Genomic DNA, 57,671 nt, shown 5'->3' with positions numbered 1-57,671 from the left:
TTATGTTGGTGACAGTGCAGATAGTTTAGGTGAGCCGGTAGCGAAAGGTACATGGGAAAATAGTGCTGATGTTAAAACCGTAACCTTTACCGATAAACCAGGACGTTTTGTTAAGTTTGTAGCACTTGCTGAACAAGGTGATGGTGCATGGGCTGCAGCCTCTGAATTTAATGTAGGCGTTAATATGTCTGAGAAAGTGGATAACAGCACATTAAGTTATTCTACTAGCTCAGGGGCACAACCTGGTAATGAACTGTCTTATGCATTTGATGGCTCATTTGATGCGAACCATTGGCATACCCCATGGAGTGGTATTCCTGGGTTCCCTCATGAAGTCATTATTGATTTAGGCGAAGCTAAAAATGTTGTTCAATTTAACTATACGCCTAGAGCTGGTGGCGGAAACGGTACGGTTGCCGGTTATGAAGTTTATGTGAGCGACAATAATAGCGACTGGGGTAATGCTGTTGCAACGGGCACTTGGAAAGGTAATGGTAACACTGAAGTTGCAGCGTTTGATGCAACAACAGGCCGTTATATTAAGTTTGTTGCATTAAGTGAGAAAAATGGCAATAACTTTGCTGCCGCAGTTGAGTTTGGTATTCGTGTTAACCCATAATTAGTTAACGATGAGTGTTAAAAGGAAGAAGAGTAAAGCCTTCTTCCTTTTTTATTTAGAGTAAAGAACATGATGAAAATGAAATCGGTGTATCAACACGTAAAATATTGTGTAGTAGGTATGGTGTGTCTTGGTATGCTTGGTGCGTGTGGTTCTAGCACAAACAAGACTGAAAAAACTGCAAACCAGGCAGTGGTTTTAACTACTGACGATCTTACCATTGAAGTGCCTATTGCCGGTAATAGTTGGATTGAAAACGATATAGAAGCATCCGATACGTTGATCACCAAAGAAGGGATAACGCAGTGGCAAAGTGAGCAACACCAATTATCTACTTACTTTTATGTTAGTAAAGTGGGTAAAGTTAATTTAGGGCTTAAAGCCAAAACATTAGCTGGTACATCGACGATTTTGGTTGAGCTCAATGATCAGAAAAAACGTATTTTGTTGTCCAATAGCATTGAAAAGATTATTCCTATTGGACAATTTGAGGTAGTAAAACCAGGCTACCAGAAAGTTATAATTACAGGTATTGAAACCTCTAGCGAGTATTACCCTACTATTTCGCAACTGTTGATTGGCGGTGAAGCAACCGCCGGTAGTAATTATTATGTCAAAGATGATTTTTACTGGGGGCGAAGAGGGCCATCAGTGCATTTGCAATATCAATTACCAGATGAAGACGGCAGCTATGAATGGTTTTATAGTGAGATCACCGTGCCTAAAGGGCAAGACACGCTAGGTTCTTATTATATGGCAAATGGCTTTAATGGTGGCTATTTCGGTATACAAGTTAATTCTGAAACTGAACGCAGAGTTTTGTTTTCTATTTGGAGTCCATATCAAACAGATGATCCAACGACTATCCCAGAAGAATACAAAATAAAGTTGTTAAAAAAAGGCGATGATGTTTATACAGGAAAGTTTGGTAACGAAGGCTCTGGTGGTCAAAGTTATGTAAAATATCCTTGGAAAACAGGGGTTACCTATGGTTTTTTAACTCGTTATCAACCAAGGCCCGAGGAAAATAAAACAGATTTCACTGCCTATTTTTATGACCCTCAAATAAAAGAATGGCATCTTATTGCTAGCTTTAGAAGACCCAAAACGACAACTTATTTAGCATCACCATACTCTTTTTTAGAGAACTTTATACCAGGTGCAGGGCAGTTTGAACGCATGGCTGAGTATGGTAACCAGTGGGTTAAATCGACCGGTAAAGCTTGGGAGCCGATGTTAAACGCTAAATTTACCTATGATGCAACGGCAAGAAAAGAAGCGCGTGTTGATTACCAAGGCGGCATTCAAGGTGACGGTTTTTATTTGAAAAATACGGGTTTTTTCTCCGAACAGACTGCATATAAAACACCGTTTACTCGCAAGAGTACACAATTACCACCTATAAATTTGGAACAACTTCCTTAGTGCTTAGTACCCGTTGGTGTTGGGTTAGCTTAGGTTGAGTAATATTGCTTAGCCTAAGCTTTTTTTTGAGCGTTAACTTTTGTTGAAGTCTACATAATATGAACAAAATTTTATTTAATTCTAACAGCTATGGCATGAGTAAAGTTTGCCTTTTAACCGTAGTTTTTGTTTGTTCTGTTTTAAGCTCGGTGTCTGTAACTGCCGCTAAAGCAGTGCCACTTAAATCATCGCTATTGAAAGTAATGACCTATAATGTAAGGCATGGAACTGATTTACATGGTGAAATAAGTATTACAAAACAAGCAGCGTTTATAAAACAGCATAATGTCGACTTGTTAGCACTACAGGAAATTGACCAAGAAACTAAGCGTTTTAAAGGCGTTAACCAAACCGAATACTTTTCCAATACGTTATCATTAAATGGTTTGTTTCAACCATTTATGACTTTTGATGGAGGTCAATATGGCATTGCTGCATTCAGTAAATTGCCAATTTTGAAAAGTAAGTCGATAACATTACCCAATGGCTTAGAGCCTCGAGTATTTCCACAATTACTTATTAATGTTGAAAAGCAGCCTTTACTTTTTATTCCGATACATTTTGATTGGCCCTCAGAAGACAGAGCGCGTTTTGAACAAGCCACGCAATTACTTTCGCAATTAGATATAAAGTTACCAATTGTTTTAGCAGGTGATTTTAATGATTACCCTGACTCACGTACCATAGCACTGTTTAAAGATGCCGGATTTTCATTTATCGTGAATAATACTTCAACGTTCTTAGGCCCAAATGAGGGGGGAAAGTCTGTTGTTGAAATTGATTTTATTGCGGTTAGGAGTGGCCAGACGACTTCTCTTTCGTTATTAGAGAGCTTTGTTTTTGATCAGCATATTTTTTCGGATCATGCAGCGGTCCTTTCATCAATACTTGTCACTCAAAAACAAATTAATACGGCTTATTGATAAACCAAAGCTCGACGTTAAACGTCGAGCTTTATCTATTGAACATTAATGGCTGCATGTGAGTTGCTAAAAATACTGTTTTGTCTAAGCCACTTTTGTCGTGTTAAGCCTAACCTGATCTAACGACTGTTTAAGGTCGGAAATGATGTCGGTCACATTCTCTAGGCCAACGGAGATTCTTATTAAGCCGTCACTAATACCCGCTTTAGCACGCTCTTCATCGCTATAAGGAGAATGTGTCATTGATGCTGGGTGTTGAATTAAAGATTCAGCATCACCTAAACTGACGGCGATGGAAAATAACTGCATACGATTAATAAATTCGGCACCACCTGTTACGTCACATTTGAGCTCAAAACCGATAACGCCACCAGCAGCCTTCATTTGTTTACCTATGTACTGGTGGCCTTGATGCGAGGGTAGTCCTGGGTAATATACGGTATCTACCGCAGGGTGGCTTTCTAAGAATTCAGCAACTAACTGTGCATTTTGGCAATGTCTTTCAATTCGAATAGGCAAGGTTTTTAAACCACGTATGATCAACCATGCATCATGAGGGCCCATGGTACCGCCAATATCTTTTAGTGCCGTTAGCTTTATCTCGTTAATCATTTCTGTGCGACCACATATAATACCTGCAACTACATCGCCATGGCCGTTTAAATACTTTGTTGCGCTATGTACAATAATATCTGCTCCAAATCGAATAGGTTTTTGAAGTACGGGCGTTAGAAAAGTGTTATCAACGATAGAAATTAAGTGATGCTTTTTTGCTATCGATAAAATAGATTCTAAATCAAGTACCTGTAGGTTCGGATTAATAGGAGACTCTAAGAAGATAACTTTAGTATTATCTTGAATAGCAGCGTTGATATTTTCTGCTTCGCTCATATCAACAAAACTCACTTCGATGCCGAAGCGCGTTAACATGTGATTCATTAAGGCATATGAGCAGCCATAAATTGCTTTTGATGCAATCAAGTGATCGCCCGCTGTTAAATTAGTTAATAAGGCCGCAGACACTGCAGCCATTCCTGTTGCTGTTGCGGCAGCATCTTCGGTACCTTCTAATTGTGCCATGCGTTGTTCAAGTTCACGCGTAGTAGGGTTACCTAAACGCGTGTACATATATCCCTCAGCTTCTCCCGCAAACCGCTGTGCCCCTTGTTCTGCACTTTCGAAGGTAAAGGTTGATGTTTGATATAAAGGAGACGCTAACGAGCCAAACTGTTCGTCTTTTATTTTGCCGCCGTGCACAACTTGTGTTTCGATAAATTTGCTTTTAATCATAGTTTTCTCATGTGATATCGGAATACGTTCGTTAATGAATTTGGTATCAATATTCACGCCATAACGAGAAATGACATATAAAACAATAGTTTAATGTTTTTATGTAAAAGTAGAGTAATTATTTTTGTAATGTATATATTACAGCTTGGTTTTTAAATGAAATTAATAAGGCTTTTAATCACTAAATACTTGAAAATTAAATACTATTATGTTGTCATTAAATTATTACTAAGTATCAAAATTATTACATGAAAATTTGTATTGAATCTGCAGACAGAGTAGGTATTAGCCAAGAAATATTAGCCACGTTTGCTTCCCATGACTGGAACGTAAAAAGTATTGAAGTACAAAGCCAAAATACTTTTGTTCATATTGATGCTATAGAGGCGACCCTTTCACGGGTTAAACGTTTGTTAATGCCTGTTGACGGCATAAAACAGTGCATTGAAATTAATGAGATGCCGTCTGAAGTGCGTGAAAAGCATGTACAGGCGTTGTTGGCAAAAATAACGGATCCTATTTTAGATATTAGTAGCACAGGTATGATTTTAGCCACTAATCAGGCTGCAAAAACTATTGCAAAACAAAGTAACGTGGATTTAGTCCATAGCCATATTGACGATGTGATTGATGCCTCGATAGATGCACTAATACAACCTCATGAATTAAGTATGACGGTCACTTTTTTTGGTGAGCCTTTTATTGCAGACATTAACCCAGTGATGAGCGCGAATACGGTCACAGGAGCGGTTATCTATTTAAAATCAGTTGAAAAAGTAGGTCGGCAGTTATCCTTAGTACAATCATCTAAAGATAACGCGCTGCAAGCCATGATCGGAGAGTCTGAACAAATTAACTTAGTAAAGTCTCAGATCTTGCGTTTTGCTACCCTAGATTTACCAGTGTTAATCGTAGGTAAAACAGGCACTGGTAAAGAATTGGTGGCTCAAGCATTACATCAATTAGGCCCGCGAAAAGATAAACCTTTTTTAACGATTAACTGTGCGGCTATTCCTGAGCAACTGCTTGAAAGTGAATTATTTGGTTATACCTCTGGGGCATTCACAGGGGCGAACAAAGGCGGCAAACCAGGCCTTTTTGAGTTAGCAAATGGTGGCACATTATTTTTAGATGAAATCGCTGAAATGTCACCTTATTTGCAAGCCAAACTCTTACGGTTTTTACAGGACTTTCGTTATCGCAAAGTAGGTGGCACCAAAGAATTTAAAGCGGATGTAAAAATTATTAGTGCTAGCCATCAAGACTTTGATGAATTGTTTATACAAGGGGAGTTTCGAGAAGATTTATTTTATCGACTAAATGTATTAAAAGTTGAATTACCGACACTTGCACAACGGCAGTCTGATATTGAATTACTGGTTAATTACTTTTTGTCTTTAGCATCTCAACAAATTAACCAACAAGGTGTTGATATAACTGCAGCTGCTCTTGAGTTGCTTCGTGGTTATCACTGGCCGGGTAATATAAGGCAATTGGAAAATACGATTTTTAGATTAGTTGCACTATCTGATGGCGATGTAATAGATACTGAACAAGTGCAACAAGTACTTTTTGGCCAGCAAAAAAACGACGGTCAACTAGAAACGTTACATGTGCAAGACTGGGCTTCTGCGCAAGCTGAGTTTGAAAAAAGTCTGCTAACGCAACTTTACCCACATTACCCTACAACTCGAAAGCTAGCTGCACGTTTAAATGTGTCGCATAATAAAATAGCAATGAAGCTTAGGGCTTATCGCATAGGGTAAGCCCGATTAGGGCCTGTTGATCTTTTGAGATTAAATTTTGTTCGAACCCAAAGGGCAGCGTTTTTTGTCATTTATACGTCGTTATTGTTTTCTCATGTGGAATAACCACACATTAATCGCAATGTCTTGTCTAAATACCCATAAACTGCTGCAAAAATAAACGCGAAAGATCAACAGACGCTAATTAATGCTCTAATAGGGTATATAGAATTTGTTTAACAAATTTAGGTTCAAAGGGTTTGTCGCACAAGGCATTAACGCCATCTTGTTCAATATTTGCTAAGTGAGTATCTTTACTTTCACTGGTTACCATTAGAATAGGTATATGCGATTGTTGGCTTTGCTCTCGTACATATTTAGTTAACTGGCGTCCGTCAACTTCAGGCATATTAAAGTCAGTAACAATTAAATCGAACATGTTTTCGTTTAGTATTTCTATTGCTTCACTGCCGTCTTTTGCTTCTGTAACTTTTAACAAACCCAAATTATTCAACACGCGTTTGATATGATTGCGAGCAAGCATGCTGTCGTCAACAAGTAATACACGAATTTCATGCACGTCGAAGTAATCGAGTTCCATTTCATCAGGTGAAATTAAATCAATGGTATTGTTAATGGCTGCGTGTAGGTTTTCAGGTGTAAAGGGTTTTGGCAATATTGCGACAACACCTGATTGTTTAAACTCTTCAAGGCTTTCACGTTTATATTCACTTGACACTAACATAAACGCTGAGTCTTGACACTTGTCAGATGTTTTTACATGGCTTAATAAATCAAGTGCTGTACCTTTATCAAAGTACATAGCACTGGCAATTAAATCAAAGTGATAACGTGTTATTTGCTGTAATGCATCATCAAAGGTTTTTGCTAAGGTAATTTCAGTTATGTTCTGCTGTTTTAATCGATTAATGATTATTTTACTTTGCGTATCAGATGGCTCAACGAGCAAAATAGATAGTTCACTTGGTTGTATATTTGTCATATCTTCTCTCTAGCGCTCTTAGCCGCCGGTAAATTTAACCTTGTAACCTGCTTTTTCTAATTCAGCTTTGATCACATCTCTTTTGTCGCCTTGAATTTCGATGGTTTCATCGACAACACTTCCGCCTGTGCCGGCTTTTTTCTTTAACGTACTTGCTAAGTTTTTTAGTGCTTTTTGATCAAGCCCTAAGCCAGAAATAACAATAACACCTTTACCTTTTCTGCCTTTTGTTTCTCGCCTAACTTTAGCTGTACCATCAGATGGGCTGACTTGTTCAACCTTTTCAGGTGTAATTTTACCTTCGTCAGTTGAGTAAACGAGTTGCGATAACTGATCTTGCCAAGACATATGATAAGCTCTAACGTAAGTTTTCGGCATTATATCTTTACGCATAAAAAAAACCAGTCTTTCGACTGGTTTTGTTATTTTATTACCGTATAAGTCGGTTTATAGTTTGCTTTCAAGCTCGGGTAATACGTCGAATAAGTCAGCAACAATACCGTAATCTGCAACTTGAAATATAGGCGCTTCGGCATCTTTGTTAATGGCAACGATAATTTTAGAATCTTTCATGCCAGCTAAGTGTTGGATGGCACCTGAAATACCAACGGCGATATATAAGTCCGGTGCAACAATTTTACCTGTTTGACCTACTTGCATATCGTTAGGTACAAAGCCAGCATCAACAGCTGCACGAGAGGCACCAATTGCGGCACCTAGTTTATCTGCAATACCTTCTAATAATGTGAAGTTATCACCATTTTGCATACCGCGACCGCCTGAAATAACAACGTTTGCTGCGCCTAAGTCAGGGCGCTCTGATTCAGTAAATTCATCATTCACGTGTGATGAAGTACCCGCGTCAGTTGCCTGTGAAAGGTTAACAACGTCTGCGTTACCGTCGGTTGCTACCGCATCAAAAGCTGTAGCACGTACAGTGATCACTTTCTTACTGTCTAAGCTCTGTACCGTTGCTATTGCGTTGCCTGCATAAATTGGACGCACAAAAGTATCAGCAGATTCAACACCGATGATGTCTGAAATCTGTGCTACATCTAACAATGCCGCAACACGTGGCATAAAGTTTTTACCTGTTGTTAGGGCTGTTGCCATGATCACGTTATAATCGGCAGCCAGTTCAGTTACTAATAAACTTACGTTTTCTGCTAACTGGTTTTCGTAAGCTGCATTGTCAGCAATCAATACTTTTGTTACACCATTTACTTTTGCAGCCTGCTCTGCAACCGCTGAACAATTATGACCTGCAACAAGTAAATGAATATCACCACCAATTGCTTGAGCAGCTGATACTGTTTTAAGCGTGTCGGCTTTTAATTCGTTATTATCGTGTTCTACATAGATTAAAATGCTCATGCGATCACCTTAGCTTCGTTTTTCAATTTATCGACTAACTCATCTACTGTTTCAACAACAATACCCGCTTGACGTTCCGCTGGCGGTGTTACTTTTATTAAGGTTGTACGAGGTGTTAAGTCTAAGCCGAATTCTGATGCTTCTTTAACATCTAATGGCTTACGTTTTGCTTTCATTATGTTTGGTAATGAGGCATAACGTGGCTCGTTTAAACGTAAATCAGTCGTCACGATAGCAGGAAGGTTAAGAGCAACTGTCTGCAAACCACCATCTACTTCACGTGTTACGTTAACTTTATCGCCGTCTATTTTTACTTCAGAGGCGAAAGTACCTTGTGGAAGGCCAGTTAATGCTGCAAGCATTTGTCCTGTTTGGTTGTTGTCTGAATCGATTGATTGTTTTCCAAGAATAACCAATTGTGGTTGCTCTTCTTCAACAACTTTTTGCAAAAGCTTGGCGACATGTAATGAATCTAGCTTTTCATCTGTATTTATTTGAATAGCACGGTCAGCACCTAAAGCTAGGGCAGTACGTAACTGTTCTTGACAAGATTTATCACCAATTGAAATCGCGATAATTTCAGTTGCTGTACCTGCTTCTTTGAGTCTTACTGCTTCTTCTACTGCAATTTCACAGAAAGGGTTGATTGCCATTTTAACATTAGCAAGATCAACATCTGAGTTGTCAGCTTTTACACGTACTTTAACGTTATAATCGATGACACGTTTTATCGGAACTAATACTTTCATCGTTGCCTCTAATTGTGCTTGTTGTAATTTAGTGCCCAGTTTTTATAGAAAAGAACTAGACTAGTAATAACTTAACTTGAATTTGTTCAAAGGCTACTTTAGGGTTACGTGAACGTCAACGTAAATTTGTGCGATTGAACGTTTTTTGTTTTATACCAATAAACAGTCTTTTACATCATAGTATTTACTGGCGAAAATTCTATAGGTATGATGTTATCAAACAGGTGTTTGAAAATCAAACGGGTGTTTGAATTTCAGTGTGGTTATCATTTCGGGGGGAATTATGGAACGCGAATCAATGGAATTTGACGTAGTGATCGTGGGGGCTGGTCCTTCTGGTTTATCTACTGCATGTAAGCTAATGCAGTTAGCTCAAGAAAAAGAACAAGAGCTAATGGTTTGTGTTGTTGAAAAGGGGTCAGAGGTTGGGGCACATATTTTATCTGGTGCGGTATTTGAGCCAAGAGCCTTAAATGAACTTTTTCCTGATTGGCAAGAAAAAGGCGCGCCACTAAATACCAAAGTAACTGGCGATGATATTTATTTATTAAACGGGGATGAAAGCGCGATTAAACTCCCCGGTTTTGGTGTACCCAAAACAATGCACAATAATGGTAACTATATTGCGAGCATGGGTAACATGTGCCGCTGGTTAGCTGAACAAGCAGAAAGTTTAGGCGTTGAAATTTTTCCAGGCTTTCCGGCACAAGAGGTTATTTATCACGAAGATGGCAGTGTTGCTGGCATATTAACCGGTGATATGGGGCTTGATACTGAAGGTAATCAGAAAGATTCATTTGTGCCTGGTATGGAACTTCGTGCTAAATATACTGTGTTTGCTGAGGGTTGTCGTGGTCATCTAGGTAAAGAACTTATTGGTAAATTTGCCTTAGATGCTGATAAATCGCCTCAACACTATGGTATTGGTTTTAAAGAAATCTGGGATATTGATCCTGATAAACATCAAGAAGGTTTAGTGGTGCATACTGCCGGTTGGCCATTAGATAAAGATACCGGTGGTGGTGGCTATTTGTATCATGCAGAAAACAATCAAGTGTTTGTTGGTATGATCATTGATCTCAATTATAGCAACCCGCATTTAAGTCCATTTGACGAATTTCAACGATATAAACATCATCCTAAAATTGCACAATATTTAACAGGCGGTAAGCGGGTTTCTTATGGTGCAAGAGCGTTAGCAAAAGGTGGATTTAATTCATTACCAAAAATGACAATGCCAGGTGCACTGTTGGTAGGTTGTGATGCTGGCACCATTAATTTTGCTAAAATTAAAGGCAATCATACGGCGATGAAGTCGGGTATGCTTGCCGCTGAAACTGTATTTCAAGCACTTGCTTCGGGTGATGAAGGTGGCAAAGACCTCACTGGTTTCACTGATAAGTTTAAGCAATCATGGCTTTATGATGAGCTATACAATACACGTAACTTTGGCCCTGCAATGCATAAATTTGGTACCTTTTGGGGTGGTGCATTTAACACCATTGATCAAAACTTTTTTGGTGGTAAGTTACCGGTTAACTTTAAAGATGAATCATTAGATCATGCACAGCTTAAAACGGCGGCAGAGTGTGCGGTAATTCAGTACCCTAAACCGGACAATACATTAAGTTTTGATAAGTTATCTTCAGTATTTTTATCGAATACGAACCATGAAGAAGAACAGCCATGCCATCTAAAATTAGCTGATAGCAGCATTCCTCTCTCAGTCAATTTACCTAAGTATGCAGAACCTGCTCAGCGATATTGTCCTGTAGGAGTATATGAAGTTGAAAGTACCGACGATGGCGATAAGTTTGTGATTAATGCACAAAACTGTGTTCACTGTAAAACGTGTGACATTAAGGACCCAAGCCAGAATATTACTTGGGTAACGCCAGAAGGGGCTGGGGGGCCAAATTACCCCAACATGTAAACGATTTGAGCCGGCATAAGCCGGCTTTCTTTTAGTTAAACTTATATTGATTAATTTTTCCGTAATTGATTGATTAGCGCGTCAGCTAATGGCGTTGCTGATGCAGGGTTTTGACCGGTTATTAACTGCCCATCAATAATTACATTACTTTGCCAAGGCTTTCCTTCTATGAATGTTGCACCTTGATCTATTAACTTACTTTGTAAAAGAAAAGGCACAATATTTTCAGTGCCTAATTCTTGCTCTTCGATATTACTAAAGCCTGTGACTCTTTTACCTTTAATCAGTAAATCACCATTTGGTAATGTGATACTAGTTAACGCAGCAACACCATGGCAAACTGCGGCAACAATACCATTGTTTTGATAAATTGTGGTCGATATTCGCTCGATGTCAGGGTTATTTGGAAAATCCCACATTGGCCCAGAGCCACCACTGTAGATAACGGCGTCATATTCGTTAGCAACCACCTTATCTATAGGTATGGTATTTAGCACCTTTGTTAGTAGGTCGGTATCATTGAGAAATCGTTGATGGTTATCATCAGCTTCTGTAAAGGCTTTCGCATCTATGGGGGCTAACCCTCCTTTGATGCTGGCAATATCAACGTCAATATTAGCTTGCGTTAAACGGTAGTAAGGATGCGTAAGTTCAGGTAACCAAAAGCCTGTTTTTTTGCCTGTACTCCCAAGTTGATCGTGGCTTGTTAAAACAATTAGCACTTTTTTTGTATCGTTTGCTAATGCCTGATTTGCGAACAATATCATCACTAAAATACTTAAAATGACTTTGTAAAACATCGGATATACCTTTTAAATGGAGAAAGTGAAGGTAGTGTAGGTGTCTTGAGCGCGCAGCTCATTTACATAGGTTGATTTTGTTAAGTTTTAGTATTTTTACTTGCACTATTGTTACTGGCCCCTTAAGCTACGCGGCTTTTTATTGCGATGGGGGATATTATGATTGGTTTTGATTATGGTACATCAAACTGTGCTGTAGGCGTAATGGAACATGGCCAACCCAAAATTGTAAACTTACCCGCGCATGGCACGTTAATGCCTTCAACACTTTATTCACCAGATAGAGATATTATTGTTAGTTGGCTTTATGCTCAGTTAACGCCTAGTGAACAACAAGCGTTTAAAACGTTGCGTATTATACCGTTGCAAAAAGGGCAAAAAGCACTACGAGAATTAGCGTTAGATGGGCTATCAAGCGAGTTATCGTTCGGTCAACAAGCTTTAGCAAATTACTTGGAAGAGCCAGAAGAAGGCTACTATATTAAATCTCCGAAATCATTTTTAGGGGCAAGTGGTTTAAAGCAACCACAAATAGATTTATTTGAAGATATTGTTGCCGCAATGATGTCGCATGTAAAGCAGCAAGTAGAAAGCTCTTTAGGGCGAGAGGTTAATCAGACCGTTATTGGCCGTCCAATTAACTTTCAGGGGTTAAAAGGTGAGGAAAGCAACCAACAAGCGATTGCTATTTTAACAAATGCCGCGAAACGGGTGGGTTTTTCTTCGATTGAGTTTCAGTATGAACCCGTTGCTGCAGGCTTTGAATATGAAGCGTCGCTTTCAACAGATAAACGTGTGTTGGTTGTTGATATTGGTGGTGGTACGACAGATTGTTCAATGATTTTAATGGGGCCTGCTTATATTCATAGTAATGATCGAAGTAAACAGCTGCTTGCGCACTCAGGCGAACGTATTGGTGGTAATGATTTTGATATTCAATTAGCGTTTCGCGGTTTAATGCCCAATTTAGGGGCGACTAGCCAATTAAAGTCTGGCAAACCTATGCCTACTAATAGCTATTGGCAAGCGGTTGCGATAAATAACATTAATGAGCAAACCGCGTTTTATAGTGCAGCCAATGGCCGGCATTTAGACATGTTACAACGTGATGCAGAGCATCCTGAGCTGGTTAGTCGTTTAATAAAACTGTACCGAGAAAAGTTAAGTTATCAATTGGTCAATAGCGCTGAAAATGCCAAAATCTCCTTATCAACTGAACCCAGTAATACCGTTGATTTAAGCTATATTGAACATGCATTAATGCAAACGTTGTCGATTGAGGGGTTCCAGCAAGCGTGTGAAAAAGAATTACAGGCTATTGGAAGACTTATGCAAGATTGTGTAAAACAGGCAGGGTGCCAGCCTGATGTTGTATTTGTTACTGGAGGTACCGCTAAATCAACGGTAATCAGCCAGTATATAGAGCAACAATTTCCAGGGGTAGAGCTTGTAATTGGTGATCATTTTGGCAGTGTTACAGCTGGTTTAACACGCTGGGCAGAACGAATATTTAAATAATTAGCTTTAGTTTATTAACATTTATGCCAGTAGTTGTTCTCTAGAGCGATAATTGAAAAGCCTGAATTATTCAGGCTTTGCTATTTTACAGTTGTAATTAGCTAGATAATATTTTCATGGGTAAACTAAGAATAACATTATCGGCATCGGCAAAATGCATCATTACTGCTACATGCCCGGCAACAACGGCAACATACATTATTGCTGAAAATATCTGACCGTACCTATCTAACGGTAACAAATGAGATTGTTTTCTGCTTCTCCATTCGAAGATTATTTCTATACTGCCAATAAAGATAAAAAAGACTAAAAGCATCAAGCCAAAGGTATAGCTAATCCATAATCCAAGCGTTACACCGGCTAAACATGCAAGTAAACCTATCCAAGAGCGCATGGAAAAACTGATACTTTTTAATACGTGACCTCCATCAAGCGGTAAAATTGGTAATAAGTTAAATAAATTCAGTAATGCACTTATTACGGCAACACCGGCAAAAATTTCCAAGTCGGTTGCATAATATAACACGACACCTAAAATTGAGGTGATCAAACCATAGGCTGGACCCATCAAAGAAATGACCACGTCTTGCCAGCGAGTGGTAATTTTTTCATCGCTGACAGCCAGGCCACCGACAAAGGGAATTAAATAGATGCCCTTTGTTTTAATACCAAAATATTGCATGGCACGAACATGGCCATATTCATGAATGACTAAACAAACAATTAACATCATGGCAAACTCAAAAGAGAATAACCATGCGTACCCCGCAACAGAAGCGCCGGCTAGCGCCGCTTTGATGACCTTTGCACTTTTAAAAACTTTAAGCCCCAATGCAGCTAAACCTAGCCAACCTGTTTTATTCTCTGTATTTGTTGTGGGCACATCAAGATAATCAAAAGGGGCATCAGTAGTGGCAATTCCAATACGGCCTGCTGATAATTGTTCGGTATCAAATTGAAGCATTGCTCCGTTAATTTGACAGCTATTAATGAAGTTATTTACCGTGGTTAATTGTATCGCTTGTTGGTCGCAAAACACTTGAACTATTTCTGAGTCATTAACAAAGACGGTAAATTGGGCATCGGCATAGGTGAATGCGAGTTTATTCATGATTAGATAAATTTCGTGCCTTTAATATATAGAGGGAGCAGAGTATAAAAAGTTGTGCTTAGTTTTTACAGTTAAATAATGACAAATTGAACTTTGCCAAGACTAAGTAAACACTTTAATCCATACGAGCCTTTAAACTTATGACATTCTGTCAATGGTAAAATATTTCATCAAATACTAGGAAATCTAGCTAATCTGTGATTATTTTAAGCAATAAAATCGTTAATTGACCTAGCAATACGTAACTCACTCAGTATAATATCCCGTGCTGAAATAAGTCAGCAACGATAAAGCTCCAAACTGTATAATTATTTGTTTATTGGCCATCAGTTTTTCATGGTAACTAAGTGAACAAATAATTGTACAGATTGGATAAAAAGAAATTTTGAATGAAAGGTAAAAGTTAATGTTCAATCCAGTAACAAAATCATTCCAATTTGGCCAACATACGGTCACATTGGAAACAGGTGCGATAGCACGTCAAGCAACTGCAGCTGTCATGGCAAGCATGGACGATACATCAGTATTAGTTTCTGTAGTCGCAAAAAAAGATGCAGTTGAAGGCCAAGACTTCTTCCCACTAACGGTTAATTACCAAGAGCGTACTTACGCTGCAGGTAAAATTCCAGGTGGCTTTTTTAAACGTGAAGGCCGTCCTTCAGAAGAAGAAACATTAATTGCACGCTTAATTGACCGCCCAATTCGTCCGTTATTTCCTGAAGGATTTACAAACGAAGTTCAGGTTATTATCACGGTTGTTTCAGCAAACCCTGAAATTTCACCTGATATTATTTCACTATTAGGTACTTCTGCTGCCTTAGCTATTTCTGGTGCACCATTTAATGGCCCAGTTGGTGCAGCACGTGTTGGTTACTCTGATGGAAAATATCTCCTTAACCCGCTTCAATCTGAACTTGAGTCTTCTCAATTAGATTTAGTGGTTTCTGGTACTGAGTCAGCGGTATTAATGGTTGAGTCTGAAGCAGACGTTTTATCTGAAGAAGTTATGTTAGGTGCCGTTGTATACGGCCATGAGCAAATGCAAACGGCAATTACGGCGATTAATGAATTTGCTGCAGAAGTTGCAACACCTTCATGGGAGTGGTCTGCGCCAGCGAAAAACGTTGATTTAGCAACCAAAATCGCTGAACTTGCAACCGAGCAAGTGAATGATGCATATCAAATTACCGAAAAAGCAGCACGTTATGAAAAAGTTGCTGAAATTCGTAATGCCGTTCTAGCACAATTAGAAGAAGCTGATGCTGAATTGAATGTTCAAGAAGCAAAAGATTTATTCCATGATTTAGAAAAAACAATCGTGCGTGGTCGTATTACACAAGGTTCTCCTCGTATTGATGGTCGTGATCCAGAAATGATCCGTGCATTAGACGTAATGACGGGTGTATTACCAAGAACTCATGGTTCATCTGTATTTACGCGTGGTGAAACACAAGCCTTAGTAACAGCTACTTTAGGTACGCAGCGTGATGCACAACGTATTGATACTATTATGGGTGAGAAAACTGACAACTTTATGTTGCATTATAACTTCCCTCCATACTGTGTAGGTGAAACGGGTTTTGTTGGTTCACCAAAACGTCGTGAAATTGGCCATGGTCGTTTAGCTAAACGTGGTATGTTAGCGGTTATGCCTTCAGTTGATGACTTCCCGTATTCTGTACGTGTAGTATCTGAAATTACTGAATCAAATGGTTCATCTTCAATGGCTTCTGTTTGTGGTACTTCGCTTGCGTTAATGGATGCTGGTGTGCCAATTAAAGCCTCTGTTGCGGGTATCGCGATGGGTCTCGTGAAAGAAGGCGATGACTTTGTTGTGCTTTCTGATATTTTAGGCGACGAAGATCACTTAGGTGATATGGATTTCAAAGTAGCTGGTACTACTGAAGGTATTACTGCGTTACAAATGGATATCAAAATTGAAGGTATCACGCAAGAAATCATGCAAATTGCATTAAACCAAGCAAAAGGTGCGCGTACGCATATTCTTTCTGTAATGGATGATGCAATTAACGGTGCCCGTGACGATATCTCTGAATTTGCTCCACGAATTCATACAATGAAAATCAACGCTGACAAAATTCGTGACGTTATTGGTAAAGGTGGTGCAACAATTCGCCAACTTACCGAAGAAACGGGTACAACGATTGAAATTGAAGACGATGGTACAGTAAAAATTGCTGCAACTGACGGCGAACAAGCAAAAGATGCGATTGCGCGTATTGAAGCATTAACGGCTGAAATTGAAGTAGGTTCGGTTTACACAGGTAAAGTTGTACGTATCGTAGACTTTGGTGCGTTTGTTAACGTTCTTCCTGGTAAAGATGGTTTAGTGCACATTTCACAAATTGCTCATGAGCGTGTAAATGCAGTGACAGACGTATTGAACGAAGGTGAAGAAGTGACGGTTAAAGTACTCGAAGTCGATCGTCAAGGTCGCGTACGTTTAAGCATGAAAGAATGCATTGAAAAACCAGCACAACCTGAAGAGTCATCTGACGATTCAGCTGCTGAATAACGTTAAATCGTGTTAAAAAAGGAGCCTTGGGCTCCTTTTTTTGTCTCATGGATGTAGATAACTACTCGCATTCATTAATAGCATGAGTATAATCAAACAGACATATTATAAAGGCTGAATTATTCGTGAAAGTATTATTATCTTCCTCGCTTGTGTTAGGGCTTGTCGCTATTTTACAAGGCTGCGCTGCTACTTCTTCCACATCAAATACTTATATTGATCAACTCGTTATTGCTGAGCCTTTACCGGTAAATTATAAAAGTGAAGTAGCAATTGCCAGAATGAGTGATGTCATTCATCGCGCTGAAATTACTGATGAGCAACGCGCTCAGCTTTTTTATGACCGTGGTGTCATTTATGACAGTGTTGGTTTGCGTTCGTTAGCAAGGCTAGATTTTAATCGTGCACTACGCTTAAAACCTGATTTGGTTGAGGCTTATAATTTTTTAGGTATTCATTACACGCAAATGCAAGAATACGAACAAGCTTATGAATCGTTTGACGCTACTCTAGAACTTGCACCTGATCACCAGTATGCATATTTAAACCGAGGTATCGCCCTTTATTATGGTGATCGTGCTTCATTAGCTGTTAATGATCTACGTGAATTCTATCAACAAAGTGAAAATGATCCATACAGACTGTTATGGTTATATATAGGCGAACAAAGAGTAAATGCTGATGAAGCTTTAGTTAACCTTAAATCTCGCGCTAAAAATATTAGCGACAGCAGTTGGGCAAAATCAATTGTCAATTTATATGCGGGTAATATTAGTCAAAGTCATTTTATTGATACCGTCACTGAAGATATACATTCGAACAAGCAATTTAGTGAACGATTATGTGAGGCATATTTTTATCTTGGAAAGTTAAACCTTCTCAAGGGAAACAAAAGAGCAGCAGCTAATTTTTATAAACTTGCATTGAGTACCAATGTTTATGAGTTTGTTGAACATCGCTATGCACAGCTAGAACTCGATTTACTAAAAAGTCCAAAAATACAATTTCCTGACTCTTAAGCAAAAGCTATGAGGTTGAAAAACCTGATCATATCGGTATGCGCTGTTATACTTTTAGTCATACCGTTGCTATTACCTGCGATTACTAATGTTGCTTTAGAACGTGATATCGCCCCTTCATGGTTGCAAACTTATGGGGCGTACAAAGAATTACCTGCTTATTATCATTTTTTAAGAAGAAATCACAAAGTCGATAGTGAAAAGTGGCTTCGTGCCAGTATTAAACTATCGGTTGATATACCTGAAGTAAGTTATGAAGTTTCTGAGTATTATCGGCATTTAGGTCGCGATAACCAGGCGCTATTTTGGTTAAAAAAATCAGCGAACAAAGGTGTTGAAAAAGCAATATTGCGCTTAGCTAAATATTATATTGCTGAAAAACAAGTCGTGAAAGCAGATCGTTTACTTTCTTCATCTATGCAACACCGAGACGTACTCGAACTATCAATAGAAACCGCGCTAATGTTGGGTGATGAACTTCAATTTAAAGAGCGAAAAAATATACTGGCCAATATTGATAAACGTGCTCCATTACTTGTTACACTCTCTAACTTTTCAATTTTCGAACAGCTACAACCTTTGAATCGCCAATGTGTCATAAATATTCAACCCATAGCGACAAAGCTCAACGACTTAATTTTATTACAGCATCGTATAAGCGAATTGTCAGCCTTCCCAATAAACGACTTTATTTGTTTCGAAAAGCCGTTGTATCATCCGTTAAAAGCCTTAGCATGCTTTCATCAAAACGCTGAACGTATTCAGTGTAATGTGAATATTTGGCAATCATATCCATTAACGCATGTAGACTATTTATTGATCATGTCCCCAGAAGGAGGGGCTAACGTTGATCATGGCATTATTTATATTGATCGGCACGATACAATTGATGTATTAGTGCATGAATTGATGCACTCTTTCGGCTTTATTGATGAGTATCCACTACCACTGAACCATCAACGATGTTCAACTGCGCAAACTAAACCATTTGCACATAACGTCGTGGTATTGGAAAACGAGGTGTTATATGGAGATCGAAAAAAATTGAGAACGAAAGTGTTAGAACAACTGCCATGGCGTGATCATATTTTACCTACTACACCAATTTTAACTGCGGTTGAAAATGGCTGGCAAGTAGGTACTTCTGAAATGCAAAATAACCTTGTCGGTTTATACCATAGCAGAACTTGCCATGGGAATCGCACAGGTAACAAAACCGCTATTAAGCTACAAGCATTTAAACCAATACAATCAAAAACAAAACTAGAATATTTTGAATTAAAAGTGCCAACATTATATTGGCAAATACTTAAACAGCAGCCAAAACGATTTTTGATGCCTGATCACCGAGTTAATGCACAACGTTTACATTAACAAAGGTTAAGCTACTGATTTATAATTGGTTGTCTAGAGATGTTAGCCTCTCTTAATGATATTTTTTTATTGATATCTGTTTTCTTGTTTATCGGTATGTGCGTTGTTGGCCAGTTAATATTAGTTGTTATATTCTTTGCATGTCTCTGTGTGAATTGTTGTGTTTGGGGTAATAACGATTGATTTTTTGCATTGAACCACGAAAATAAAGCCATGAGATACACCTAGCAATTTACCTAATTAAGTTATAGTCAATATTTCACTTTTTACATAAGACGAAAAAGTAACTAACAGGAAAATATTATTAAAAATTTGTATTAAGGATGGGGTATACTCGTTGCAAATTTATGATGCTTTTTTTATTGTTTAATGACGTCTGTGGAACTTACTCAATTACGCCGAACTTTCCCTTTGTTGAATCAAGAAATCAACGGAAATGAAATTATTTATTTCGATAATGCAGCGACTACACAAAAACCCAAAAGTGTAGTTGAAGCAATACAAACCTATTATCAACAAAGTAATGCTAATGTTCATCGTTCAGCACATTCTTTAGCGAGTAAGGCAACAACGCAATTTGAAGACACTCGAATTGCTGTTCAGCAGTTAATTAATGCAAAACATTCACACGAAATAATTTGGACTAGTGGTACCACAGAAGCCATCAATCTTGTTGCCTATTCTTGGGGAAGATCTCAATTAACAGTGGGTGATGAAATAATTGTTAGTCAGGCAGAGCATCACGCTAATATTGTACCTTGGCAACAACTTGAAAAAGAAATAGGCATAAAGTTACGCGTCATTGAGCTGACCGAAACAGGCATAATTGATCTACGCTCATTCGAAAGTTTATTATCTGAAAAAACAAAATTGGTATCAATTAATCACATTTCAAATGTGATCGGCAAGATAAACCCGGTTGAAAGCGTTATTGCTAAAGCGAAAAAGGTTGGGGCGAAAGTATTGCTTGATGCTGCACAATCCATTGCTCACCTTCCAATTAATGTTCAACAACTCGATTGTGACTTTATGGTTTTTTCTGCACACAAAATGTATGGTCCTACTGGTGTAGGTTGCCTTTATGGAAAAGCAGAACTCCTCAATGCTATGCCGCCTTATAAAACTGGCGGAGAAATGATAAAAAAGGTAAGTTTTACCTCAGGCACCACTTTTAATACCCTACCTTATAAATTTGAAACGGGTACTCCGAACATAGCGGGAGTTATTGGTTTTAATGCGGCAATTAATTTTCTAAAACTGAACCCAAAAGCAAGAGATAAAGAAAAGGCGCTTACTCAATATACTTATCAGCAATTATTAGCTTTAAAGCCTTTAACCTTGTTAGTTGCTGAACAACCAGACATTGGCATATTTTCGTTTAATATCGAATCAGTCCACCCACAAGACGTTGCTAGTTATCTGGATAGTAAGGGCGTAGCAGTAAGAGGAGGGCATCATTGTGCGATGCCTTTAATGGAATACTTCGCTGTGCAAGGTTGTATTAGAGTATCGTTAGCACTTTATAATACAAAAGAAGAAGTTGATAAATTAATAACCTTGCTAAAAAGCTTTCTCACTGAAAATGAGAGATCAAATGTCACGCGTAAAACAGTAGTGCTTCCTGACGATATTATGCCTTTATTTGCACAGGCAAAGTCTTGGGATGCTAAGCACCGCCAAATTATGTTGCTTGGTAAAACGTTGACTGCAATGCCCGATGCATTGAAAACCGATGAAACACTCGTTGATGGCTGTGAAAGTGATGCATGGCTGTATGTTTATGTGAATGACAAAAATGAAGTGGTCATTCAGGCATTTTCACAAGCTAAAATTATCAAAGGATTATTAGTTATTGTGCAAAAAGCGGTAAACAATAAGCCAGTACAGTACGTTAAATCGTTTGATTTTAATAAGTATTTTGATTCACTAGGGCTACTTCAACATTTAAGCCCATCCCGCGGTAATGGGCTGTTAGCGATTGTAAATAAAATAAAGCGTGTTATTGCTTATTCTGATACTTAACGTTCATTTTTTAATCGTGCTTTTTTAGTGATTTTATCTAATGCTTTACCCACAGCAAAAAAGGCGAAGCTTGCAGTTACATGGGTAGCTGCACCAAAGCCACCACTGCAATCAAGGCGCATTGCACCGTCGTTAGACTGTTTAGCCTGACATACTTCACCTGAGCCATCAGGGTAGTTTAATTGCTCAGTTGAAAAAACGGCATCAACACCGAATTTTCTTTTAGTATTACGGCTAAAGTTAAACTCCCGACGGAGTTGATTTCTTACTTTTGATAATAAGGGATCTTGATAAGTATGCGCGAGATCTGAGATAGCAATTTTACTTGGATCGGTTTGCCCACCAGCGCCCCCCACAGTGACTAAATTTATTTTATTTCGCTTACAGTGAGCTATCATTGCTGTTTTGATTTGTACAGAATCAATAGCATCAATGACATAGTCATAACCTTTATCCATTAAATCGGCTAAATTTTCTTTCGTAACAAAATCTTCAATACAATGAACAATGCAATCAGGGTTAATAAGTGAGATGCGTTCAGCCATCACATCAACTTTACTTTGACCGACAGTAGCAGTAAGGGCATGTATTTGCCTGTTAGTATTCGTCGTGCAAATGTCATCTAAATCAATTAAGGTGAGGGTGCTTACACCAGTTCGAGCCAGCGATTCAGCCACCCAAGAGCCAACACCACCGATGCCTACAACACAAATGTGTGAATTTTGAATAGCAGCAGTACCTACTTGTCCGTATAAACGTTCGATACCGCCAAATCTTGTTTGATAATCTGACATAACACGACAACTAAACTAAAAAGTTGGCGCATTATATAGTCAGTACTTCTATTAGGCAAAACTGTATTTTATTAGCAACATATTCCTTTTAAATACGGACAGTCTTTTACATGTGCTCTAATCGTTCCTGAAATAGTATTAATGTTATTTAACAGTCTATTCAATTTGTTATCTATTATCACACCAAAAGTTATGGTCATTAACAGTATTAACGGTAAAACAACAAAAGCACCAAATGCTGATAACGGATAAAAAAATGGAATTACTGAGAAAGTCATAAAAATAACCAACATAAATAACGTGTGTACTGTTTGAATGAAGCGTATCGTTTTTATCATGTGAATTTCCTCCTGAAGGCTCACGAAAGAAAGTTTATTGCTTGCGCAATTATTCAACAAGTGTCATATTTGACATATTAAAAGGTAAAAGTGACAGTGTTGATTCAGGTGCGTAATGAATATTGGTTTAATTGCAGTAAACAATTGTATGGTTTCGGGAATTTATGGTGTGCTTGATATTTTTTATACGGCTAATTTCTGTATTGAAAAAAAGTATGGAAAAAATAGTAAACATCATATCAACTGTAATATATACACAATTGATGATCGCCCTGTCACAGGGTTTAACGGGATCGAAATAAAACCAACGGCATCAATCAAAGCAAACGATTCATTAGATATTTTGATTGTTTCTGCTAGCGCTGAAATTGTTGTTGAGTGCTGCCAAGAATCAACAGAAATTGAACATCAGGGTGCAATAATCAATTGGTTAACCTACTACCATCAGTTAGGTACCGTTGTAGCAAGTTACTGTACAGGAGCCTTTTTGTTAGCTACTAGCGGGCTATTAACTGGAAAACTAGCGACAACACATTGGCGAAATGCAGACATGTTTAGACACTTATATCCCAATATTAAGTTAACCTCAGATGAGTTAATTGTAGATAATGGCGATACTATTTGTTCAGGTGGCTCAATATCTTATATTGATTTGTCTTTATATTTAATCAATAAATATATCGGTAAAGATATCAGTGCTGAATGTGCGAAACTATTAGTGTTTGATCCAATACGGGAGAAGCAGTCGCCTTATGTGAGTTTCGAAAAGCAAAAGGATCATCACGATCAGGCTATTTTGAAAGCACAAGAATATATCGAAAGTCATTATCAACAAGACATATCAATAGAGGCGTTAGCTGAAAGGGTAGGTTTGGGATCTCGTACCTTCAAACGACGTTTTAAACAAGCAACGTCAGAAAATCCTTTAACGTATTTGCAGCGAATACGGGTTGAGCAAGCAAAGTTGAAATTAGAAAACTCCACTGAATCAATCAACAAAATTATTTGGTCAGTTGGATATGAAGACATTAGTAGTTTTCGACAATTATTTAAAAGATTTACTGGCTTAACACCGAAGGATTATCGTCAAAAATTTGCGGTATAAAAGGTTATAAAAAATGAATAATTATTTGAGTATTTATTTCAAATAGGTGTTTGATTTTTAGCGTTTCTGAGATAAAAAAAGGGAACATGAAGCTCCCTTTTTCGTAAAAATTAAATTTAAATTATCTTTCAGATAATGCTTTAAATTCACGGTTGATATCGCCAACATAGTTTTGACGAGGACGACCAATTTTCTGACCTGGTTGACCTAACATTTCATCCCAATGTGCAATCCAACCAACGGTGCGCGACATGGCGAAAATAACCGTAAACATATTTGTTGGAATACCGATTGCTTTTAAAATAATGCCTGAGTAGAAATCAACATTTGGATATAACTTCTTCTCAATGAAATATGGGTCTTCTAATGCGACTTTTTCCAGTGCCATGGCTACGTCTAATAGCGGGTCTTTAACACCTAACTCGTTTAGTACTTCGTGGCAAGTATCGCGCATTACCGTTGCGCGTGGGTCGAAATTCTTATACACACGGTGACCAAAGCCCATTAAACGGAAAGAGTCATTTTTATCTTTAGCACGTGCAACAAATTCGTCAACACGGCTCAAGTCGCCAATTTCTTCTAGCATGTTTAAGCACGCTTCATTAGCTCCGCCATGTGCAGGACCCCATAATGAGGCAACACCTGCAGCAATACATGCGTAAGGATTTGCGCCAGAAGAACCTGCCAAACGTACAGTAGAAGTAGAAGCATTTTGTTCATGATCAGCATGAAGCGTGAAAATGCGATCCATTGCGCGAGCAAGCGTAGGACTTACTTTATATTCTTCAGCTGGTACTGAAAACAACATGTGAAGGAAGTTTTCAGCATAAGTGAGGTCATTTCTAGGATAAACAAAAGGTTGACCAATACTATATTTATACGCCATTGCCGCAATTGTTGGCATTTTGGCAATCAAGCGTTGTGCGCTGCGCATACGCTGTGCACGATCATTAATATCTAAGTCACTGTGGTAGAATGAAGATAGTGCGCCAACTACACCACAAACCATCGCCATTGGATGCGCATCAGGTAAAAAACCTTGGAAGAAGTGTGCTAACTTTTCGTGCACCATCGTGTGGTTGGTAATAATACCTTTAAATTCGTTATATTGCGCTTCTGTAGGTAGCTCACCATTTAGCAATGTGTAGCAAACTTCTAAATAATCTGCTTGTTTTGCTAGGTCGTCAATAGCGTATCCACGGTGTTGTAATACACCTTTACCGCCATCGATAAAGGTAATTGCTGATTCACAAGAAGCCGTAGCTAAAAAACCTGGGTCGTAAGTGAAGTAGCCTGCACTGCCTAAAGTGCGAATATCGATAACAGGATTGCCTGCAGTACCTTCAAGTACTGGTAATTCGGCAATTTGTTTGCCATCAATACTAAGAGTGGCTTTTGATTCAGCCATATGTTTTATCCCCTATTTAATTCGTTTTCTGATCATCTGATAATTATAGAATGAAAAGATAATCAGTTTTTATGAATATAAAACTGCGCCGTATTCTACTTCAAAACACCCCCCAAAAGTCAATTTAATTGTTATAAGATTAGACTAAAGTCATATGATTATTTGTTATCGATTAAAAAATAGGCGCAAGCCCTTAAAAACAAGGAAAAATCTCGGGTAAGAAAATTGTAATTAAAAATTTAGAGCTATATAATCACGTTGATCTGAGTAAAAGTTCTACAAACAAGGAAAGTTTTTAGTTTTTTGACTAAGATCGTTGGGGGGTTATTCATTTATATCGTAAAAATGAATAACAAAAAAAGAAAGTTGAAGGCTCTAAAAGAGCACTTAGGCAACAATCGTGAAAAAACAACGTCCTGTAAACCTAGATTTAACTACGATAAAAATGCATTCGGCAGCACATGCATCTATTTTACACCGTATCTCAGGTGTGATTATGGTATTTGCTATCGGTATTTTATTGTGGACATTATCCTTATCATTAACTTCTGCAGATGGCTTCGCGCAAGTAAAAGCATTGCTTGATGGTGTTTTCTTTAAATTAATCATAATCGGTATTATTTCCGCGCTTCTATACCATTTGCTTGGTGGTATTCGTCATTTATTGATGGATCTTGGGCATTTTGAAGAGAAAGCGTCAGGAATTGCTAGTGCCAAACTTATCATTGCTCTTTGGTTAGTATTAACTGTCGTATTTGGAGTTCGTTTATGGTAAATAACGCAGCTACTGTGGGCCGTTCAGGCGTCCATGATTTTATTTTATTACGTGCAAGCGCTGTATTACTGGCCGCTTATACTCTTTACCTATTAGGTTTTTTCGTTATAACTCCTGAAGTAACGTTTGATATTTGGCAAGGTTTTTTCAATAACCTGTGTACAAAAGTCTTCACTGTTTTAGCGCTTTTTGCCTTATTAGTTCATGCATGGATTGGTGTTTGGCAGGTGCTTTCTGATTATGTCAAACCAGCGTTTCTGCGTGGATTATTACAATTTTTATTTGCCGTTTTGTTACTTGCTTATTTAGTAGCCGGCTTTTTAACAGTGTGGGGTGTGTAAGTGAGCGTATCAGTTCGTGAATTTGACGCCATCGTTATTGGCGCAGGCGGTGCTGGCATGCGTGCTGCACTCGCAATCTCGGAATCAGGCAAAAGTTGTGCTTTGATTTCAAAAGTTTTCCCTACTCGTTCTCATACAGTATCTGCTCAAGGTGGTATTACTGTTGCGCTTGGTAATGCGCATGAAGATCATTGGGAACAACATATGTACGACACTGTGAAAGGTTCTGATTATATCGGTGACCAAGACGCAATTGAGTATATGTGTAAAACTGGCCCAGAATCTATCATTGAATTAGAAAAGATGGGTTTACCGTTTTCTCGATTTGAGAACGGCAAAGTTTATCAACGTCCTTTCGGTGGACAATCTAAAAACTTCGGTGGTGAACAAGCTGCGCGTACTGCAGCAGCAGCTGATAGAACAGGTCATGCCTTGTTACACTGTTTATACCAACAGAATGTAAAAAACAAAACTAACGTTTTTTCTGAGTGGTATGCATTAGATTTAGTTAAAAACAGTGACGGTGCTGTTGTAGGTGCTACTGCAATAGATATTGAATCTGGTGAAGTGTGTTACTTTAAAGCGCGCGCAACCGTATTAGCGACAGGTGGTGCAGGTCGTATTTTCGCATCAACAACTAATGCTCATATTAATACGGGTGATGGTGTTGGTATGTCACTTCGTGCTGGTGTGCAAATGCAAGATATGGAAATGTGGCAATTCCACCCAACGGGAATTGCTGGTGCTGGTGTGCTAGTGACGGAAGGTTGTCGTGGTGAAGGTGGTTACCTATTGAATAAAGATGGTGAGCGCTTTATGGAACGTTATGCACCTAATGCTAAAGATTTAGCTGGTCGTGATGTTGTTGCACGCTCTATGATGACAGAAATTCGTGAAGGTCGTGGTTGTGATGGTCCGTGGGGTCCACACATTAAACTTAAGCTAGATCACCTTGGTCGTGAAACCTTAAATCAGCGTTTACCAGGTGTTTGTGATTTATCGAAAACTTTTGCACACGTTGACCCGGCAGAAGAACCAATACCTGTTATTCCAACATGTCACTACCAAATGGGTGGTGTACCTTGTAATGTTAATGGTCAGGCAATCAGTTTCAACCCTGAAACAGGTGAAGACGTTATTATTGAAGGTTTATTTGCCGTGGGTGAAATTGCCAATGTATCAGTACATGGTGCAAATCGTTTAGGTGGTAATTCATTGCTTGACCTTGTGGTATTTGGTCGTGCTGCGGGTAATTTCTTAGGTGAATATTTAGCGGGTACTGCATTCGGTAAAGAAGCGTCTGACTCTGATTTAGATGCTGCTCTTGCTCGCTTTAACCGTTGGGAATCATCAACTACGGGCGAAGATCCTACTCAAATTCGTAAAGACCTACAGCAATGTATGCAATTAAATTTCTCTGTATTTAGAGAAGGCGAAGCAATGGCACAAGGTATGAAGGAATTAACGGAAATTCGTGAGCGCCTAAAACATGCGAAATTGGACGATAAGTCATCTGAATTTAACACGCAACGTATTGAATGTTTAGAATTAGACAACTTAATGGAAACGGCTTTTTGTTCTGCTAAAGCGGCCAACTTCCGTACCGAATCTCGTGGTGCGCATGCTCGTCAAGACTTCACTGAGCGTGATGACGAAAATTGGTTATGTCACTCAATTTACTCGCCAGATACTGAAGATATGTCTAAGCGTCAAGTAAATATGGCACCCGTTCACCGTGAAGCTTTCCCTCCGAAAGCTCGTACGTACTAAGGAGCATTAACGATGAAACAAGTATTTTCTATTTACCGTTACAACCCTGATGTTGATAATGCCCCTTACATGAAAGATTATGAGCTAGAAATACCAGAAGGCTCAGACATGATGGTATTAGATGCGTTAATTTTGCTTAAAGAGCAAGATTCAACATTGTCTTTCCGTCGTTCATGTCGTGAAGGTGTTTGTGGTTCTGACGGTTTAAACATGAATGGTAAAAATGGTCTTGCCTGTATTACGCCTTTATCGGCAGTAAAAGCAAGTAAGATTGTATTACGTCCATTACCTGGTTTACCGGTAGTGCGTGATTTGGTTATCGACATGACACAATTCTATAACCAATATGAAAAAATTAAGCCTTATTTAATTAACGATGGCAAAGAACAACCTGCTAGAGAACATTTACAAACGATTGAAGAGCGTGAAAAGCTTGATGGATTGTATGAGTGTATCTTGTGTGCCTGTTGTTCAACATCATGCCCATCGTTCTGGTGGAATCCAGATAAATTTGTCGGTCCAGCAGGCTTGTTACACGCGTATCGATTTTTAATTGATAGTCGAGATACAGCCACAGATGAACGCTTAGATGATTTACAAGATGCTTACAGCGTATTTCGTTGTCATGGCATTATGAACTGTGTAGATGTGTGTCCAAAAGGGTTAAACCCAACGAAAGCAATCGGCCATATTAAGTCGATGCTACTATCGCGCGCAGTGTAAAAACAATAAAGGCAAATAGCGTGAGCTATTTGCTTTGCTTTTGTCAGGGATATTAATGATTTTTATAGAAATTAGGCTATAGTCTAATAGACATTTAATTCGTTATTATTTAATTTTTAATTGCTTCAACCCTATTCAAGGATCAGGCAATGCCAGAAGGTGTAATGAAGGCTTGGCTAGAGTCTTCCCATTTAAGCGGTGCGAACACTGCTTATATAGAAGAACTATATGAATCTTATTTAGATAATTCGCAATCTGTTTCAGAAGAGTGGCGTGCTGTATTTGACGATTTACCAAAAATCGAAGGTGCAGAGGTCGAATATCGTCATTCTGAAATTCGAGATGAATTTCGTGAACTTGCCCAGCAGGCTCATAAAACAGTTGTTGTCTCAGGCGGTAGTGATGCTAAGCAGGTAAAAGTCTTGCAACTCATTAATGCATTCCGCTTCCGTGGACATCAAAACGCTAACATAGACCCGTTAGGCCTATGGCAGCGAGAGAAAGTTCGTGATTTACAACTATCTCACCACGAATTATCAGAAAATGATTTTGATCGTGAGTTTAATGTCGGTTCATTTGCTTGCGGACAAGAGCAAATGAAGTTAGGTGATTTATACAAAGCGCTAAGCAAAACCTATTGCGGTTCAATAGGTGCAGAGTATATGCACATGACTTCAACCGAAGAAAAACGTTGGTTACAACAGCGTTTAGAATCGGTACAGTCTAAAGCTCAATTGTCAGTTTCTCAAAAAGAAGAAGTGCTTAAAGGCCTCATTGCTGCCGATGGTTTAGAAAAATACCTTGGTGCAAAATTCCCTGGTGCAAAACGCTTTTCATTGGAAGGTGGTGATTCACTTATTCCAATGCTGAAAGAATTAATCACTCGTGCGGGCACTCATGGCACTAAAGAAGTTGTGTTTGGTATGGCCCACCGTGGTCGATTAAATGTACTGGTAAATGTGATGGGTAAAAACCCGTCAAAATTATTTGATGAATTTGCCGGTAAACATGATGATTTAGTTGGCTCTGGTGATGTTAAGTATCACATGGGGTACTCATCAGATTTTGTTACACCAGGTGGCAATGTTCATTTAGCTCTTGCGTTTAACCCTTCACATCTAGAAATTGTTAACCCTGTAGTAATGGGATCAGTACGAGCACGTTTAGATCGTCGTAAGTGTAATGAAGGTGATCTAGTATTACCTATTACTATCCACGGTGATTCAGCAATTGCAGGGCAAGGCGTCGTTCAAGAAACCTTTAATATGTCACAAGCTCGTGCATTTAAAGTAGGTGGCAGTATTCGCATTGTGGTGAATAACCAAGTTGGCTTTACTACATCAAACCAAGCGGATACACGCAGCGGTGAATATTGTACAGAAATCGCGAAAATGGTTCAGGCACCAATTTTTCATGTTAATGGTGATGACCCTGAAGCTGTGATCTTAGCCACACAAATAGCGTTAGATTTTAGAAACAAATTTAAGCGTGATGTGGTGATTGATTTAGTCTGTTACCGCCGTCATGGCCATAATGAAGCAGACGAACCGAATGCTACTCAACCTTTAATGTATCAAAAGGTCAAGAAGCATCCTACGCCACGTCAAATGTATGCAAATCAGCTAGATGAAGAAGGTAGCGTAAAAATAGAGCGCGCTAACGAGTTAGCTGAATATTACCGCACTCTGCTTGATGAAGGGCAATGTACGGTGGAACAATACCGCCCGATGACAGAACACTCTGTTGATTGGACACCATTTTTAGAACATGACTGGGATGATGAATATGATGCATCAATTCCGCATGATGAAATAAAAGCATTGGCTGATAAAGTAGCTTCATATCCCGATGATCATTCTTTGAACTCTCGCGTTAAGAAAATTTATGATGATCGCAAAAAGATGGCTAATGGCGAAAAACTACTTGATTGGGGTTTTGCTGAAAACCTTGCTTATGCAGCTATTGTAAAAGATGGTCAGCGGGTACGAATTACAGGTCAAGACTCTGCACGTGGCACGTTCTTCCATCGTCATGCTGCGCTGCATAATCAAAAAGATGCAAGCGTCTATTATCCGTTGCAAAACATTAGTGAAGACCAAGGACCTTTTAATGTCTATGACTCAGTACTTTCAGAAGTATCTGTGTTAGCATTTGAATATGGTTACACTACTGCTGAACCAAACGGTTTAACAGTTTGGGAGGCACAATTTGGTGACTTTGCCAACTGTGCACAAGTGGTATTTGATCAATTTATCTCTTCAGGTGAACAAAAATGGGGTAGGTTATGTGGTTTAACTATGTTGCTACCACATGGTTATGAAGGACAAGGCCCAGAGCATTCATCGGCACGTTTAGAACGTTTTTTACAGTTGTGTGCTGATCATAATATGCAGGTGTGTGTACCTTCAACACCGGCTCAAGTATTTAATATGCTTCGTCGCCAAGTTGTGCGACCAATGCGTCGTCCATTAATTGTTATGTCACCAAAATCACTATTACGTCATTCATTAGCTGTATCATCGTTAGATGATCTAGCAACGGGCGTATTCCAGAATGTTATTGGTGAAATAGACGAAGATATTATTGCTAAAGATGTTGATCGTGTTGTGTTTTGTAGTGGTAAAGTGTACTACGAATTATTAGAACAGCGTCGTAAGAACGAACAAACGAATGTTGCTATTATTCGTATTGAACAATTATATCCGTTCCCAGAAAAAGAGTTAGCAGTTGAATTAGAACAGTATCAACATGTTAAACAGTTTGTTTGGTGTCAGGAAGAACCTCAAAACCAAGGTGCTTGGTATTGTTCGCAGCACCACTTTAGACAAGCAATACCTGATGGAACATATTTGACATATGCTGGCCGTAAGGCTTCTGCTGCACCGGCTGTTGGTTATATGTCTGTCCATGTTAAAGAACAACAAGCGCTCGTTAATGACGCGCTAAACGCTAAGTAGACCATTGTTGTGGTTAAGAGATTGTAAGGAATAAATGAATGACAACCGAAATTAAGGTTCCAGTATTACCAGAATCAGTTGCTGATGCGACAGTAGCTACTTGGCACGTTCAGGAAGGCGATAGTGTTTCTCGTGACCAAGTATTAGTTGAAATAGAAACTGATAAAGTAGTGTTAGAAGTGCCTGCTACATCCGACGGTGTAGTCAGTGAAATTCGTGAAGGCGAAGGTGCAACCGTTCTTGGCGAACAAGTGATTGCAATTATTGAGGCTGGCGATGCAAAAGCAGCTGATGATAAGCCTGCTAAAGAAGAGTCTTCAGAAAATAAACAAAGTGAAGCACAAGATAGCACTGATGCAAAAGAAACCTCTTCTGATGGTGAAGTACAAGATATTCTTGTACCGGTGTTACCAGAATCAGTTGCGGATGCAACGATTGCGACTTGGCATGTTTCAGAAGGTGATTCTGTATCACGTGACCAAGTGTTAGTAGATATCGAAACAGACAAAGTGGTACTTGAAGTACCTGCAACATCTGATGGTGTGATGGGTAAAATAATTCACGCAGAAGGTGATACGGTATTAGGTCAACAAAAAATTGCTGAAGTGATTGCTGTCGGTTCTTCTGCTAAAGCTTCTGAAAGTGCTAAAGAAGAATCATCAGAATCAAGTGATGAAGTTGCAAGCCCATCTGTACGTCGTTTATTGACTGAAAAAGGCTTATCTGCAAGTGATGTAAAAGGATCGGGTAAAGGCGGAAGAATTACCAAAGAAGATGTAGAAGCTGCAGTTAACAAATCTGCGCCAGTTGCTAAATCATCTCCAGCTGCTGTTACACCTCAAACTAGTGCATTAGGTGAGCGTACTCAGAAACGTGTACCAATGACACGTTTACGTAAAACAATTGCGAATCGTTTACTTGAAGCGAAAAACTCAACAGCAATGTTGACGACGTTTAACGAAGTGAACATGAAACCAATTATGGATCTTCGTAAGCAATACAAAGATGTGTTTGAAAAAACACATGATACACGTTTAGGTTTTATGTCTTTTTACGTGAAAGCAGTAACTGAAGCGCTAAAACGTTTTCCAGCAGTCAATGCATCACTTGATGGTGATGATATTGTTTATCATAACTTCTTTGATATTTCTATTGCTGTATCTACGCCTCGCGGTTTAGTTACACCCGTTTTACGTGACGCTGATCAATTAAGCATGGCTGGTATTGAAAAGGGAATAAAAACTCTTGCAATTAAAGGCCGCGACGGTAAGTTAAGCATGGATGACATGCAAGGTGGTAACTTTACTATCACTAACGGTGGTGTGTTTGGTTCATTACTATCAACACCTATCATCAACTTACCGCAAACAGCTATTTTAGGCATGCATAAAATACAAGATCGCCCAATGGCGGTAGATGGTAAAGTTGAAATTTTACCAATGATGTATTTAGCACTTTCTTATGACCATCGTTTAATCGATGGTAAAGAGTCTGTTGGCTTCTTAGTAACGATTAAAGAGTTGTTAGAAGACCCTACACGTTTACTATTAGACGTTTAAAATAACCTATGGTTATGCCTATAGTAAAAACCGCTCTGTAGTGAGCGGTTTTTTTGTATTGATTGCATTGTTTTGTCATAAATGTACGAAAAATGCAGGCTCACGAAAAGCATTAACAATTCTGAAACGTATTTTTGGCAAAATGATTGAGCAATAAACAAAAAAACTCATAATCTAGACTATAGTATAGCTTCTAAGGGGTTTGCTCTTTAGAGCTTTTGTACTATAATCGGTCGACTTTTCGATGGTAATGATAGATAAGAAATCGTTACCTCTTCATTTACAGATAAGTGGAAAAACACCATGAATTTGCATGAGTATCAAGCGAAACAATTATTCGCTGAATATGGTTTACCAGTTTCTGAAGGTTTCGCGTGCGATACCCCTCAAGAAGCTGCTGAAGCTGCTGACAAAATTGGCGGCGATATGTGGGTAGTTAAGGCACAAGTTCACGCTGGTGGCCGCGGTAAAGCTGGCGGTGTTAAGCTAGTTAAAACTAAAGACGAAATCAAAGAATTCGCACAACATTGGTTAGGTAAGAACCTCGTTACTTATCAAACAGATGCAAACGGTCAGCCAGTTGCTAAAATTTTAGTAGAAAGCTGTACTGATATTGCTAATGAACTATATTTAGGCGCGGTTGTTGACCGTGGTACTCGTCGTGTTGTTTTCATGGCATCAACTGAAGGCGGTGTTGACATCGAAACAGTTGCAGAAGAAACGCCACACTTAATTCACAAAGCGGCGATTGATCCATTAGTAGGTCCTCAAGGTTACCAAGCGCGTGAATTAGGCTTCAAATTAGGTTTAAACCCTACTCAAATGAAGCAATTCGTTAAGATCTTCATGGGTCTTGGCAACATGTTCATTGATCATGATTTCGCTTTACTTGAAATTAACCCATTAGTTATTACAGATGAAGGTAATCTTCATTGTCTTGACGGTAAAATTGGTGTTGATTCAAACGCATTATATCGCCAACCAAAAATTCGTGGTTACCATGATCCATCTCAAGAAGATGAGCGTGAAGCACATGCCGCACAATGGGAATTAAACTACGTAGCCTTAGACGGTAACGTAGGTTGTATGGTTAACGGTGCAGGCCTAGCAATGGGTACAATGGATATCGTTAATTTACACGGCGGTAAGCCGGCTAACTTCTTAGATGTTGGTGGCGGTGCTACTAAAGAGCGTGTATCAGAAGCATTCAAAATTATCCTTTCTGATGACAACGTAAAAGCAGTATTAGTAAACATTTTTGGTGGTATCGTTCGTTGTGACATGATCGCTGAAGGTATTATCGGTGCTGTTAAAGAAGTAGGTGTTGAAGTACCAGTAGTTGTTCGTTTAGAAGGTACTAACGCTGAAGCAGGTCGTGAAGTATTAGCTAACTCAGGTTTAGCGATCATCGCTGCTGAATCTTTAACTGACGCTGCAACGAAAGTTGTTGCTGCTGCGGAGGGCAAATAATGTCTGTATTAATTAACAAAGATACTAAAGTTATCTGTCAAGGTTTCACTGGTGGTCAAGGTACTTTCCACTCAGAGCAAGCGATCGAGTACGGAACGCAAATGGTTGGTGGTGTTTCACCAGGTAAAGGCGGTCAAACTCACTTAGGTCTTCCTGTGTTTAACACAGTACGTGAAGCAGTAGAAGCAACTGGCGCAACAGCAACAGTAATTTACGTTCCTGCTCCATTTTGTAAAGACGCTATTTTAGAAGCGATCGATGCTGGTATCGAACTAATCGTTACTATCACTGAAGGTATTCCTACGTTAGACATGCTTGACGTTAAAGTGAAGCTTGAAGAAACTGGCGTTCGCATGATTGGTCCTAACTGTCCAGGTGTTATCACTCCGGGCGAAACTAAGATCGGTATCATGCCAGGTCACATCCACAAGCCAGGTAAAGTAGGTATTGTATCTCGTTCAGGTACATTAACGTACGAAGCAGTTAAACAAACAACTGATGCTGGTTTTGGTCAATCAACATGTGTTGGTATTGGTGGTGACCCAATCCCAGGTACTAACTTTATTGACGTATTGGAAATGTTCCAAAACGACGACCAAACTGAAGCAATCGTAATGATTGGTGAAATTGGTGGTACTGCAGAAGAAGAAGCAGCTGAGTACATTAAAGCAAATGTTACTAAGCCTGTTGTTTCTTATATCGCTGGTGTTACTGCTCCTCCAGGTAAGCGTATGGGCCATGCTGGCGCAATTATCGCTGGTGGTAAAGGTACAGCTGATGAGAAATTCGCTGCATTAGAAGCGGCTGGTGTTAAAACGGTTCGTTCTTTAGCGGAAATCGGTTCAGCACTTAAAGAGAAAGCGGGTTGGTAATCGGCTAGCCTTCTTTTTGAAGATTTGAAAAACCCGCCATTTGGCGGGTTTTTTGTTATTCAAATACGCTTTTCTTCCACATTTGTTGTTGAGCTAACCCAGGTAAATCTGGATAGATATCGGAAGTATTAATGCCTATTACACTGAGTTGCCAACGAATTCTTTTTATAGAGTTAGGGTTTATGTCAATTCTAACTAAAAAAGGTACTTTTGAAGTTTTATTTAATTCATGAATAGCAAGTTTGTTTTTTCCATGAATTGTAAAACACCCTTTCTGACTTTTTAAACGTGCATCTATGTATGGTGGAAATATTGCTATTGGATGTTTAGGAAGGAATTTGGAACCTAGTTTATATTTTGCCAAAATTTGCTTGTCATCACCATCTCTTGTGATCTTGTCTGTATAATAAATTAACTCTTTTCCTGTTGATAGTTCGTTTAATTTGAAAGGGTTTAAAACCCAAACACAAGGGCTTCTAGACTCTTTATTTTCAATACTAAAAAATAAGGCAATTAAAGCTCCTTCACTCCAATCTAGAAGCCTTGTTGACATACCATAGTGCTGAGCCGCAATAATCCAATCCCACATGGAACTATGTTCACGCCCACCATTTATAAACGCTTTTGCTTTATGAATGAATTGTGTTAGGGACGAAGATTCATCTTCTGGGCTGTATTTGCAGGGGGTTCTAAATTGATTAGGGACTAGTTTATAAGATATTTGGCTATTTCCTCTAAACCAAACGTCTGTAATACCATCGTCGTCGATCAGATCTTCTGCTTTGTCTATAGCTTCAACAAATTCTGAAAGAGACTTAACTTTTTCCTTATTGTGAAAAATATTTTGTGTTTTGTTTAATATAAATTTCATCTTATGAGAGCTACATAAAACCTTTAGTTAAATCAAAGCATTAATTAATTGTCTTGTAAACTTTTTATTTATGTTAATTAATGAAATCAATGGTGTCAGGTCGTTTGATTTGTTCTTGTTAAATACTTTCTAGTATTGCTTTAAAATTTTAATATATTGTAGCAGCGGCCACTACGCCCAAAGGGAGACTGCCTCCGGCCTCCCTCTGGACACCCTCGGAGCTGCTGAAAAATGTAATTCTTCATTCATCATCAATATTCGAGTTAACGTTCAGATAGCACATCCATATGCTACTTCACTTTGATGGCGTCCTGCCAGCAATAGCTGATATTGATTTTTTCATTCAGCATTTTTCAAAGCAGAATAATGCTTCGCTCTAGTGTGATGATTAATTTCGCTGTATCCCAAAATGGGATACGAATAAGAAACGAGCCTTGATTTCAACACCATTTCCCATCGAAGCGATTCAAATAGTATTTAGATGAACGATTTAATCATTATCAGCTTGGATGCTGATAACTGACGTGATACATGGATGTATCATCGTCAGGAATGGTCAATCGGCTAAATACTATTTGATGTTTTCGCTGAGTTGGGCACCGAGGGAGTTGTTAGAGGGAAACGGTGTTATTTCCCTCTAACGTGCTGCGGCCACCGCCGCAATATGATTAGGGTAGAGTGCCAATATTGAAAGTATTTAGCAGGAAAAATACTTTTTAGTTTAATGGTTTTCCTCTACTTATATTGTCGAGGGTGCTCGACGGCACCCAAAGAGGGTTCACGCAAACCCTCTTTGAAAACTCTTGCGCTGCTTGCAAATGCTTTTCTAAAATCATAATCCTATGCTACTTAGCTTTGCTGGTATTCTGCTAGCAATAGCTGATATTGATTATTCATTCAGCATTTTTCAAAGCAGATAAGTGCTTTGTTCTCATTTCGTGTTTACTTTTGTGTAATTGCTTTTATTTGTTATAGAAACGAGCAGCGCGGTCTTTACCATTTCCCGACTCAGGAAGTGAGTTGATAATTTGAGAAAAGAGCAGTTAAGCTGAGCTATGGATGACAATGATTTCAACTTATTTTGTAAACCTCCTTCATATGAAAAACCAAATGTTCTAAGTTTTATACCCACTTTTTGCTTTTAATAGTAGTAAGCTCAAAGGAGCTACCACACAATATATTTACTACATTTATACAACCTTTTAAAGTTGTTTAAAATCAAGTGGTTACATAGGGTTCTCTAAAGCTCCTCTTTTATTAAAAGTTCATACAGTAAATGTCTGCTAAATTTTCGATGAAGTATAGCCCTGTTAAATGGATAACTATATTTCAATATATGAAAATTAATCAAAAAGGATAAGTTATGAAAGAGTTAACAAATAAGGAAGTTAAGCGAGTTAACGGCGGAATGAATAAAATTGATGTTATCAATTATCTTGGTGATGCATTAACTATTGGTGGTGGTATATTGGCGGGTGCTGCTTATACTGCTTCAGGTTTAGGTGTTGTAACCGTAGCTGTCGTGGGTTCTTATTACGCGGGGCAAGCTATTGGAGACTGGTTGTTTAATTGATACTTTAGGAGAAGGATATGAAAAAAGTATTAGCACTAAGTGTTATCCTGACTTTTTATAGTTTAATCATTCTTTATAGTATTTATGCTATTCCAACTGTTTTTGATAAGAGTAACTTAAAAGGCTTACTTTTAGTACTATTAGCAGGTGTTGCCTTGATAATTTGGACTAAAATTTCTTATCATATTTTAACGTCTAAAAGTTAAGGCTCCTAAAAAGAGTTTTAGCTTATTCTCATTATAAAGTTGGTGTTTAATCGTCAGCAGCAATGTTTTCACTTGTTCAAATCGTTAATGGGGTCAGGTACAACTTACGTTAATGGGGTCAGGTACAACTTAAACCTAAATTGAACCTGACCCCATTTATTCTTTGACATCAATGGTTTGTTTGATCAAAATTGCTAGGCTAAACAGGTACCTAAAATAATGGATGTACAAGAAGATGAACAAAGCAATTGATCAACGTGAAGCAATGGAAGTGATGTGCAAACCAAGGTTATCCTTACCTCATGCGCTTTTGTTAACTGCAGTCGTGTTTTTGAGCGTACAAGCTCTTTGTTGGTTTTTTGTGGGAGAGTATAGTTTTCCTAATGCACCAACTATGCTAGATGCTGCGACAACAACATATAGCCGGTGGTTAATGATCGACTTAGCCATTCCTTATAAAATTGCCAATGCGTTAGATTTTACAAATCCCGCTCCACGAGGGATCATTGCTTTTATATTAGCATTTTGTACCTTTAAACTTGCACGTGCGAAAGTGATAAAATAGCTTATCTTTGAAATGAATAGTTCAAATATCAAGCGCTAATTAAGTTCAACACTACCCGAGTTGTCAGTGGGAAAGGTTGTTATCCCTGCTGGCATGCTGCGGCCATTATCGCGATATTGATAGCTTCCAACATAAGTTTATTTCAAGAGAAGTAATCTTATTTTCTAGTAACGTCTTAACGCATTCACCTGTATTTTTAACGAAATAGACTTTATGTATTTAGTTTTTAATCGAAACTACGAAAAAATTAGTATATGTACTTGTTTGATTTATAAACGAATGCTATAAAATAACAGCGAATAATAATAACGGATTAAATGATGGATTACCGAGAATCGACTTTATGCTTAGGAACGACAGATAAATTGCACTGTTCTAACTGTGGTGGTCAAACACATAGTGTTAACTCGATAATTACTTACGGCTACTATTTCCTTGAATATTTACCCATAGTGCCAATTAAGCGAAATACCCAGGTTCATTGTTTACAATGCCAAAGTATTGTTGATATCCCTCGTAACTCAACAGATTTATCGTTAATTTTTTCAAATTTTGCTTTAGCGTTGTTTAATAAGCTGCGGTTATTAAGTACCTTTAGCGGCAGTTTCTTAATCGTTTTATTTCTAAGCTTCTACTTTTCTGACGAACAGTTACATGTCCGCCAAAGTCAAACGCATATAGATGTACCAAAAGTGAATGACTTTTATTATTTAGACTACCAAAATTCCGTCGGTGATTTTCGCCCTCATCAAAAGTATCGTGTCGCAAAAATTGTTGATATTACCGGAGGAACGGTTTCTCTTGTTTATGGAAACTATTATTACCCGCTAAAATCTACGCTAAGCAACGGTGTTAATTTAGGGCATACGGTAAGTGACGATTATTTCGAGAAAGAATGGCATCACTTTTCTTACTCGCAATTAAATCAGTTATTCCAGCAAGGCTTTATTTATCGCGTCATTAGACCTGAGCTTAATTACATTGGCCGAAATAGATCGGCGTATATGATTGATGGTAACGTTGTTACTGAGCCTGAAATAGTCGAAAAAGAGTGGCGTTACGTACCCGGAAAGCGGCAAAACACGCAAGCGATGGCTTTTTTGAAATCAACGCATATAGAAGATAGGTTCGATAAAGCTTTTGAGTTGTTAAAACAGTCTGCCGACTTAGGCTACGCACCAGGACAAACACATTTGGCGGAGCTTTATTTAACAGGCATTGAAGGCCATAAGGATGTTGAAACAGCAGTGTATTGGTTATTTGAAGCTGCAAAGCAGGGTTATCAACCAGCGGTTGAAAAATATCGTGTGATCTGTCAATTAGAAGAGCAATGTCAGATTGAAGACTTTTACCAAGCGTTAAAAGAAACAGGTGCTAGTTTTACTATTTATTAAACTATTTTAATACTAAAAACTAGCTGTTTTATTTTGATGGTATTCGACTTCTGGGTAAATTTTAACGCTGAAAAACTTATTCTTTAATCGTTAATGCTTGTGACATTTCTCCGGCATTTAGCCATGATTCGTGACTTTGTACAACAAGCCATTGATTATCAGTTTTCTTTAAAACAGCTGACCAAAAAATTTGTCCGGTATATTCTTTAATACCTTTTAATTTCAATCGCAGCTTTACAAGTAATGTAAAAGAAACCAAATCAGCACTCAACACGTTAACGTTCCAGTCAAGTATATCATTGTGAAGATCTTCTACGGCAGCTCCTGCTATTTCGTAGGACGCTTTCAGTTCATCGAGTGATTTTATCGAACCACCACTTATAAAAAACGCATCACTCGTATTTGAGTAATAGTCTAGTCCCTTTAAATATTGTCTATTGTTAGAGGCTTCAAAAATTTTAGTTACGACACTGGAAGTTGTATTCATTATTTCTTGTTTTTCAGCGTCTGTCAGTAATGTTGAGGCTACTCTCTGTTTATTAGTCATAAAATCCTTAAAAAGTTATTTGATAATTCAAACGGTAAATTACGCTAGTTCTTAATGATTATTCAAGCATTTATTTGTATTAAAGTATTTAGGGATACGCTTAAGTGCGAAAAAAAGGTTAATAGGGTCAGGTACAATTTAATTCCAGCGCAGGTCAAGCTATTGGAGTCTGGTTAATTAATACTTAAGAAAGTATATTAAAAAAAATTGTTAGTGAGTCTTATCTTAACTTTTTAATGCCTGATCAATATTTATAGTGTTTTTAAATTCCAGATGTTTTTGATAAAAGCTATTTGAAGGGCTTACTTCTAGTACTATCAGTAAGAGTTACATTGTTAATTTGGACTTAAGTTTCTTATCATATTTTTAATATCTGAAAAAAGTAAAGTGGGATCACAAGTTAAATGTACCTGACCCCATTAACCCTGACCCCATTAACCCATAGCCACATGCTACTTCACTTTGTATGCGCTTTAACTGCAACAACTGAGGTTGATTATCTACTTTACTGTCTCAATAAACGCTGAACCTTCAAATCTCCCTTAATTAAAAAATAATCATAAAAAATTTGTCACACTTTTTCATTTCACCGTGACTTTGTAAGTAACTTAATCAATAAAGAGAAAACCCATGAAACCTATTTTATTATTTTTACTTACCTTGTTACTTAGCGTATCAGCATCGAATGCGAATGCAGGCACGTGCATTGTCTCTAAAATATCAGGTACTGGTCAGCCGATATTATTGTTGCCTGGCTTTGTTAGTGATGAAACAGTTTGGCAAGAGATTACTCAGGCTCTTTCAAAGCAATACCAAGTACATCAATTAGCGATAGCAGGCTTTGGTAAAAATAAAGCCTGTAGTAAAGCAGATGCTATTTATCCGCAGGCTATCCAAGAAATAAAGGGATACATCACTAACAATAAGCTACAAAAACCTATTATGATTGGCCATAGTATGGGAGGATTAATGTCATTCCAACTAGCGTTAGTTAAAGATATAGAGCTTGGTGGTGCTATTTCCGTCGATGGCTTGCCATTTATTGGTCCAGTGTTTACAAGAAGTAATGAAACAACAGTTGAAGATCTTTCGTATCAAGCGACTTCAGCAAAAGGCATGTACCAACGTGCAACGCCAGCACAAATTAAGAGCATGACAAAGCAAGGCATCAGTATTCAAACGAAGTTAAAGCGTAAATATCAGCATATAATTGATATGGCAGGGGAGTCAGATCCTATCACAGCAGGTAGTGCTATTTATTCTGTGATGACTACTGATTTGCGCAAAAAACTTGATAAACTTCAAGCACCGGTATTATTAATAGGTGCTGCAGGCGGCTTTACCGAAAAGGCACAGCAAATATCGATAAAAAAGCTATATGCTGCGCAATTGTCACTGGCTTCTCAAGCCACGCTTATTATGAATAATAACGGGAGTCATTTTTTAATGTGGGATGAGCCGAAATGGTTAGTGCAAACGATAATCAAGCAAGTTGAGGCATGGAAATGAGTGCTAAAAGTTACCATTCAGATCTAACGAACGAGCTAAACTATTATGTTGACCGGGCTAAACGTGGAGACAAAGCTGCTTTTCAATCTTTAGTAAGTAAGATTGCCAATACTGTTTCAGCTATCGCTTTGAATATAACTAAAAATATACAAGACAGCCACGATGTTAGCCAATTGGTGTTTATTAAAGTATGGCAGCAAATTAACCAATTAAAAAATAATGATAGTGTACTGCCGTGGATCCGCCAAATTACACGCTATACCGCGATTAATTTTGTCAGAGATAACAAAATTAATCGTCAGGTACATCCAGATGAAGATGGCTTAGACATTTTGTTAGACAAGGTTTGTGATGAGCAACACCAAATGGATACCGTACTCATCAAACAGCAGCAAAGTGACCTTATTTGTCATTTACTTGATCAACTGCCGGATGAAAGCCGTGAAATAGTTTTACTTTACTACCGTGAGGAACATAACAGTAAAGCGGTAGCTAAGCTGTTAGGGCTCACTGAATCAACAGTTCGTAAACGTTTGCAACGCGTTCGACTGCAATTTAAGTCTGATGTTCTTGCAAAATATGGTGAGGTTATTTTCGCTACTGCGCCCATAGGTTTAGTGTCTATGTTTGCTCTTGCCGCAACCGCTTCAGCACCAGTTGCTGCTAGCACTTTCACCATGGCTGTTGCAACTAAGCAAAGTCATTGGTTTAGTAAGTTTTTACTTAGCTTGGGTGGCGCAGCTTTAGGCGGCATTATTGCTGTTCTTACCAACACACTAATGATGAACTATATGAAAAAGCATATTGAAAATGAAGAGGATGTACAAAAGCTTAATCAAATAAAGCATAAAAGTAATGCGGTAATCGCCATTACCTGTTTATTCTTTGCGCTAAGTTACAGTTTTACTCAAGGTTGGGTAATGCCAGTAGTAACCTATATTGTTTTCTTATTTGGCCTATACATAAATATAACTGCCGCTAATAAAATAACACATGCTAATTTGTGTCAACAAGCTCTCAATAGCAAAAAAAGTGCAACCTTGCTGAAGTTGAGTCAATGGGGTAATAAGTTAGGTTGGGTGCTTGGCTTAGGCGGGGGAACATTAGGCTTATTATATGGCCTATATAACAGTGGTCGTTTTCAATATTTTTTTTAATTCTTAATCAGCCAGTATTTGACAATTTTTTACATTTTATTTCAAAAAAAGAACAAGAAATATCAGAAATTTTTCTTATATTTCATTATTATGTCTTTTGATATAGATGTAAATAAAAATAAGAGGACTACATGGAGTTTCAATCTCATCACCCTGTACAGACTAGCGATCGCTTGATTGCTATTGATCTTATTCGTGGTGTTGCTTTATTGGGTATTTTGATCATGAATATTCAAGCATTTTCGATGGCTTTTTCAGCGTATAGTAACCCTACAGCATATGGCGATCTTACAGGTGTTAACTATTATGTTTACTATGTTTCACATGTTTTTGCTAACCAAAAATTCATGACGATATTCTCGTTATTATTTGGCTGTAGTATAGTACTCATGGCTGATCATATAGTGAAAAAAGGTGGAAACGCGAGCAAGATGCACTATAAAAGAATGTTCATTTTAGCCGTGGTAGGTATTGCCCATGCTTATTTGCTATGGTTTGGCGATATTTTATTTCCCTATGCCATTGCAGGGTCGTTTGCTTATTTAGGGCGAAATCTAAAAGCGAGAACGCTGATCATTCTTGGGCTTGTGTTCATCGGTTTAAGCTCATTACTGATGTGGTTGGCGGGTATCTCTCTGCCGCATTGGGAACAAGCAGAAGTTGAAGCAATGCAATCGTTGTGGATGCCTACGGCTGAATATATTCAGCAAGATTTATCAAACAATCGTGCTTCGTGGCTAGGTCAAATGGACTCACGTCATATGATGGCGTCAAAAATGCAAACAAACATCATTTTTTATATTCCTCGTATTTTGGGGCTCATGTTTGTTGGTATGGCGCTTTATAAAATGAATTTTTTTGGTCAACGTTTTTCCAATAAGTCATTATTAATTGCTGGTGGGATAAGTTTTATTATTTCAACAATAGCGATCATTGTAGAACTTGAACAAAATTTCGCATTAAATTGGAAATTTGAATTGATGTTCCTCGGTATTCAATATAATTATTGGGGCAGCATTTTAATGGCATTTTCTTATATGTGCTTCTTACTTGTATTTTCTCGTTTGAATATACTACCTCTGCTGCAAAGTGCGATTACTAATGTAGGCAGAATGGCATTAACTAACTATTTGTCACATACCATTATTTGTTGCATTATTTTCTATGGTTGGGGGTTTGGTCTGTATGGTTCACTTGAACGAATTGAACAGTTCGCGGTTGTATTGGCTATTTGGCTATTTCAATTGGTTTTCTCAACATATTGGTTGAAACATTATCGCTTTGGACCATTTGAATGGGTTATGCGTTCATTAACCTATAATTCGCTACAGCCATTGAAAAAATAGCTATTTAATAGGTCACCAAGCACACTTTTAAAAGCAGGTATATGATGAAAAACCTACTAACAGGGTTGAGCATGTTACTTTTATTATTGATCAGCGTTATAACGTTGGCTGATGATAAGGCCTCTGATCGAGAGGCGATAATCGCTCAAGCAAAAGCATTCTCTCAAGCATATGTTGATGGCGATATTGAAACGATTATGGCTTTTTATAGTACTGAAGCTAAGATTGTTGATGTTAATGACAACATTGAAAGTAACATTGATGCTATACGCCATTTTTGGACTAAAAACCCGAATAGTAAATGGCAAATAAAGTGGCATAAAACAACATCAACAGAATTAATCATTGAAGGCAATATGGCCAGTGATATTGGCTATTATTCTGGGATGTCAATGCACGAAGATGGCAGGGAAGTTGAGTTTGGTGGAGCTTATGTTATCGTTTGGCGTAAAGTTGATGGTATTTGGCGCATGCATCTTGATATGTGGAATAACATTGATGATGAGACGTTAAAACAGTAAATTAATACATTGACAATACTTTGGCGACTTATCAACCGAAAACAGTGTCAATGTTTCACCTTTCTTTAAGTAGTGGTTATTCTTCGCCACTACTTTTCGCTGTTCTATAACCCGGTTTCGCAAGAATCTCAATATAAAAGGTTTTCAAATTATGATCAGCAGCATGATCAATTGATTTGTTCAATTGAGACACATGAATCATATCGGCAGTGGCTTCTGTTGTTCCATATTTACAATCAAAATCCCAGTAATCAGCATCAGTAGGAAGCTGTTTATTTCTTTCTCGTTTTAAATATTTTTTTACTTCAAATTTTATTGCGTCTACAAGACGTGGTGTTTTGATTTTTTCATGTTCTAAAGAAAACGTTTTTTTCATGTGTAACCTTAAAGCTATAATTAAAGGGGTGATGGAACCTCTTAACAAGGGGGTATTCTAACATACTAAGGAGCTTTCAGTTAGCTGCAAATATTTCTTTTAATCCGTTTAAAAAAAAGTAGTTACTTCTATCGCATAAAATAATGTGCTTCATTTGTTTGTGCCTTGAGGGCACTTAACGACCATTTATAGCACGGCTGATATTGCCATTTTTTGTAGCAGCTCATCGGCAATGTTTGCTGCAGAGAATCCTGGCGAAAACCTTCCTCTGAGCTCTCCCTTAGGCCCAATGATTGAAAGCAATATTGAGTGGGCTACGGTATAATTTTGCCCAGTTTTTGACACGTTGAACTGTATACCCAGACTGTCAGTTAATGCCGTTAATTGGCGTTTACTGCCTGAAACACCAACAAAGTTAGGATTAAAATATTTAACAAAATAGCCTAAGTTCTTAATACTAACTCGCTCATGATCTACTGAAACGAAAACAAAGTTTATTGGGTGAGCTACTTCTTGTTCGGAAAGCTGCTGCGCAAGTAACGACATTTGAAATAAACTTGTCGGGCATATATCTGCACATTTACTATAACCAAATAACACTATGGTCCAATGTCTATCCAATGAGTGGTTATTGAACTTCCCTAAGTCAGACATTAAGGTAAAGGTATTTATTGGTCGTGGGTTATCTAGCCATTCAATTGTTGATTTTTTAACATAATGTCTATGTTTATTTAAAGAGAAATTTGAAGCAATTATTATGCTTACAGTTATGCCAAAGAGGCAACAAAGAAAGAATGCCCATTTACGCATTTTTAGACGTTCTATGCGTTAAGTAAATTAATCCAATGGCAATCATTGCGGGGAAAATAACACCAGCAAAGTCATCAATTAGCGCTTCTGGATTACAAATACCTGCATAGACTTCCCAGATATGAAATATTGCGTGACCAGTGAGCCAAAGCGTGGGAACAACCCATAGATCAACGCTATGTTTTTTTAAAAGTGCTCCGTAAATAAAGGCAATGCCAATTAATAGGTAGATGATGCCAATATCTCTAATGAAGTGTTGGTTAAATGGTCCACGATCAGGTACACCAGGCACTAACCAATACCAAGTGTCTGGACTAAATGTCATTAAAACGCCATTAACGAAGGCAAATAACCCAAGCAAAATAGCAGTAAACATTATTGATATTTTCATCTAGTTTACTCCTCTATTGTCTGTAAAGTTGAATTAGGTATGAGAGATTTACTGTTTATTTTTATTTGTTGGCATGCTTTTCCGTAACCTAGAGAGTATTTTAATGTGGGGTAAACACGAGTTGAACTAATAGCATAGGCTATCGCTATAAGAGCTTTATTTCCCAATAGCATTATTATTTTTTCGCGTAATTCATCAGCTGTTGGGTCATGAGTTAATACCTTCTCAGTATACTGAACAATTAATGCAGTTTCTTCCGACAGACTTGTTAAGTCATTAATTATGATAGCTTCAATCGTACTTGTTGGAATTTCAGCTTCAAGAGCCATATTTACCATTAGCTGAGTGCATGAGCCGCAATCATCCCAAAGAATAGTGCGAATTCTTGCTGCATATAATAGCTCATTAGCAAGCGTGCCTTTATGTGATGACATGGTTTGAAAGCACATAAACTTAATAAAAGCAGCGAAGTCAGTGTGCAATATGCTTTGCATATAGCTTACATCATAGTTGTATCGGTTTTTCATCGCCAACAACATCTTATTGCATATATATCGAAACATCTTACTATCCTTATTGTTCTAACGTTAATGGGCTTGTTTCTGGGCGCTTAATAGGATCCTTTTTACACGTCTTATCTGCTTTACTCGCTGTTTTGTATAGTAATATACCGCTGATAACAAACAACAATACACAGGTATAGAGCATGGTATTGAAGTCATTTTTCTCAACTAACATAGAGGCGAGCATAGGCCCGCTTGCGATACCCAATGAAGAGGCAACTGCAGACATTGCGGCAAGTCTGCCACTGTTATCAAACTGTGCTGTCATGGCAAGTAAATATGCTAATAATGCTGGCCATGAAAAAAACAGTAAGGCTAATGCGATCACAAATGATAATGAAGTGTTCAGCGTTGCTAACAAGACGGCAGCTGTAATTGATGCAATTATTCCAATAATTAAGGGAGGCCTTCGACCAAAGCGGTTACCTGAAATTACCGGCATTAGTGCACCAAGTAACCCTAATAATCCTGTTGTTGCAATGTAAATATTTGTACTGTTATGACTAATGTTAGCGTGTAAGCCGATAAGTCCGCTGTAGGCATATATAGCACTTGCCGCTGTTTGATAAAGAAATATTGATAGCAACAATAACGTTGAATACTTACTAAAGATAAGGCCGACTGAATTTTGCAGATCCGTTGCTTTTATCTTTGTTAATTTAGGGACTATTAGTACAAACAGAAGACTGATCATGGAAATGCTTGCCATAATATAGAAAACTGTATACGTGCCTAGTATAGGCTCTAAAGTTGGTAATAGACCGATGACTAGCGCACCTATTAAGAATTGGATAAATAGCAGAAAGCCAAATGCACGATCGGGGCTTTGTAAACGCGCTAATACAGAAAATACTATACCAGTACAAACCCCACCAATAACGCCTGCCATTAAGCGCCAGCTCAACATTAACGAGTATCCATTGATTCGAGAAGTGCCTAAATCAATCAGAACTAATAAAGCTAAACAGGCAAATGTTGCTTTGCGCCATGCGATATGACGTACTAGAAAAATAGCGATCATACTCCCAAATATACCGCCATAGCTGTTTGAAGCGACGATTTGCCCTGCGTCACTACTGCTATAAGAAACATTAACGGCTAATGCGTTTACTACACCGGGTAAAAAATTAATGTAGGCAAGGCCAGCCATAGCAATGAAGGCAAGCAAAAAGTAAGTGAAAAGGCTATTTTTTTCTGTTCTATTTAAATGAGTATTCACCGATTTTATTCCTTTCTGGGTTGAACTCAGGATGAAAAATGAGATATTAATGTATTGGAATACAGAGAAAAATAGACGGAATAACCATACTATAGTGAATGTTTTTCATGAACGTTTCTTGTTACTATGAGAAGATTAAACACTGAGATAAATATGTGAATGGACAAGTTACGGTCTTTAGAGATATTTTTAGCAACTTATGATCATGGTAGCTTTGCAGCAGCGGCAAGAGCATGTAATACCGACCCATCAACCGTTAGTAAAGCTGTTCATCGCTTAGAACTGCAACTCGGGTTAACGTTATTTCAGCGTTCCACAAGAAAGTTAAGCATTACCGCAGCAGGAGAAAGGTACGCACACACTGTTAGGAAAATGACTAAAGAGCTAGCAATATGTGAAGATGAATTAAAATATTCAAACGATACGCCTAGCGGTAAACTATGTATTAGTGCAGCGGTTTGTTACGGACACTTGTATATTCGGCCGCTTATAAGTGCCTTTTGTGAGCAATACACTGAGATAGAATTAGTACTTGAAATTAATGATTTACATGTGGATATTATCGAAAATAATATTGACCTAGCGATTCGTACAGGCTTTGTTAAAGATAGCCGTTTGGTTGCAAGATGTGTGAGCCCGATGGACTTTCTTACCTGTGCATCCCCACAATATTTAGCTAATCATGGTACACCAGGTTGTTCAGATGATTTTCATCAACACCAATGGATAGGCTTTCGTATAAAAGAAACACAACAGTTACAACCTATTTTATTACCTAATAGCCAAGGAGAATACAGACCGTTTTCATTGAAACGAAACCATATTACCGATGATGGTGAAACTATGGCTCATATGTGTGTTGATGGTTTAGGATTTGCCCAACTACCGCATTTTCTCGCAAAAGAAGGGTTGCAAAATGGCAGTCTTGTTTCTCTTTATCCGTGTTATAGAGCCCCTCAACCTGAGAGTGGCGTATTTGTTATTTATCCTAAACGCGATTTCCTACCCGCTAAGGTAAGAGTATTTATTGATTTTCTCACACATTATTTAGACGATATAGGTGAAAGTGCTAACCACACTTGGGCAAAAAACTGGTCCCCGTTGATAACATTTTCTAATGAGGGTAAGTAAGGTTGATATGCCAATGAAAGATAGCTTTCATTGGCCCATTAGCTGTTTCCCCATGGATTGAACTTACCGGTGTTGCGCTTTTCTGCTCTTTGCTTGGTTTTTTCTGCGCGTTTTAATCTCAGGTTTTCTGCATCTTCAAAGCTTAATTCAGCCGGTTCTTTAGGGGTTTCATTGTTGGGAATTATGCGTTCGCGCGGCGGTTTCTCAAATTCTCGATCACTTGCTCGTGGTAAATTTTTATATTGATATAGGTAGAATGATTCAACTTTTTCTCTCGCCCATTGTGTTTTCTTTAAAAACTTTACACTGGCATTAATGCTAGGGTTTTTATTGAAACAATTAATATTGAGGTAAGCATAAAGCAAAGGAAACCCATAATGATCAACAATTTCATTCAGCACAGTTGTTAAACTTGTACCATGAAGTGGGTTAGTTAAATAGGGATTTTCGTTGGTCATAAAAATGATTTACTAGCATAATTTGCGCGAAGTATAGTTCAAGCGCGCGTGTATTTATATCTTTAAGGTTACTCTTTTTTATTTTTCTTAAAGAGCTGTTGTGAATACACGCGATATTAACGTTAACGACTTACACTCTGTTAAAAAGTGTTGTTACCATTCATGTTAACCTTCTCGGCAATATTTTTGATATTGACAGAGCCTGAACCGTCATCGACTAAAGTAAAGCTTTTGGCTTGATCGACGTTAATACTGCCTGAACCATCCGAAATAGAAACTTCTTGTTTGACATTTTTCACATCAATACTGCCTGAACCATCATCTATGGTAACAAACCCTTGTATCGATTTAGCTGTGATAGAGCCAGAACCATCATTTATCGTTAGTGAGCCTTGGATTGATTCTACGGTAATTTCTCCAGAGCCATCGCTTATGTTTACATCGCCGTCAATATAAGAAACATCAATACTGCCAGAGCCATCGTTTATGTTGGCGGATTTTACATTTGTTAGGGTTATTGGGCCTGAACCATCTTGAATATTTACTGAGAATCGACTAGGTAATTGCAATGCTAAATCAATTCGTGTGCTTTCATTAAAACCTTTATTTTTGGAAGTTAACATCGTGTAAGCATTTTCATTTGTTAATGATAATTGATAATTATCGTGAGCCTCTTTTTGATAAATTTGGGCAACTACTTTGATGATATTAGTGTCACTTCCGGTTATTGATAAAGAGCCTGAACCCACATCTATTTTAATTTTTTGTATGCTATCGGCGTCAAGTTGTAAGGTTTTTGTGTCTTGTAAGGTTAAAGAAGAGTGCCAGTTAGCTAAGGTTGAGAAGGCAATTATAGCCGTGGCAGTTAAGGCTGTTATTGGTTGTAGAAGTTTCATTTTAGTCCTAATACTTATTATGTTTTATAATTAAGTAACGAGAAATGATAAAAAGGTTTAAACCGATTTACAAAAATTATACTTTTTAGCCTGATAGTTTTTCAATCGCTTTCATTTTTTTGTCTATTAACTCTATTAATGTACCAGTTAATGTCATTAATTGAGTTTCAAGTAACTTGCGTGTTTCTTCTGCTTGTGTTGATTTTTCGTACTGTAATTCAGTGAGTTTACGCTGTGCTTCTTTTATTTGTTCTTTGACTTCTTTAATGAGTTTATTGAGTTGGGTAATTTCACTGTCTTGAGGTTCGGTTTCTGTTTTATCAGTTTGGTTTTCAATGATTTGTTCACCCAATTTTTTGCCGATTTCTTGCTGTTCTTTTTCAAACTTTTCAAGAGCCTCTGCTGAAATAGATACGCGTGTGCTTGGTATACTATTAGAATGACTATCCGCAATATTAATATTTGTCACACTGTTATCTTGTCTAACACTTCTAAGTGATGACAACTGAGTTGATAGCGAAGATGAAACGTTTAAGGTGTTCATATCAATAGTAATGGATTTGAATATGCGTTTATTTCTTATCGGCAAAGAATAAACTTTCTTTACATGTTATTTATTTCAGTAGTGGAAGTTGGTTGAGCTGAGAAAAATATCTATGTGTTTAAAATGATTAAGCCATAAGGTTTGAGAAAGTAACCAGTAGCCAGTGAAGGTTACTGGTTATCGAGAGATTAAGAGTTAATGATTAAATAATGACTCTTCGGTGATTAACTCAATAGAGTTTAATACATTAGCAAAGCTATCAGTTAATGAATCACTGTTTAGTACGTTTTGACGGTGCATTTCGAAAAGCTTGTTATATTTTTTGATTTTCTTTCCGAGCACTCTCCAAGCTTGTTTCTTGGCACCCATCGGCCAAGATTCAAGTTCTATTTTACTCGTCGCTAATCGACTTGAGAACATATTCATCGCTCCAAGTGCCATCTGTCTATGCTGTGAATTAGAATCAGCACTTGAGATAGTTGCTAAGCCCGATGCCACTTCAGATGCTTGTTTTAATGCGTCATAATAATCTTTCATCGCATCTTCGTCGTATTCATCAACTTCAAAATCATATTGTCTATCGCGCACAACATTATGCGTTTGTACGGCGGTATGATGTGTCACAACGGTTGGCTCGGGTTGAACTTCAACAATGGTTGCGCTTGCTGTCGCTTGTGGTGTTGGGTCATCAGCACCGCCAACGGTAAGCATGCCTCCTTTACCTAGCCCCCCTTTAACTTGCTGTGCTTTATAATTTCGCAGCGCTTTAACCATTTGGTTATATGAATCTGCAAATGCTGCAGTGATTATTTTACCCTCGGGAGAGTTACTAAACCCACTTGCTCCTGCAAAACCACCTGAAAACAGTCCACCAAAAAAACTAAAATCGTAATTACCCGCGTTTCCAACGGCGGCTGAAACTTGAACACCTGATCTATTGTCTATAAGTAATAGTGTTGTGGCTGCTTCATTTTTGCTTAAACCGCCGCCAATAATGGAACCGAAAGATCCTAATAATGATGCGCCAACGGCTTTTAATCCTTGCGTACCTTGTGCTGAAAATTGTATTTCAGGACTTATGGTGTAATCTGCTGCTACCATTTGACCGCCTCCTAGATTACTGCCTTGCCTAAGTTGTCCTGATTGCATGAGTTGGCGTTCTCGGTTCATGGCATTCATAGCCTTGCCACGCTCAACGACAACAAAACAATTAGACTGTTGTATCATTAATCTAACAACAGGGAGCGTACTGCCGAGTTTTGGGTATCTGCGTCGATAATCATGCCACCATGCTAAAGAAGTATCTTCAAAGACCGATAAGGTACCTAAAGGTAGGGTACATTTTTCTAATCCTGCATTGTCATTTTCTGCGTTACTACCTGCAGCACCACCGCTCACAACATTACCACTTGAGCCTCCCATTTTAGGTGAAGTGGACATACAGCCTATTAACGTGATAGAGATGCTACAAACTACAATTAGCTTTTTTAAATTGAAAGGGGTAGTAAGGATTTTGATATTTTTATTCGCCATGTTCATTTCTCCATTGAAAAGCTTTAATCCTTGCGATTTATCTAAAGATAATAAATAAATCGAGTGTTAATTATATTGAGAACAAAACGTTAGCATTTCGTTAAAAAAGAGGCATCGATAGATAACGGAATTTATCGACAGTTAACGCTATTTAACGATAATTTATATATTTAAAACAGAATCTTTTTGGTTTAATATTAAACAGATCTGAGTGGTGATTAAATAGCTATAACGCTTTATTTAGTTTATACCAAAGGAATGTTCACGGAATGAAAGAAAAAGTACAGCGTAAAAGAGGGATCAAAGCGTCTCGTGTAAAACTTGAACACGCACTGTTTGCAGCAGGCTTTAAAACTCAAGCGGCTTTAGCTGAACATATTGCTAATATTGAGCAACTCGAAAGTGCGCCTAAAGATATGGTTAATCGTGTTTTTAGGGAAAAAGCCGTGTCTGCGGCATCAATTGAACGAATTGCCGCTGCGTTAAATGTTGATGCTTACACTTTATATTTAACACAAGAAGATTCTTTATCACCGAGTACGGTATTGGCAGATGGAGCAAACGATTCATCAGTTGAATTTATAAAAAATCGCAACAGTCTACAATTTTGGATTGCAGTTGTGATTGGTGTTTTTTTAGTGATTATTGTTTTGTGGCAAGGGACAAAGCCTTCGATAGAAAATTATATTTCGCAAACTAAAAACAAAGTTGTAGATAACACAGCTTTCACTAAACAATATCGCTCGATGATAGAAAAAGGATTAACACCTGCTATCGCATTTTATGCAAAACCTGAACTTGAATCATCACTTGTTAGTTTACGTCATCAATTAGAAAATGACTTTAATATAGTTGCTGACACTATTATTAGCTCTCCTGAAACGATACTTCCTAGCGAACAAATTGCCCTAAAACAAGTTGATTTTACATTGAGTTTACAAAGCCGTCAGTTTGGTCGGCATATTTTAGTGGAAACGTTTTTAGCAAATGAACAGCAAAAAGTGTTAATAAGCCAACACTTTTTTATTAGTAAGGCTTTGTTTTTAGAACCTACATTATTGACAAAAAAGCTCGTTGAACCGATCCAAACACGTGTTACAGGTCAAACTTCTACAATAGAACAAAATAATGTTGTTGATAGTACCGCATCGATGTTTTATCTAGAGGGAATAGCTTGGCTAGATGAATCTTATGATCTAAATAAAATTAAAATGGCACAAGGTCGTTTTCTCAATGCTATACAAATAAATCCACGCTTTGCTCGTGCTCATGCTGGTTTATGTCAAGCGTATATTTTTGAAAGCTGGAGCGGAGATGAAAAGCATTTATTGGCCCAAGCAACTAAACATTGCCAAATAGCAATAGACATTGATCCTAATTCTACGAACGCTATTGCTGCAGAAACATTCCTAATGCGCCGCACAGGCAGATTAGCAGAAGCTATTCAAAGATTACTCTCACTGCCAAATAAAAATGCCGAATTAAACTATGAATTAGCGTATGCACAATTTGAACAGTTTAGACAATTGGGTCTAGATAAAGAGTCGTTAGATACTGCGAGACAATCAACTTTACAGGCTATTCGTCAAGATGAACATATGTGGAAGTATTATCTGCTATTAGGGTTAATTGAATGGACAGATGGTCATACAGAACGAGCGATTTTAGCTTATGAAAAAGCTGCTCAATATAATCAAAGCGATGTGGTTTTAGCAAATTTAGGCACGCTAAATTATTGCGTAGGAAATATTGAAAGTGCAAAAGGTTATTATCATCAAACGTTATCAAAAAAACCTGATTCATACTTAGCATTAGAGCAACTAAGTATGTTGCATTACTTTGCCGGTGAATACCCCAAAGCTATCGAATTACGCTTACAAGCTATTGCATTAGCGGGCGAAGCCGGAATTCATCAAATATGGGGAGGGCTTGCTGATATGTATGTTGCTAATAATCAGCACAATGAAGCGATTAATGCTTATCAAAAAGCACTAGCGGTTATTGATCGAGACTTTGCTAGGGGCAATGAAACGATTAACGATAAAGTGTATCAACTGTATTATTCAGTACGTATAGCAAAAGAAAACGGGATGAAGCAACTATCTGAAAGTGACTTGTTAACGCGCATAGAACCTTTATCGACAAGAAGTGATAGTTTAGATTTATCAACTAAAGTTAGAGTGGGATTGTTATATGCGTACGTATCTAAAGATGATAAGGCACAATTGTATTTATCTAAAGCAATAGAAAAATGTCCTATTTATCAGCAATTGCCTGAATTAAAAGCAGATGATAACCAGTTTGTTTTTAAAACCCAGTTGTAGGTACTTGCGAGTAAAACGTTAGGGTCTGTTGCTCTTTCGAGATTAAGTTTTGTTGAACTCACGTATCTTTGAAGAAATACGAGGTTATCAACATGCTTGCTAATTTTGCATTTTGATGAGTAATACCAATTCGCATAAATATTCGATCATTCAGCGAGAATTAAACGCTTTAGAGGCACGGCGTTGATTGCAAAGAATGGTTATTCAGGAGAATGTGCTCCTACGTTCTCTAATAAGCTACATCCTTGTAGCGCCCTTGTTAAAATCAACAACACAGGCTATGAAGCGTTTAAACTCGCCCTTTGGGAGCGTGTTAGAGGCGCGATAATTGCGCAAAACGTGTTTGATGTAGAACAACTATACCTGCACACGTTTCGTTTATTCTCCCACCGCTGACATTGCTCTGAACTGACTTAATTTTTATGCGAATTGGTATGAATGTTAACTCTCAAGTTCGAATATAAACACTCTTGATAGATAACAGATTCATAGAGTGAGATAGACAAATGGAAAGTGAAAGGTGCTACTTTCCATTTGTCATTTTAGTCAATAAATGCAGTATGATTGTTAAGCGATTAATCAGGTCGATTTTTCTTGAACGGTTGGGTGATCCCTGAGTACTCATTAGCGCCTAATCTTGCTAAAGGTGCTATTTTTTCAGCATGGATTGTCATCCTTTCATTGCTTGAGGAGACCACGTTATCATTGAGAAAAAGTGTTTTTATCTCGACAAATATTAAGCTTTGAGGTGTGTTCCCAATTTCTTTAATTTCATATAATTCACAACCATACGCGATATCACACTGTGCTAGTCTAGGAAGGTCAAATTGATCAAAGGTCGTTGTGTTGAGTAAATTCGTGTCAATTTCTGCTAATTCTGATTCACCATGCGCTAATGTAGCAGCGGTTTGTGTGACGAGTGATGCTTGGCTTTCACTAGCAATGTGTATGACAATTCTTTGATTTTCTAGAATATTCGTTAATGTATCTTTTACTTCACCATGAGGTTTTTTGCCAACAGATATCATTAAAAGCGCCGGTTCACTACTTATCGCAGTAAAATATGAAAAAGGAGCGAGATTTAATACTTGGCGAGTAGTGCCTAAATTTGAAGCGGTTAGTGCCCATGCTATTGGTCTTGGGATCACTGTCTGTGTCATGAAATGGTATCGCTGGTTAGCAGAGAAATCGGAAAAATTTATAAGCATAATAATGAATAAATAACTGTAGATGAATGCATTGATTTATAACAAGTTAGTTTTTGTGTTACCACCATAATTTGTAAATTTGTTAACACGATGCAAGTTATTCAATATTTTTGTTTTATGAATGACAATTTTGTAGTTCTAATTTTAGCCAGTTTAGTGCGCACTCTCTTCCTAGCTGATAACCATCAAATGTTTTCATGTTTAACTTATCGACTGATCTTGCATGGGCCAGTATGTTCGTTTGTTTGGCGTCGAAAGGGTGATAATGTACTATCGCAAAAGCGGCAATATTGCTTAATGACCCTATGCATAACTGTGCTTCGGGCGTATAGGTATAGCGATTAATTTTGTTGACTAAGATGCCTAGTTTATTTGAATAATGTTGCTGTAAAAACGTTTCGTATTCTTCTACCATCTCTAAAGTAAACGTTACATTATTATTGACGATCACTTCAGCGGTATTTTCGGAAAGTTTTTTGATATAACCAAAGCTCAAGCGGTACAACATGGGCTTATCTCGCAAGATGAATAGTTATTTAAATATAGTATAAATACGGTAATTAAAAAATTTTTGTGTTGAAATTATACTAAGGCTAAACCATGGGTAAAAATAAAAATGCGTTTGATAGGTTCTGACTATATTAGACTAACACCACCTCTATATCTTCATCAAATGACTGTTCTAAATAGATAATAGCTAACTCAATAGAGCCAAACTTGTCATTTAACTGCTGACGTGCGTGGTTTTTTGCATTGGCTAGTTTTGGCTCTGATGTGTGTGCTAAAAACAACCAAGTTTTAACGAGTGTTTCAGGATACGTTTTCATACATTGCTTTCCTTGCAATAATACCAATTCGCATAAATATTCGGTCATTCAGCGAGAATTAAACGCTTTAGAGGCACGGCGTTGATTGCAGAGAATGGTTATTCAGGAGA

At 38.0% G+C, this 57,671-nt stretch carries 53 protein-coding genes (1 of these 53 running past the window's edge); 29 read left to right on the top strand and 24 right to left on the bottom strand.

Features of this window, described 5'->3' with window-relative positions; genetic code table 11:
- The 3 genes from BI291_RS04785 to BI291_RS04775 form a co-directional block, all read left to right on the top strand.
- A protein-coding gene (locus tag BI291_RS04785; RefSeq protein WP_074496614.1) for a discoidin domain-containing protein crosses the window boundary here: on the top strand, window positions 1-619 show its final stretch. It extends 2,312 nt beyond the left edge of the window; the window shows 619 of its 2,931 coding nt (coding positions 2,313-2,931); its start codon lies off the left edge, out of view; it ends in the stop codon at window positions 617-619.
- A 69-nt stretch (window positions 620-688) separates the two neighbouring features.
- Window positions 689-2,044 carry a DUF3472 domain-containing protein gene (locus BI291_RS04780; RefSeq protein WP_083601902.1) on the top strand — a complete coding sequence of 452 codons (1,356 nt, stop codon included), beginning with the start codon at window positions 689-691 and terminating at the stop codon, window positions 2,042-2,044.
- Window positions 2,045-2,178: 134 nt separating this feature from the next.
- The gene (locus tag BI291_RS04775; protein ID WP_175573074.1) at window positions 2,179-3,006 is read left to right on the top strand and encodes an endonuclease/exonuclease/phosphatase family protein; all 828 of its coding nucleotides are present in this window, start codon (window positions 2,179-2,181) and stop codon (window positions 3,004-3,006) included.
- An 84-nt stretch (window positions 3,007-3,090) separates the two neighbouring features.
- On the opposite strand, the gene megL is transcribed toward BI291_RS04775, so the two are convergent.
- Entirely contained in the window at window positions 3,091-4,296 is a 1,206-nt protein-coding gene (gene megL, locus BI291_RS04770; protein ID WP_074496611.1) for a methionine gamma-lyase, read from the bottom strand.
- A gap of 248 nt (window positions 4,297-4,544) precedes the next feature.
- Between megL and BI291_RS04765 the strand changes: the two genes are divergently transcribed.
- Window positions 4,545-6,062 carry a sigma 54-interacting transcriptional regulator gene (locus BI291_RS04765; protein ID WP_074496610.1) on the top strand — a complete coding sequence of 506 codons (1,518 nt, stop codon included), beginning with the start codon at window positions 4,545-4,547 and terminating at the stop codon, window positions 6,060-6,062.
- Between the two features lie 184 nt (window positions 6,063-6,246).
- Here BI291_RS04765 and BI291_RS04760 read toward each other — a convergent pair whose 3' ends face one another.
- The 4 genes from BI291_RS04760 to BI291_RS04745 all read right to left on the bottom strand — a co-directional run bounded on the left by BI291_RS04760 (window position 6,247) and on the right by BI291_RS04745 (window position 9,167).
- A complete protein-coding gene (locus tag BI291_RS04760) occupies window positions 6,247-7,044 on the bottom strand; it encodes a response regulator (RefSeq protein WP_074496609.1) in 798 nt (265 codons plus the stop codon).
- Between the two features lie 18 nt (window positions 7,045-7,062).
- Window positions 7,063-7,392, bottom strand: coding sequence for a translation initiation factor (locus tag BI291_RS04755; protein ID WP_074496621.1), 330 nt, complete (start codon window positions 7,390-7,392; stop codon window positions 7,063-7,065).
- Window positions 7,393-7,491: 99 nt separating this feature from the next.
- The gene (locus BI291_RS04750) at window positions 7,492-8,418 is read right to left on the bottom strand and encodes an electron transfer flavoprotein subunit alpha/FixB family protein (RefSeq protein WP_074496608.1); all 927 of its coding nucleotides are present in this window, start codon (window positions 8,416-8,418) and stop codon (window positions 7,492-7,494) included.
- A complete protein-coding gene (locus BI291_RS04745) occupies window positions 8,415-9,167 on the bottom strand; it encodes an electron transfer flavoprotein subunit beta/FixA family protein (protein WP_074496607.1) in 753 nt (250 codons plus the stop codon). The genes BI291_RS04750 and BI291_RS04745 overlap by 4 nt, the downstream gene beginning before the upstream one ends.
- A gap of 283 nt (window positions 9,168-9,450) precedes the next feature.
- Between BI291_RS04745 and BI291_RS04740 the strand changes: the two genes are divergently transcribed.
- Window positions 9,451-11,100, top strand: a complete 1,650-nt coding sequence (locus BI291_RS04740; RefSeq protein ID WP_074496606.1) for an electron transfer flavoprotein-ubiquinone oxidoreductase — start codon at window positions 9,451-9,453, stop codon at window positions 11,098-11,100.
- A gap of 50 nt (window positions 11,101-11,150) precedes the next feature.
- Here the strand turns inward: BI291_RS04740 and BI291_RS04735 are convergent, their stop codons facing one another.
- Window positions 11,151-11,900 (bottom strand): type 1 glutamine amidotransferase domain-containing protein, encoded by a 750-nt coding sequence (locus tag BI291_RS04735; RefSeq protein ID WP_074496605.1) that lies wholly within the window; start codon window positions 11,898-11,900, stop codon window positions 11,151-11,153.
- 159 nt (window positions 11,901-12,059) lie between these two features.
- Here BI291_RS04735 and yegD point away from each other — a divergent pair, with 159 nt between their 5' ends.
- Window positions 12,060-13,418, top strand: a complete 1,359-nt coding sequence (gene yegD, locus BI291_RS04730; protein ID WP_139302558.1) for a molecular chaperone — start codon at window positions 12,060-12,062, stop codon at window positions 13,416-13,418.
- 97 nt (window positions 13,419-13,515) lie between these two features.
- On the opposite strand, the gene BI291_RS04725 is transcribed toward yegD, so the two are convergent.
- Window positions 13,516-14,529, bottom strand: a complete 1,014-nt coding sequence (locus BI291_RS04725; RefSeq protein WP_074496604.1) for a metalloprotease — start codon at window positions 14,527-14,529, stop codon at window positions 13,516-13,518.
- A gap of 406 nt (window positions 14,530-14,935) precedes the next feature.
- Here BI291_RS04725 and pnp point away from each other — a divergent pair, with 406 nt between their 5' ends.
- The 4 genes from pnp to BI291_RS04700 all read left to right on the top strand — a co-directional run bounded on the left by pnp (window position 14,936) and on the right by BI291_RS04700 (window position 21,480).
- Window positions 14,936-17,065: a polyribonucleotide nucleotidyltransferase gene (gene pnp, locus BI291_RS04720; RefSeq protein ID WP_074496603.1), complete on the top strand. Its 2,130-nt coding sequence runs from the start codon at window positions 14,936-14,938 to the stop codon at window positions 17,063-17,065.
- A gap of 125 nt (window positions 17,066-17,190) precedes the next feature.
- On the top strand, window positions 17,191-18,084 hold the full coding sequence (gene nlpI, locus BI291_RS04715; RefSeq protein WP_074496602.1) for a lipoprotein NlpI: 894 nt from the start codon (window positions 17,191-17,193) through the stop codon (window positions 18,082-18,084).
- Window positions 18,085-18,093: 9 nt separating this feature from the next.
- Complete coding sequence (locus BI291_RS04710) at window positions 18,094-19,458, top strand: hypothetical protein (protein WP_074496601.1); 1,365 nt, start codon at window positions 18,094-18,096, stop codon at window positions 19,456-19,458.
- Window positions 19,459-19,836: 378 nt separating this feature from the next.
- Complete coding sequence (locus BI291_RS04700) at window positions 19,837-21,480, top strand: SufS family cysteine desulfurase (protein ID WP_254849519.1); 1,644 nt, start codon at window positions 19,837-19,839, stop codon at window positions 21,478-21,480.
- Here BI291_RS04700 and tcdA read toward each other — a convergent pair.
- A complete protein-coding gene (gene tcdA / locus BI291_RS04695; protein WP_074496598.1) occupies window positions 21,477-22,274 on the bottom strand; it encodes a tRNA cyclic N6-threonylcarbamoyladenosine(37) synthase TcdA in 798 nt (265 codons plus the stop codon). The two genes, BI291_RS04700 and tcdA, sit on opposite strands and share 4 nt — an antisense overlap.
- A gap of 71 nt (window positions 22,275-22,345) precedes the next feature.
- Complete coding sequence (locus tag BI291_RS18295) at window positions 22,346-22,612, bottom strand: hypothetical protein (protein ID WP_139302557.1); 267 nt, start codon at window positions 22,610-22,612, stop codon at window positions 22,346-22,348.
- A 115-nt stretch (window positions 22,613-22,727) separates the two neighbouring features.
- Between BI291_RS18295 and BI291_RS04690 the strand changes: the two genes are divergently transcribed.
- On the top strand, window positions 22,728-23,717 hold the full coding sequence (locus BI291_RS04690; protein WP_074496597.1) for a GlxA family transcriptional regulator: 990 nt from the start codon (window positions 22,728-22,730) through the stop codon (window positions 23,715-23,717).
- A gap of 121 nt (window positions 23,718-23,838) precedes the next feature.
- On the opposite strand, the gene BI291_RS04685 is transcribed toward BI291_RS04690, so the two are convergent.
- A complete protein-coding gene (locus tag BI291_RS04685; RefSeq protein ID WP_074496596.1) occupies window positions 23,839-25,125 on the bottom strand; it encodes a citrate synthase in 1,287 nt (428 codons plus the stop codon).
- Between the two features lie 400 nt (window positions 25,126-25,525).
- Here BI291_RS04685 and sdhC point away from each other — a divergent pair, with 400 nt between their 5' ends.
- The 8 genes from sdhC (at window position 25,526) to sucD (ending at window position 35,592) form a co-directional block, all read left to right on the top strand.
- Window positions 25,526-25,900, top strand: coding sequence for a succinate dehydrogenase, cytochrome b556 subunit (sdhC, locus tag BI291_RS04680; protein WP_074496595.1), 375 nt, complete (start codon window positions 25,526-25,528; stop codon window positions 25,898-25,900).
- Entirely contained in the window at window positions 25,894-26,241 is a 348-nt protein-coding gene (gene sdhD, locus BI291_RS04675) for a succinate dehydrogenase, hydrophobic membrane anchor protein (RefSeq protein WP_074496594.1), read from the top strand. The genes sdhC and sdhD overlap by 7 nt, the downstream gene beginning before the upstream one ends.
- Window positions 26,242-28,011 (top strand): succinate dehydrogenase flavoprotein subunit, encoded by a 1,770-nt coding sequence (gene sdhA, locus BI291_RS04670; protein ID WP_074496593.1) that lies wholly within the window; start codon window positions 26,242-26,244, stop codon window positions 28,009-28,011. It begins immediately after the preceding gene.
- 12 nt (window positions 28,012-28,023) lie between these two features.
- Window positions 28,024-28,734 (top strand): succinate dehydrogenase iron-sulfur subunit, encoded by a 711-nt coding sequence (locus tag BI291_RS04665; protein ID WP_074496592.1) that lies wholly within the window; start codon window positions 28,024-28,026, stop codon window positions 28,732-28,734.
- 149 nt (window positions 28,735-28,883) lie between these two features.
- Window positions 28,884-31,691: a 2-oxoglutarate dehydrogenase E1 component gene (locus tag BI291_RS04660; protein ID WP_074496591.1), complete on the top strand. Its 2,808-nt coding sequence runs from the start codon at window positions 28,884-28,886 to the stop codon at window positions 31,689-31,691.
- Between the two features lie 38 nt (window positions 31,692-31,729).
- Window positions 31,730-33,250, top strand: coding sequence for a 2-oxoglutarate dehydrogenase complex dihydrolipoyllysine-residue succinyltransferase (gene odhB, locus BI291_RS04655; protein ID WP_074496590.1), 1,521 nt, complete (start codon window positions 31,730-31,732; stop codon window positions 33,248-33,250).
- Between the two features lie 303 nt (window positions 33,251-33,553).
- Window positions 33,554-34,720 (top strand): ADP-forming succinate--CoA ligase subunit beta, encoded by a 1,167-nt coding sequence (gene sucC, locus BI291_RS04650; protein WP_074496589.1) that lies wholly within the window; start codon window positions 33,554-33,556, stop codon window positions 34,718-34,720.
- A complete protein-coding gene (sucD, locus tag BI291_RS04645; protein WP_074496588.1) occupies window positions 34,720-35,592 on the top strand; it encodes a succinate--CoA ligase subunit alpha in 873 nt (290 codons plus the stop codon). Before sucC ends, sucD begins: the two co-directional genes overlap by 1 nt.
- Before the next feature lie 55 nt (window positions 35,593-35,647).
- Here sucD and BI291_RS04640 read toward each other — a convergent pair whose 3' ends face one another.
- Window positions 35,648-36,463 carry an FRG domain-containing protein gene (locus BI291_RS04640; RefSeq protein WP_074496587.1) on the bottom strand — a complete coding sequence of 272 codons (816 nt, stop codon included), beginning with the start codon at window positions 36,461-36,463 and terminating at the stop codon, window positions 35,648-35,650.
- 1,363 nt (window positions 36,464-37,826) lie between these two features.
- Here BI291_RS04640 and BI291_RS04635 point away from each other — a divergent pair.
- The 4 genes from BI291_RS04635 to BI291_RS04620 all read left to right on the top strand — a co-directional run bounded on the left by BI291_RS04635 (window position 37,827) and on the right by BI291_RS04620 (window position 40,201).
- The gene (locus tag BI291_RS04635; protein ID WP_074496586.1) at window positions 37,827-38,036 is read left to right on the top strand and encodes a hypothetical protein; all 210 of its coding nucleotides are present in this window, start codon (window positions 37,827-37,829) and stop codon (window positions 38,034-38,036) included.
- A 17-nt stretch (window positions 38,037-38,053) separates the two neighbouring features.
- Window positions 38,054-38,242, top strand: a complete 189-nt coding sequence (locus BI291_RS04630; RefSeq protein WP_074496585.1) for a hypothetical protein — start codon at window positions 38,054-38,056, stop codon at window positions 38,240-38,242.
- A gap of 235 nt (window positions 38,243-38,477) precedes the next feature.
- On the top strand, window positions 38,478-38,807 hold the full coding sequence (locus tag BI291_RS04625) for a hypothetical protein (RefSeq protein WP_074496584.1): 330 nt from the start codon (window positions 38,478-38,480) through the stop codon (window positions 38,805-38,807).
- Between the two features lie 317 nt (window positions 38,808-39,124).
- A complete protein-coding gene (locus BI291_RS04620) occupies window positions 39,125-40,201 on the top strand; it encodes a tetratricopeptide repeat protein (protein ID WP_139302556.1) in 1,077 nt (358 codons plus the stop codon).
- A 76-nt stretch (window positions 40,202-40,277) separates the two neighbouring features.
- Here BI291_RS04620 and BI291_RS04615 read toward each other — a convergent pair whose 3' ends face one another.
- Window positions 40,278-40,748 (bottom strand): nuclear transport factor 2 family protein, encoded by a 471-nt coding sequence (locus BI291_RS04615; RefSeq protein ID WP_074496582.1) that lies wholly within the window; start codon window positions 40,746-40,748, stop codon window positions 40,278-40,280.
- Window positions 40,749-41,378: 630 nt separating this feature from the next.
- On the opposite strand from BI291_RS04615, the gene BI291_RS04610 reads away from it, so the two are divergent.
- The 4 genes from BI291_RS04610 (at window position 41,379) to BI291_RS04595 (ending at window position 45,281) form a co-directional block, all read left to right on the top strand.
- Window positions 41,379-42,257 (top strand): alpha/beta fold hydrolase, encoded by an 879-nt coding sequence (locus tag BI291_RS04610; protein ID WP_074496581.1) that lies wholly within the window; start codon window positions 41,379-41,381, stop codon window positions 42,255-42,257.
- Complete coding sequence (locus BI291_RS04605) at window positions 42,254-43,414, top strand: RNA polymerase sigma factor (RefSeq protein WP_074496580.1); 1,161 nt, start codon at window positions 42,254-42,256, stop codon at window positions 43,412-43,414. Before BI291_RS04610 ends, BI291_RS04605 begins: the two co-directional genes overlap by 4 nt.
- A gap of 131 nt (window positions 43,415-43,545) precedes the next feature.
- Window positions 43,546-44,760 (top strand): DUF418 domain-containing protein, encoded by a 1,215-nt coding sequence (locus BI291_RS04600; RefSeq protein ID WP_074496579.1) that lies wholly within the window; start codon window positions 43,546-43,548, stop codon window positions 44,758-44,760.
- Window positions 44,761-44,801: 41 nt separating this feature from the next.
- Window positions 44,802-45,281, top strand: a complete 480-nt coding sequence (locus tag BI291_RS04595; protein WP_074496578.1) for a DUF4440 domain-containing protein — start codon at window positions 44,802-44,804, stop codon at window positions 45,279-45,281.
- 76 nt (window positions 45,282-45,357) lie between these two features.
- Here the strand turns inward: BI291_RS04595 and BI291_RS04590 are convergent, their stop codons facing one another.
- The 5 genes from BI291_RS04590 to BI291_RS04570 form a co-directional block, all read right to left on the bottom strand.
- Entirely contained in the window at window positions 45,358-45,657 is a 300-nt protein-coding gene (locus tag BI291_RS04590) for a DUF6172 family protein (protein ID WP_074496577.1), read from the bottom strand.
- A gap of 186 nt (window positions 45,658-45,843) precedes the next feature.
- Window positions 45,844-46,467 (bottom strand): SCO family protein, encoded by a 624-nt coding sequence (locus BI291_RS04585; RefSeq protein WP_074496576.1) that lies wholly within the window; start codon window positions 46,465-46,467, stop codon window positions 45,844-45,846.
- Entirely contained in the window at window positions 46,460-46,858 is a 399-nt protein-coding gene (locus BI291_RS04580) for a hypothetical protein (protein ID WP_074496575.1), read from the bottom strand. Before BI291_RS04580 ends, BI291_RS04585 begins: the two co-directional genes overlap by 8 nt.
- Before the next feature lie 5 nt (window positions 46,859-46,863).
- Window positions 46,864-47,421, bottom strand: a complete 558-nt coding sequence (locus tag BI291_RS04575; protein WP_074496574.1) for a hypothetical protein — start codon at window positions 47,419-47,421, stop codon at window positions 46,864-46,866.
- 10 nt (window positions 47,422-47,431) lie between these two features.
- Complete coding sequence (locus BI291_RS04570) at window positions 47,432-48,640, bottom strand: MFS transporter (RefSeq protein WP_074496573.1); 1,209 nt, start codon at window positions 48,638-48,640, stop codon at window positions 47,432-47,434.
- Between the two features lie 159 nt (window positions 48,641-48,799).
- Here BI291_RS04570 and BI291_RS04565 point away from each other — a divergent pair, with 159 nt between their 5' ends.
- Window positions 48,800-49,771, top strand: coding sequence for a LysR family transcriptional regulator (locus BI291_RS04565; protein ID WP_074496572.1), 972 nt, complete (start codon window positions 48,800-48,802; stop codon window positions 49,769-49,771).
- Window positions 49,772-49,809: 38 nt separating this feature from the next.
- Here the strand turns inward: BI291_RS04565 and BI291_RS04560 are convergent, their stop codons facing one another.
- The 4 genes from BI291_RS04560 to BI291_RS18400 all read right to left on the bottom strand — a co-directional run bounded on the left by BI291_RS04560 (window position 49,810) and on the right by BI291_RS18400 (window position 53,202).
- Complete coding sequence (locus BI291_RS04560) at window positions 49,810-50,229, bottom strand: VF530 family DNA-binding protein (protein WP_074496571.1); 420 nt, start codon at window positions 50,227-50,229, stop codon at window positions 49,810-49,812.
- A gap of 140 nt (window positions 50,230-50,369) precedes the next feature.
- Window positions 50,370-51,125, bottom strand: coding sequence for a hypothetical protein (locus BI291_RS04555; protein WP_074496570.1), 756 nt, complete (start codon window positions 51,123-51,125; stop codon window positions 50,370-50,372).
- Between the two features lie 85 nt (window positions 51,126-51,210).
- Window positions 51,211-51,594, bottom strand: a complete 384-nt coding sequence (locus tag BI291_RS04550; protein ID WP_139302555.1) for a hypothetical protein — start codon at window positions 51,592-51,594, stop codon at window positions 51,211-51,213.
- Between the two features lie 270 nt (window positions 51,595-51,864).
- Window positions 51,865-53,202, bottom strand: coding sequence for a CsgG/HfaB family protein (locus tag BI291_RS18400; protein WP_074496568.1), 1,338 nt, complete (start codon window positions 53,200-53,202; stop codon window positions 51,865-51,867).
- A gap of 269 nt (window positions 53,203-53,471) precedes the next feature.
- Here BI291_RS18400 and BI291_RS04540 point away from each other — a divergent pair, with 269 nt between their 5' ends.
- Window positions 53,472-55,526 (top strand): lipopolysaccharide assembly protein LapB, encoded by a 2,055-nt coding sequence (locus BI291_RS04540; protein ID WP_074496567.1) that lies wholly within the window; start codon window positions 53,472-53,474, stop codon window positions 55,524-55,526.
- 575 nt (window positions 55,527-56,101) lie between these two features.
- Here BI291_RS04540 and BI291_RS04530 read toward each other — a convergent pair.
- The 3 genes from BI291_RS04530 to BI291_RS04520 form a co-directional block, all read right to left on the bottom strand.
- On the bottom strand, window positions 56,102-56,686 hold the full coding sequence (locus BI291_RS04530; protein ID WP_368482957.1) for a flavin reductase family protein: 585 nt from the start codon (window positions 56,684-56,686) through the stop codon (window positions 56,102-56,104).
- Between the two features lie 163 nt (window positions 56,687-56,849).
- On the bottom strand, window positions 56,850-57,242 hold the full coding sequence (locus BI291_RS04525; RefSeq protein ID WP_074496564.1) for a hypothetical protein: 393 nt from the start codon (window positions 57,240-57,242) through the stop codon (window positions 56,850-56,852).
- A gap of 133 nt (window positions 57,243-57,375) precedes the next feature.
- On the bottom strand, window positions 57,376-57,561 hold the full coding sequence (locus BI291_RS04520) for a hypothetical protein (RefSeq protein WP_074496563.1): 186 nt from the start codon (window positions 57,559-57,561) through the stop codon (window positions 57,376-57,378).
- Window positions 57,562-57,671: the final 110 nt, after the last annotated feature.

Source organism: Thalassotalea sp. PP2-459 (assembly GCF_001913705.1).
GTDB classification, from domain to species: Bacteria; Pseudomonadota; Gammaproteobacteria; order Enterobacterales; family Alteromonadaceae; genus Thalassotalea_C; species Thalassotalea_C hakodatensis.
This window is presented reverse-complemented; position numbering and strand designations above follow the sequence as displayed.

What these genes read in the sequence shown, in the direction of transcription:
- BI291_RS04780 (WP_083601902.1), top strand. Translation starts at nt 689, where the DNA reads ATGATGAAAATGAAATCGGTGTATCAACACGTAAAATATTGTGTAGTA.
- BI291_RS04775 (WP_175573074.1), top strand. Translation starts at nt 2,179, where the DNA reads ATGAGTAAAGTTTGCCTTTTAACCGTAGTTTTTGTTTGTTCTGTTTTA.
- megL (WP_074496611.1), bottom strand. Translation starts at nt 4,296, where the DNA reads ATGATTAAAAGCAAATTTATCGAAACACAAGTTGTGCACGGCGGCAAA.
- BI291_RS04765 (WP_074496610.1), top strand. Translation starts at nt 4,545, where the DNA reads ATGAAAATTTGTATTGAATCTGCAGACAGAGTAGGTATTAGCCAAGAA.
- BI291_RS04760 (WP_074496609.1), bottom strand. Translation starts at nt 7,044, where the DNA reads ATGACAAATATACAACCAAGTGAACTATCTATTTTGCTCGTTGAGCCA.
- BI291_RS04755 (WP_074496621.1), bottom strand. Translation starts at nt 7,392, where the DNA reads ATGTCTTGGCAAGATCAGTTATCGCAACTCGTTTACTCAACTGACGAA.
- BI291_RS04750 (WP_074496608.1), bottom strand. Translation starts at nt 8,418, where the DNA reads ATGAGCATTTTAATCTATGTAGAACACGATAATAACGAATTAAAAGCC.
- BI291_RS04745 (WP_074496607.1), bottom strand. Translation starts at nt 9,167, where the DNA reads ATGAAAGTATTAGTTCCGATAAAACGTGTCATCGATTATAACGTTAAA.
- BI291_RS04740 (WP_074496606.1), top strand. Translation starts at nt 9,451, where the DNA reads ATGGAACGCGAATCAATGGAATTTGACGTAGTGATCGTGGGGGCTGGT.
- BI291_RS04735 (WP_074496605.1), bottom strand. Translation starts at nt 11,900, where the DNA reads ATGTTTTACAAAGTCATTTTAAGTATTTTAGTGATGATATTGTTCGCA.
- yegD (WP_139302558.1), top strand. Translation starts at nt 12,060, where the DNA reads ATGATTGGTTTTGATTATGGTACATCAAACTGTGCTGTAGGCGTAATG.
- BI291_RS04725 (WP_074496604.1), bottom strand. Translation starts at nt 14,529, where the DNA reads ATGAATAAACTCGCATTCACCTATGCCGATGCCCAATTTACCGTCTTT.
- pnp (WP_074496603.1), top strand. Translation starts at nt 14,936, where the DNA reads ATGTTCAATCCAGTAACAAAATCATTCCAATTTGGCCAACATACGGTC.
- BI291_RS04710 (WP_074496601.1), top strand. Translation starts at nt 18,094, where the DNA reads ATGAGGTTGAAAAACCTGATCATATCGGTATGCGCTGTTATACTTTTA.
- tcdA (WP_074496598.1), bottom strand. Translation starts at nt 22,274, where the DNA reads ATGTCAGATTATCAAACAAGATTTGGCGGTATCGAACGTTTATACGGA.
- BI291_RS18295 (WP_139302557.1), bottom strand. Translation starts at nt 22,612, where the DNA reads ATGATAAAAACGATACGCTTCATTCAAACAGTACACACGTTATTTATG.
- BI291_RS04690 (WP_074496597.1), top strand. Translation starts at nt 22,728, where the DNA reads ATGAATATTGGTTTAATTGCAGTAAACAATTGTATGGTTTCGGGAATT.
- BI291_RS04685 (WP_074496596.1), bottom strand. Translation starts at nt 25,125, where the DNA reads ATGGCTGAATCAAAAGCCACTCTTAGTATTGATGGCAAACAAATTGCC.
- sdhD (WP_074496594.1), top strand. Translation starts at nt 25,894, where the DNA reads ATGGTAAATAACGCAGCTACTGTGGGCCGTTCAGGCGTCCATGATTTT.
- BI291_RS04665 (WP_074496592.1), top strand. Translation starts at nt 28,024, where the DNA reads ATGAAACAAGTATTTTCTATTTACCGTTACAACCCTGATGTTGATAAT.
- BI291_RS04660 (WP_074496591.1), top strand. Translation starts at nt 28,884, where the DNA reads ATGCCAGAAGGTGTAATGAAGGCTTGGCTAGAGTCTTCCCATTTAAGC.
- odhB (WP_074496590.1), top strand. Translation starts at nt 31,730, where the DNA reads ATGACAACCGAAATTAAGGTTCCAGTATTACCAGAATCAGTTGCTGAT.
- sucC (WP_074496589.1), top strand. Translation starts at nt 33,554, where the DNA reads ATGAATTTGCATGAGTATCAAGCGAAACAATTATTCGCTGAATATGGT.
- sucD (WP_074496588.1), top strand. Translation starts at nt 34,720, where the DNA reads ATGTCTGTATTAATTAACAAAGATACTAAAGTTATCTGTCAAGGTTTC.
- BI291_RS04640 (WP_074496587.1), bottom strand. Translation starts at nt 36,463, where the DNA reads ATGAAATTTATATTAAACAAAACACAAAATATTTTTCACAATAAGGAA.
- BI291_RS04635 (WP_074496586.1), top strand. Translation starts at nt 37,827, where the DNA reads ATGAAAGAGTTAACAAATAAGGAAGTTAAGCGAGTTAACGGCGGAATG.
- BI291_RS04630 (WP_074496585.1), top strand. Translation starts at nt 38,054, where the DNA reads ATGAAAAAAGTATTAGCACTAAGTGTTATCCTGACTTTTTATAGTTTA.
- BI291_RS04625 (WP_074496584.1), top strand. Translation starts at nt 38,478, where the DNA reads ATGAACAAAGCAATTGATCAACGTGAAGCAATGGAAGTGATGTGCAAA.
- BI291_RS04620 (WP_139302556.1), top strand. Translation starts at nt 39,125, where the DNA reads ATGATGGATTACCGAGAATCGACTTTATGCTTAGGAACGACAGATAAA.
- BI291_RS04615 (WP_074496582.1), bottom strand. Translation starts at nt 40,748, where the DNA reads ATGACTAATAAACAGAGAGTAGCCTCAACATTACTGACAGACGCTGAA.
- BI291_RS04610 (WP_074496581.1), top strand. Translation starts at nt 41,379, where the DNA reads ATGAAACCTATTTTATTATTTTTACTTACCTTGTTACTTAGCGTATCA.
- BI291_RS04605 (WP_074496580.1), top strand. Translation starts at nt 42,254, where the DNA reads ATGAGTGCTAAAAGTTACCATTCAGATCTAACGAACGAGCTAAACTAT.
- BI291_RS04600 (WP_074496579.1), top strand. Translation starts at nt 43,546, where the DNA reads ATGGAGTTTCAATCTCATCACCCTGTACAGACTAGCGATCGCTTGATT.
- BI291_RS04595 (WP_074496578.1), top strand. Translation starts at nt 44,802, where the DNA reads ATGATGAAAAACCTACTAACAGGGTTGAGCATGTTACTTTTATTATTG.
- BI291_RS04590 (WP_074496577.1), bottom strand. Translation starts at nt 45,657, where the DNA reads ATGAAAAAAACGTTTTCTTTAGAACATGAAAAAATCAAAACACCACGT.
- BI291_RS04585 (WP_074496576.1), bottom strand. Translation starts at nt 46,467, where the DNA reads ATGCGTAAATGGGCATTCTTTCTTTGTTGCCTCTTTGGCATAACTGTA.
- BI291_RS04580 (WP_074496575.1), bottom strand. Translation starts at nt 46,858, where the DNA reads ATGAAAATATCAATAATGTTTACTGCTATTTTGCTTGGGTTATTTGCC.
- BI291_RS04575 (WP_074496574.1), bottom strand. Translation starts at nt 47,421, where the DNA reads ATGTTTCGATATATATGCAATAAGATGTTGTTGGCGATGAAAAACCGA.
- BI291_RS04565 (WP_074496572.1), top strand. Translation starts at nt 48,800, where the DNA reads ATGGACAAGTTACGGTCTTTAGAGATATTTTTAGCAACTTATGATCAT.
- BI291_RS04560 (WP_074496571.1), bottom strand. Translation starts at nt 50,229, where the DNA reads ATGACCAACGAAAATCCCTATTTAACTAACCCACTTCATGGTACAAGT.
- BI291_RS04555 (WP_074496570.1), bottom strand. Translation starts at nt 51,125, where the DNA reads ATGAAACTTCTACAACCAATAACAGCCTTAACTGCCACGGCTATAATT.
- BI291_RS18400 (WP_074496568.1), bottom strand. Translation starts at nt 53,202, where the DNA reads ATGGCGAATAAAAATATCAAAATCCTTACTACCCCTTTCAATTTAAAA.
- BI291_RS04540 (WP_074496567.1), top strand. Translation starts at nt 53,472, where the DNA reads ATGAAAGAAAAAGTACAGCGTAAAAGAGGGATCAAAGCGTCTCGTGTA.
- BI291_RS04530 (WP_368482957.1), bottom strand. Translation starts at nt 56,686, where the DNA reads ATGACACAGACAGTGATCCCAAGACCAATAGCATGGGCACTAACCGCT.
- BI291_RS04525 (WP_074496564.1), bottom strand. Translation starts at nt 57,242, where the DNA reads ATGTTGTACCGCTTGAGCTTTGGTTATATCAAAAAACTTTCCGAAAAT.
- BI291_RS04520 (WP_074496563.1), bottom strand. Translation starts at nt 57,561, where the DNA reads ATGAAAACGTATCCTGAAACACTCGTTAAAACTTGGTTGTTTTTAGCA.